The organism is Pseudomonas sp. NFX71 (assembly GCF_048079215.1).
Classification (GTDB): Bacteria; Pseudomonadota; Gammaproteobacteria; order Pseudomonadales; family Pseudomonadaceae; genus Aquipseudomonas; species Aquipseudomonas fluorescens_B.
In genome coordinates, this window is sequence record NZ_CP182230.1 from 5896718 (window position 1) to 5954388 (window position 57671).

The following is a 57671-nucleotide window of genomic DNA, read 5'->3' on the forward strand; positions in this document are numbered from 1 at the left end:
CTGGTGACGTGCGTGGCCTTGGCAATTTCCGCGAGCGCGGGGCGATGTTCGGGGTGAATCGCGCAACGATAACCGTCGAGCAACCCGGCGATCCCGAGGAACCATGCGCCATTCCACAATCCCGCCAGGCTCACGCCCTGGTCGGAGGCCGCTCGCAACAGACTGATCAACTCGTCAGTCGCCTTCAGCTCGGTTCGGTAGCCACCGCAAATGACCAGCAGATCGAGGTCATGAATCACCGAGCAGTCGATGCGCGCATCCGGCCGAATGACCAGCCCCAGATCGCTGACCACTTCCCCGTCGTTCAAGCCGAAGGTGCGGGACGAAAACAGTTTGGGGCGTAGCAGATTCGCGGTGACGATTGTATCCAGCGCCTGGGTAAAAGCAGGCAGCGAGAAATGTTCGAGCAGCAAAAAGCCTGTTCGCGTCATTTGAACAGGCTCGTTGGGGTTGTCGTTCAGATAGCGGAGATTTTTCCCCTTCATGCCTCCGCTAAATTGGCGTCGTTCGATCAATGTTTTTGGCACTCGGTTGCGTGAACGGACAGGAGTCTGGTGCATCAGGATATCGCAAAACCGTCCACGCTCCTCCCATCGGTTCCTCTGGGGACCGCGCCATGATTCGTACCTTCGATTCGCGACTTCTACAGTGACAGCCTGTCGCCGATCAAAAACGAATGGAACCCGGCGCGTCATCGCGTTTTCGAAACGTTATCAGCGCCGATCCTTGATCTGGCAAGGCGCCATTGGAGAGGAAACCCCGATGAACAGTAGAGTGCTGTTTCTGATCGCCGGCCTCAGTCCGGCCTTGGCTTTCGCTGAAGGCTGCGACGTCCTGACCCGCTCCCAAAGCCCTTCCGTGCCCGTGGTCGAAACCCATAGTTGCTATGAGTATGAAGGCATGCCGGTCAATTCCATCGATTGGTCATGCAGTAATGAAAGCAAGGAAATGATGACCAGCACCAAGAAAAAGGTGAAACAGTGCGACGGTCATTATCAGGCCACTTGCATTGCGACCTTGACTCAGGAGTCGCTGGCCAATCCTCACTCCACCAGTAAGGACAAGAACGCCAAGTCGCTCAACATTCCAGACAATGCCCAAGTGACCACGTATTACTACGACGCCGAACACTTGAGCCAGCTGAAGATTGATTGCGAGTCGGGTGGCGGACACTGGAAAGCGAAGTGATTAGCCAGGCTTAATTTGGCAGTCAAACACTTAACCTGCCAATTCGCAGCAGGACCTTTAACAAACACGGGCGACAAGCTCACAAAACATTGTTGCGTCGCGACAATATACAGGCGTCACTTAAGTGACTATAACCCGCTATACTCCAGCCAGCCGACGCCTTACCGGGAACGTTCCCGACTCTTATAATGCGAGAATAATTCACACGTAGCGACGAATGGTATTAAATAATAAAAAAGCCTATACAAATCATAATGTTAAATTAAACATAACAAACAACCAGACTCTTGCTTAAATTGTAAAAAACTAGAAAAGACCGACCACCCATATAAAAGTTTCAAACTTTTTCCATCTGATAAAAAAATACATTTAACACTTTTAAATACTGTTCTCGGATGCTAATAATTCGGACGATTCCGGGTTCCAGGCAACAAACTTATTGACCTGAAGTGAACATCTACTCACCTCTCACGCCGATGACCCGACCTTAATTAAATTCAAAACGCTAGCTTGCCCAAGTTCCAATAAAACCTGGGCCGCTGTTGTGTTACGCACTAAAACTGCGCAAGGAAGGCATCATCGCTCGCCATAAGATTAAAATCCTTTCGATCTTCGGAACCCGTCCAGAAGCCATCAAAATGGCACCGTTAGTCAGAGCCCTCGCCGAAGAACCGGGAATTGATTCGCGGATCTGCGTCACTGGCCAGCATCAAAGCATGCTGAAACAGGTGTTGGATCTGTTCGATATCAAGGCTGATTACACCCTTGATGTGATGACGCAACACCAGACGCTCAACTCGCTGACTGCGGCGTTATACGCAGCAATTGACCCGGTGCTGGAAATGACCCGCCCGGACCGGGTGCTGGTGCATGGCGATACCACCTCGGCCATGGTCGCCGCGATGGCAGCTTTTCATCGACGCATTCCGGTCGGCCACGTGGAGGCCGGGCTGCGAACCGGGGATATCTACAGCCCGTGGCCGGAAGAAATGAACCGTCGCTGCATCGACCTGGGTGCGGACATGCTGTTCGCGCCGACCCATGAGTCGCGCCAGAACCTGCTCGATGAACGCCTGCAGGGCCGCACCTTCGTGACCGGCAATACGGTGATCGATGCGTTGCAGATGACCGCACGGCGCATCGAGCAGGACGCTGACTTGCGGGCCAGTCTGGACCAGCAATTCTCGTTTCTGCAAAGCGGCCGCAAGGTGCTGCTGGTCACCGGGCATCGTCGGGAAAACTTCGGCGAAGGCTTCCTGCATATCTGCAAGGCCCTGAGTCATCTGGCCCGGCGCGCGGATATCCAGATCGTCTATCCGGTGCATTTGAACCCCAATGTCATCGGCCCGGTCACCGAGCAACTGGGCGATCTGCCCAACGTGCACCTGATCAAGCCGCTGGATTACCTGACCTTCGTGCGCCTGATGCAACGGGCCCATGTGATCCTCACTGATTCCGGTGGCGTGCAGGAAGAAGCGCCGTCACTGGGCAAGCCGGTGCTGGTCATGCGTGATGTAACGGAACGTCCGGAAGCGGTCGCAGCGGGCACTGTGCGCTTGGTTGGCACCGCACCGGACTCGATTATCGCCGGTGTCAACGCGCTGTTTGATGACGAACTGCTGTGGCGTCGCTGCGCCCAGGCGGCCAACCCGTATGGCGATGGAAAGGCCAGCGCGCGCATCGTCGACGCCCTGATGGGTCGCGCGGTCGATGACTTCGTCGTGGCACGCACGCTGCCCAGGTTCCTGCAACACCCGACAGCGGCTGCCGTGCGCGAGGAACCCGGGAAAAATCTCTCGGCCTCCACCTCTCTATAAACCAAAACCGCTCCTCCCCCTATCTGCTCGAGATCTGCCTGAATGAAGTCTTCCGTTGCCATCCATACGGGTGCGCTCAGCGCCCTTGCCTGTGGCGTGAGCCTGCTCGCGCTCATGCCGACCTTTGCCCTGGCCGCGGACAGCCCGCTCACCCAGGCGATCAACCGGCTCAACGCCGACACTCGCCAGGAGCGTGAGGTGCGCTTGAGCGATCTGGGGATCGACGCGCCGATCATTCTCGGCTCCACCGATGCCCGTCGCGAGCTCTATCTGCCGGTGCCGGCGGGTGTGCCGCTGACAGAGGCCACCCTGAATTTCGACGCCAGCTATCTCAATGGTGAAGGCGGCCGCAATACGCTGCTGCTCTCACTGGACGGTTATCCGGTGCGCGCCGAAGGGCTCAGCGAACCCCAGGGTGACGCCAGCGCCACGCTGGGCGTGGACAAGAAAGCGCGGGACAGCGGCTCGCTGCGTCTGGGCATTGCCTGGTCGTCCATCGTGTCCCGCGTGTTGTGCGAAGACGAACGCGCCATCGGCAACGTGCTGCGTATCGAACCGGACACGCGCCTCACCTACAGCTACGACGCCAGCCAGTTGCAGGACGTCGGCGCCGCGTGGACGGCACTGCCGGGCAAACCGGGAATCATGGTCGCGTCGGGCACCTTGTCCGCCGAAAGCTACGATGCGGCGTGGCGCCTCGGGGTAGCGCTGGAACGGATCGGCAAACACAGCCGCATCCTGCCCTTCCCTGCCATTCAAGACAGTATTGACCTGGGCAGCCTGCACATTCCGGCTGAGCTGCTGAGCATTCCAGCATTCGCCAGCCTCAACGGCAAAGGCCCGCACGCGCTGGCGGACGCTGCACAAATCGGCGCCCTCCTGATGTTGGGCCAGACGCCGAACGTCCAGGCGGACCTGGCCATCAACGACCCGCAACTGCTCACGGCCGTCAATGCATCTCTGGACGCGCTGCACAGCCAGATTCAAGGTCTCGACGCCACAGCCGCCAACGCGCTGGTACAGTGGCGTGAACGGCATATCAATGCAGGCCTGGCCGCCACCGGTACTGACAACGTGCGCCTGGCACTACTCGGCACACGTCCGGTGCTGATGATCGCGCCGCAAGCCACCGGCAAGGCCCTGGCCTTGTTCAGTTCGGCCTGGAACACCTTGGCGCGCAGCCGCCAATTGACGGTCAGCGAAGCGCAGTTGCCATTGAGCGCCGACGGCCGCGTGGCCTTGTCCCGCCTGGGCGGTAATCCTGGCGCCATCGACGTGCTGGCCAAATCCGACTGGAGTACTTCGTTTCCTCTCGGCAGCGTGGCCTATGACGGCCGCTTGCCAGTCAAGGCAGTGATCGATGTGTCTGCCGCGCCCGGCGCCTCGGACACTGCACCGGTAGCCTCGCTGTTTCTCAATGATTATCTGATTGGCGCGCAACAGCTCGTGGCCAACGGTGAAATGCAGCGCATCGAAGCGCGTATCCCGCGTTATGCGGTGGGTGCAACGAATGTCTTGCGCGTGTCGTTCCAGCGCCAGCCCGTGAGTGATCGCTGCCTGGAAACGCCACAAGCCTTCCCGGTCTCGGTGCTGCCGACCAGCCACATCGTGCTGGACAAGACGGCCCTGGGTGATGACTTCTCCGGCATGGCCGCGCGCTTTGCCATGGACACGCAAATCCTCGTCCCCCAGACCTACCTCGACCACCCGGCAAGCAGCTTGCCGCAAGTGATTTCGGTGGCTGACGGCGCCGGGGTTTCGCCGCTGCGGGCACAACTGAAAGTCAGTGCCGATCCAAAGATTTCGGTCACACCGGATAAAGCCTTCCTCGCCTTCGAGCTGCCGATCAAGGACAGCAAGGAATCGGTACAAGCGGATGAGCAGGGTCGCCTGCGCATCAATCACAAGGATCAGGTGTTGCTGGACGTGCATCCCCTGAACCACCTGGCCTCGTTGCAAGTAGTGAATGCCGGCGGACAGCACGGTCTGGTCTATCGACCGCTGGGCACTGACGCGCCACGCTTCGCCAAACAGATTCTGCTGACCCGAGGCGACGTGGCGATCCTCGGTGACAACGGTGCACTGAACACCTTCGACACCCAGGACCCGAGCGGCACTCAATTGATCGACAACAATGAACCCAAGGGCCTCGACGCCTGGCGCACGCCGTCGCTGTTGTGGCTGATCCCGGGTGGCATCCTGTTGGTTCTCATCCTGTTGCTGGCTGGCCGAAACGCCCGTCGCAATCGCCAGTAACGGAACCCTTCGATGACGTCGCTTTATTGGCCCTACTGGCTGGCCCACTACTACAGCTTCCTGGAAATCTCGACCATCGTGGTCGCGGTGCTGATCCTGATCTCCAGCCTGGACGATCTGTTCATTGACCTGTGGTACTGGTCTCGTCGCCTGTTCCGCAAGTTCACCGTGGACCGAAAATACCGGCCGCTGACCGCCGAGCAATTGATGGCGCGAGATGAACAGCCGCTGGCAATCATGGTCCCTGCCTGGTTGGAATACGACGTCATCGCGCCGATGATCGAGAACATGGTGTCGACCCTGGATTACCAGAACTATGTGGTCTTCGTCGGCACCTACATCAACGACCAGCGCACCATCGATGAAGTGGAACGCATGCGTCGGCGCTACAAGCAACTGCATCGAGTGGAAGTCCCGCATGCCGGGCCAACCTGCAAGGCCGACTGTCTGAACTGGGTGATCCAGGCGATATTCCTGCACGAGAAAACCCACGGCATGACTTTCGCTGGCGTGGTTCTGCACGACAGCGAAGACGTGCTGCACCCAATGGAATTGCGCCTGTTCAACTACTTGCTGCCGCGCAAGGACATGATCCAGTTACCCGTGGTGTCACTGGAGCGCAACTGGTACGAATGGGTGGCCGGCACCTACATGGACGAATTCGCCGAATGGCACGGCAAGGATCTGGTGGTGCGTGAAAGCATGACCGATACCGTACCGTCCGCCGGGGTCGGCACCTGTTTCTCCCATCGCGCCCTGCGAGTGCTGGCCGGGGAAACCCAGAACCAGCCATTCAACACCGACAGTCTCACCGAGGACTACGACGTCGGCGCGCGCCTGGCCAAGGTTGGCATGAACGCGATCTTCGTGCGTTTCCCGGTGCAGTTTCGCGTGTTGCGCAAATCCTGGTTTCGCAAGCCTTACGAATCGACCCTGAAGATGCCGTTGTGCGTGCGCGAATTCTTTCCCGATACCTTTCGCACCGCGTTCCGCCAGAAAGCTCGCTGGACGCTGGGCATCGGCCTGCAAGGCTGGGAACAAATGGGCTGGAACGGTTCGCTGGCCAACCGCTATTTGCTGTTCCGTGACCGCAAAGGCGTGGTGACCGCGTTCGTCAGCATCATCGCCTACGTGATTCTGGTGCAACTGCTGGGCTTGATCATCCTGCGCCAGAGCGGTCTGTGGGACGTGAGTTTCCCGACGCCGTTCGAGACCAACGGTTTCATCAAATACCTGCTGCTGGCCAACGGTATCGCGCTGGCCTGGCGTATCGCCCACCGCTGCTATTTCACCACCGTACTGTATGGCTGGCAGCATGGCTTGCTGTCGATCCCGCGCATGGTCGTGGGCAACTTCGTCAACTTCATGGCCGCATCAAGGGCCTGGCGCATGTTCATCGTCGGCAAAGTGCTGAACCGCAAGCTGGTGTGGGACAAGACCATGCACGACTTTCCGTCCACCGACCTGGTCGCGGCCGCACCGCGCAAGCTGGGCAGCGTGTTGCTGTCCTGGCAGGCGATCAACGAAACCGACCTGCAAAGTGCCCTCATCGAACAGAAAACCCGGCACATGCCATTGGGGCGAATTTTGCTCAGCAACGGTTGGCTGGATGACGAGACACTGGCGGAAGCCATCGCCTTCCAGAACGACCTGCCGCGGGTATTCGATGTGGCTGCCAAGGCGCAGTTGTCGACCCTGACCCTGGACGATGAATTCGCTTTGCGTTGGCGCGTCGTGCCGCTTGGCTTGAATGCCGACGGCCGCGCACAAGTTGCCGTGGCCAGCCCGTTGCCGACCGCCGGCCTGCAACAAGTCAGCGAGGTCTTGGGTAGCGAACCGGTGCAGCTGATTGCCCGGGAAAGCGAAATCGTTGCCCAGTTGCGTCAATTGAGCGTGCGCGATGGCCAAGCCGTGCCGGATGCCCGCGCGCCACTGTTGGGTGACCTGCTGATCGAAATGGGCCTGCTGAATCGCGACGAGTTCAACCGCGCCATGTTGCAGTACCGCCCGCAGCGTCACGGACGCATCGGCGACTATCTGGTCGACAGCGGCGTGCTGCCCCGCTCCACCATCGAAAAGGCCGTGGCCCGTCAGCACAGCCACTACCCTGCGGAGCTTCCGGCATGAACCGCCCCTTGCTGACCCTCATGGCCACGGGGCTGAGCCTGCTGCCCGTGTTTGTGCACGGCGAAACATTGCCGCTGCCGTTGACCGGTCCGGCCTATGTCACCGCCAACGAGGCGTACAGTGCCTACGAGCGCAAAGACTATGACCTGGCCATCGCCAAGGCCCGCGAAGCATTGCGTCAGCGCGCCGAGATCACGCGCTTGAATACGCTGATTGCGTTGGCTGAGCGCGACAAGGAATTGCGTGACCATCCCAAGCGCTATCCGCAGTCCCGTCAGGCCCCTGGCTTCGGGGCCGCGACAAAGGCCTTCAAGGCCTATGATCGCGATGACTTCGGCGCGGCGGCTCAAGCTTCACGTATTGCAATCGCTCAGGCACCCAAACGCATGGATTATCGGCTGCTGCTGATCGAGTCGTTGCAGCGCCAACAGAATTTGCAGGAAGCGGATCAGGCGACGTCTCAGGCGCTGGCCGTGTTCCCGGACGACGATACGTTGCTGATGCGCCGCGAAGCGATTCGTCGGCAACTGGCCGCGCCACTGGCGGTTGCGGGCTATCGCGCCCTCGAGCAAGGCCATGTGCCGCTGGCCGTGGACCAGGCCAGAAAAGCCGTGGCCTGGGCGCCGGAAATCGGCGCGCATCAGCAACTGCTGATCAGTGCCCTGCTCGCCGCCAGCGACTACCGCGGCGCCGAGCTTGCCGCATCAGGCGCATTGGCCCAGGACGACGGGGAAATTGCACCGTGGATTTTGCGCAGCTACGCCCTTGATCGACAGGGCAAAACGCAGGCGGCCCAGGCAGACCTGAATCATGCCCTGGCTATCGATGGCCTGCTGGCAACAGAAACCCGTGACATTCGTTTCTTCGCCGCCGACACCGCACTGGCCCATGGCGAGCCGCAACAAGCGCTCGATCATCTGCAGCCACTGGCCGACGATGAAAGCGGCGAAGTGGCCCGCCGACGCACCGCCGCTCGCATGGCGCTACGACAGAAAGACAACGGCTCGAATGCAGTGACCCGCTTTCCGGCACCGGCGTTGAACTGTCAGGAAACCGCGTTCGGCCTGGTCTGCGATATCTGGCCTGGCAATCAGCGCGACGGCGGCACCGAGATGGCCGGTCAGGCCTACGCGGCGCTGGCCCGCAAAGACCCGGCAACAGCGGGTGCACTGGCGACTGAAGCCATTCGCCGGGCGCCGCAGAATCCAGCTTACCGACGTCTGCTGGTCAGCGCCTTGGGCGAGCAGAAACGTGTACCCGAAGCCATCGCGGCGGCCAGCGAAGGTCTGAAAATCACCGGCGATGACGCTCGGCTGCTGGCCCAACGCGGTCGCCTGCGTCAACAGTCGGGTGACGATTCCGGTGCACGCCAGGACTTTACTCAGGCCTTGGCAATGGGCAGTTTGCCCGCTTACGAAGAGGCCAGCCTGTATGCCGCCATCGGCCAGCGCCGGACTGCGCGCGAACGATTGCAACAAGCGCGCGACACCGGAGAACTGGAGTCGATGAGCGATTTGCAGATCGCTTATCTGTCGGTCCAGGCCGGCGATGATGACGGTGCCCACGCGTCATTTCGTCAATCCGATGCAGTCACCCCACTCACGCCGACAGCCACTCAGGACGCGGCCTATAACGCCATCCGGGTCAATGACGACGCGCAAGCCGTGGCCTACTTCAAACGCGTCATCGATGCGCAAGCGTCCGGTGACCTGGACATGCCTGCGCAACAGCTGTTCGACACCCGCCGCACGGTGGGCGATGTATCGCGCAGAGTCGGCTTGACCAGCACCACCAGCTATCGCGGCAACAATTCCAGCAGTGGCCTGAGTTCGGCGCCCGGCAGCGGCAGTAGCAGCAATGACAGCCTGCAAAACAGCACCGAACTGTCCTGGCGTGCCTTGGGGTATCGCAACGCTCGCTTTGTCGAACTCTACGGCCGCATCACTGACACGCTGTGGAGCAAGAACGGCGATTCGGATACCGGTTTCGATGCGCTGCAAGGCGCCGTCGGAATCCGGGTCAAACCGTTCACGTCGCTGAACGTGATGGCCGCCTTCGAGCGCACATTCCCCTTGGGATCGTCAGACGTCGACGGTGACTGGCTGGTGCGCCTGGGGTATGGCTCAAGCGTCGGCACCGATCTGCGGGTCGATGCTTCCAGTTGGTGGACCTCGCAGTTGTTCGCTGAAGCCGGTCATTACATCAACGACTCGCGGGACTATTTCAACAGCGAATGGCAGGTCGGTCGCAGCTACGCCATTGGCGGCGCGGGCTCGCGCTGGGTCACCTTCCCCCATGTGGTGGCCGCTTTCGACTACGACTCGAAAATGAACAGCGGGACCGATGCCGATGGCCGCACCGAATCATCGTCCGGCAAGGCCGGAGGCGTGGGTGTCGGCAATAACGTCCGCTACTGGTTCCGCGAGGACGCGTACAACGCGCCCCGCTCCTACGTGGATTTTTCCTTGCAGTACCGCGTGAAGGTGCTGGGCGATGACCGCGCTCAAGGCGTATTCGGTCGCCTGACTTATTCCTATTGAGGACTTGTATGAACGTTCGAATCTGTTTGTGGCTGGGCCTTGCCCTCCTCCCGTCGTGGGCCCAGGCCGCCCCCGACATTGCCCGGTTGTACGCACCCGCATTGCCCGAGGGTTCGGCGTGGCTGCGGGTGGTCAATCCATCCGACACGGCCATGCAGGTTCAGGTAGGCCAAGGCATGAGCGTCGCACTTTCCGCCCAGAGTGCGGTGGCCAGTCCCTTTCAGGTCGTCGACTCGCGACAGCCGTTGCAAGTCACCGTCAATGGTCGCGTGATCCAGGGCTTGAGCGCACCAAAAAGTGCGTGGGTCACGCTGATTCTCGACAGCGACCCGGCACGTGCACCTCGCCTGGTGATCGACCCGCCCTTGCGCGGTAAAGACCTGCGCGCCGAACTCAACGTGTACAATCTGGGCAGCGGTTGCGAAAAGGCCAACGTCCAATTGGCCAATGGCGCCACGGTGTTCAGCCAGGTGCCGTTCAACGGTCAGGCCCAGCGCACGATCAACCCGGTGCAGGCGACGCTGGTTGCCAGCTGCAACGAGCACAGAAGCCTGCCGTTGAAGCTGGAACCCTTCAAGGCCGGCGACCGTTACAGCCTGTTCCTGATCGGCTCCGGCCAGGCGCCACGATTGATTGGCCTTGTGGACCAGACCGCGCCATGACCTCTCCTTTTAAACACGTTCGCTTGACCCCGCGCCTGGCGGTTTCCACCCTGATTGCGGGTCTGTTGCTGAGCCTCTCGAGCACCGCCGTCCAAGCGGCTTCGGCAGTGATCACGGGCGACGGCGGGTGGCTGTTCCCGGCCTGGGAAAGCCTGAGCAAGGTCGACAACACCGGCACTGCCCGCAATGTTGTGCTGATCAAAGAATTGCAGCAGCAACTCGAACGCGAACACATCGGGCTGATCGTGCTGGTTGTGCCGATGAAAGCGCCGTTCTATGCCCAGCGCCTGCCCGTCGATCAGCCGATCAGCGCGGCAGTGATGCAGCGTTACGAGCACCTGCAAAGTGACCTGACTCGCGCCGGACTGAGTACGCTGAACATCAAGCCCATCCTGCAAAGGACCGAGCAAGGCAAACAAACGGCGTTTTACCGCGCCGACTATCACTGGACCGCCTGGAGCGCCGAAAACACCGCCGACGCCACCGCGCAACTGATTACCGGGCGCTACCGGCTGCAAGGCGAGCCCGGTGGTGGCGCGGCGCTGGGTCCTTGGTTCGACCGCCGCGCGTTCGGCGATCTGGCGAGCAATTTTCTGCCGGCGATCAAACGCAAGGCGATTGGCCGCGACCTCTACACCGTTCGCCATCAGGCAGAAAACGACTTGCTGATCGATGACGCGCCGGCACCGGTGCAAGTCATCGGCAACAGCTTTGTCCAGCCTTACCTGGGTTTTACCCAGAAGCTCTCCAATGCGCTGGACCGCCCCGTCGCGTTGACGTGGAACCCCGGCGATGTCGGCCCGTGGGCTACGCTGCTGCAATACCTGGAGTCGGCGGATTTTGCCCAACACAAGCCGCAAGTGATCGTCTGGCAATTCAATGAGGGGCAGTTTCATCTTGGCCCGGATGCGACTGCCAACTGGAGCGCCAAGGGCGTCACCTCGCTGAGCCAATGGCATCAACGCATCAACAAGGCACTGCCGTGAATATTTTTGGCTATACCGCCCGCCGCGCCAGCGTGGCAGCGCTGTTGTTTGCCGTCACCCTCAGCGCAGGAACCAGCATGCTCTACATGACAAACAAGCCCCTGAACCCGGGGATTGTCGGCATCGTCTGGCAGCCGGACAACAGAACGGTCGGCATCAACGGTCACTGGGAAAAACTCGGTGCTCGTGAACTGCTGGTGCAATGGACCGTCGTTGACGACCAGGCCTTCATCCCCGGCACCGGCCTGCCCGGTGTGCCGGTGCTGCCCGACTGGGTGCGCATCGCCAAGGCGCCCTGGGCGCAGGATGTGATCCTCGGGCTGGCGGGTTACTTCAGCGAAAATCGCTCGCGGGACAACATCGAGCAACTGGCTAAAGTCTCGGAACGCATCGCCAAACTGCCTACACCGCTCCACGTCACCGGCTGGTATTTTCCTGCCGAAGTCGACCCCAGCTGGACCCGTGCCAAAGAGTTGCCCGCCCTGCTTGCCAAACTGCCGCGACCGTTGTGGATCAGCGTTTACGACGGCGCCAATATCGGCCCCGTCGCCACGGCCGAATGGCTCAAACAGTGGCTGCCGAATGACATTGGCGTGTTTTTCCAGGATGGCGTCGGTGTCTACGCCCGCACCGCGCCGGTCGCCCGAACCTACGCCGACGCCTTGCGCCAGCGTCTGGGCAAAGACCGTGTGCGGATCATCGTCGAAGCCTTCCGCCCCAATTTCGGTGGCGGATTCCGCTCCGCCACCGCCGCCGAGCTCAAACCGCAGTTGGCCGCCTATGACGGCTATCCGCTCTACCTGTTCGACGGACCACACTACGTGACGCCTGAATTGGTGGAGCAACTCGGGCGATAACGAAGAACGTGCGCAAGTGGTCACTCCCAGCGTCAATCCACCACGAACAACCTGGCACCCAGGGGGCTGGAAGATCGATGCCCCTCTGCATTGCTACCCACCTGATAGCTCATCCCGGCGGTGAGTGTGAACAGGCGACCATCCTCCAGTTCCGTGTGCAACTCGCCTTCCAGGCACAACAGGATATGACCCCTCCAGCACCAGTGATCGGCCAGATAGCCGGGACTGTATTCGACCATCCGCACGCGCGTCGAACCAAACTGGCACGTTCGCCAAGAGGCGGTACCGGTTTGTCCAGCATGCTGGACTGGTTCGACCGTCGACCAATCAGTCGTACCAAAGGGAACAGCCGTGAGATCCATGGTTGCCTCATCAATGAAGAATGTCTGTGGACCGTAGCCATCCAGAGAGACTTGCGATAGACACAGATGCCTCGCATTTATGAGATACAGGCCTCCACTCAGGCATGAAGGTCTGGGGCGATCACTCTCGCATACACCGCTCGGTCAACATTCCCGCCAGACAGAATCACTCCGACCCTTTTGCCTTCCATGGTTTCACGCTCCTGAATAAGCGCCGCCAGGGCCGCCGCGCCTGCCCCTTCAGCGAGGTTGTGGGTATCGGTGTAATACACGCGCATGGCCTCGGCAATCTGGCCCTCGCTGACGGATACGATCCGCGCCGCCGCTGCCCCGTAGATAGCGAAGGCCTCGGGAACCGGCTTGCGTACGGCGAGGCCATCGGCAAAGGTATTCGCCGAGGCGGTTTCGCAGATTGCTCCCGCTTCGAACGATAGCTTGGCGCCTGCCGCCTCTGTGGAAACCACCCCCACCACTTGGGTTTTCAAGCCCAGTGCGTCGCGGGCGGCGATTACTCCACAAATCCCAGAGCCACAGCCAATCGGTACATAGACGGTGTCCAGGTCCGGCGCAGCCTTGAACAGTTCCAGCGCATAGGTGGCCACGCCTTTGACCAGCTCGGTGTGGAATGGCGGCACGAGGTACAGGTCATGCACTTTTGCCAGGCGTGCAGCCTCTTCACGGGCCTCATCGAAGTCGCGGCCATACTCGACCACTTCACCGCCGAAGCCGCGCATGGCATTGTTCTTTTCCAGCGAATTGCCTTCCGGCACTACGATCAACGCCCGCAAGCCCAGCGCGCTTGCGGCCAGCGCCAGGCTCTGGCCATGGTTGCCTCGGGTAGCGGAAACAATGCCCTTCACGTCCGGGTGCGCACGTTTGAGCCAGTGCATGAAGGTAATGCCGCCGCGCACCTTGAAAGCACCCGTAGGGGTGTGGTTTTCATGCTTGACCCACACTGTGCAACCCACACGCTCCGCCAACAAGGGCCAAGCGTACTGGGCGGTGGCGGGCATGACCTGGTACACATGGCGAGCCGCTTGTTCGATATCGTCGCGAGTCAGTCTGTTCATGAAGCAGCCTCCTGAGGTTTTGCCCAGTCTAGGCACCGCTGCACTGCGCTGGCTTTCAAAAAACTGACCTGACTTTTATGCCCGCTCTTCTCTACTATGGCGCTTATGAACCGTCGAAACCGCCTGCAGCCATCGCTCGTTCCTGAACCGGTCCGCCGTGCCGAGGCAGGGCCTTGGGCGATCGAACTGTTACCCGGTTGCGCCTACTCAGCCCGATATGTAGCGACCCACGCGGCGATCGGTTTTGCCTTCGACAGCCAGCGAGGCCTGCACGCGATCGGCAGCGACCGGGTGCACCCTTTCCTGGCCACGCCCAATAGCCTGGCGTTCGTCCCGGTCGGTTGCGACGTGCTGTCCGAATCATCCCAAGGCGGTGAGTACCTGCGGGTCATACATACCGAGGGTATGGAATGGATAGGTGATCATGCCTTCAACAATCGCATTGATCCGCAGGCCATTACCCTCGCGTTGCGAATGCGCAGCGCGCTGTTGCGTGCCTCGGTGGATGACGATTGGGAGGCCTGGGCACTTGCCTTGGCTCAACGGGCGAAGGGGCACGACGTGTCGTCGATACCGTTCCAGGGGTCTATCACCCACAGCCGAATGCGCCTGCTCGATGAATTTATCGACGCGGGCCTCGAGGGTCCGCTCAGTGTGCCGGCGATGGCAGGATTGCTTGAACTGTCCGAAGGCTATTTCATGCGCGCATTCAAAAACGCGACGGGCAAAAGCCCGCATAGCTACCTGATCGACCGACGCCTCGCCAAGGCCCGTGCCCGGCTGCGCGATTCAACAGCCAGCCTGCCGGAGATCGCCCTCTCCTGCGGTTTCAACTCCCAGGCGCACATGGCGACCGCCTTCAAGCAACGCCTTGGCGTGAGTCCGGCGCAGTTGCGTAAAGGTTGAAGGGGCGTTCAGGGTCAGGCCATCGGATGGCAGGCATTTGTAATGTACCGCGTAGCTCGGCAGAATCCCGTCCCGATCCGGCCAAAGGTGGCGGGCGCTCGTAACGAAAAGAGGCTGCAGTTGAACGAACAGACATTGTCCATGCGCCTGGAGCACGTGGCGGCGCATGTGCCAGCAGGTGCGCGCCTGGCCGATATCGGCTCGGATCACGGCTACCTGCCGGTGGCGTTGATGCGCCGTGGCGCCATCACCGCGGCGGTGGCCGGCGAAGTGGCAGAGACGCCGTTCCGCTCTGCCGAACGCACCGTGCGCGAGAACGACCTGGACCAGTGGATCACCGTGCGCCGGGCCGATGGCCTGGCAGCGATCGAGCCGAGAGACGGGATCACGGCGATCAGTATCTGCGGCATGGGCGGCGAGACGATCCGCGACATCCTCGACAATGGCAAAGCGCGTCTGAACGGCCAGGAGCGCCTGATCCTGCAGCCCAACGGCGGCGAGCAGCCACTGCGCCAATGGCTGATGGAAAATGCCTACCAAATCCTCGTCGAGGAGGTGCTGCGGGAAAACCGCTTCGACTACGAAATCATCGTCGCAGAGCGCACCGGGCCGGTGACGTACACCGCCGAAGAGTTGTATTTCGGCCCGCTGCAGATGCAGGCACGCAGCCCGGCGTTCCTGGACAAGTGGCAGCGCCTGCTGCGCCAGAAGCAAAAGACCCTGGCCCAGTTCACCCGGGCACGACAGGCCGTGCCCATGGAGAAGGCGCAGGACATTGCCCGGCAGGCCCGGTGGATCACCGAACTGCTGGCTTGAGCCCGCATGCCAGCCTGAGTCATTTGCCACCCATTAGCCGAATAGCATCCGTGAACAACGTGATGGGTTTACACCGCCAGCTCTCAACCGCAGCCAACCGTCTAAACTGATGAGTACACGACTGCAGACACTGCGAGTCGTCTGTTGCAGGAAAACGCCATGACCGGAAAAACAGCACGTCAATGCTCGTCATGGGCCCTGCACTCCCTGCTTGCCATCAATCTGGTGATGATGGCGGGATGCTCGGGAAAAAACTCCACAGTTCGGTATTCGGCTTCAAACATAGGCTCAAGCTGCTATGCCAAGGCATTGCCCACTTCCGGTGAGGGCGGCCTCGCTTGGGGGGATACCCTGGACATGGCGCGCCAGAAATCCATGAACAACTGCATTCGCTATGCGGGCCGCTCCGGTGGCACGCCGGATACCTGCCAGGTGGTGTTGGCCGAGTGCAGAAATTAGGCGCGTAGGGTAGCAAGAGCATTCTTCTCCCCCGCGCTTATCTGGTCAAAAAACAAAATTGCCATGTGTTTCCTTCGTTCTTCCCTACGTCGCAGTTCTTCACTGCCCATTCTGTTCGTCTGGAGTTTCTCAATGCCCTCGCCCAATTCCTTGCCCGCTGCGCTGCTGGGCCTGGCCTTTGTCTGTCCGGCCATGGCCGATGCCCAAGGCCTGGAACTTGGACAAGTGCTGATCAGGGCTGAGGACCAGAGCGGCGAAGACGCGTCGGTCGAAGACGCCGAGGCCCGACTTGCCGAAGTGCCTGGCGGCACCAATGTCGTCGACCTGCGCCGCCCCTTGCAGGGCCGCGTGGCCAGCAACCAGGATGTGTTGGCTTATCAGCCGGGAGTCTATGCCCAGTCTGCGGGCAACGAAGGGGTAAAAATCTCGATCCGCGGGTCGGGGATCAACCGTGCACTTGGCGCCCATGCCTCGGGGTTGTACACCCTGCTCGACGGTCTGCCCCTGACCGGCCCGGGTGGCACGCCCTATGAACTGCTGGAACCGCTGTGGCTCGACCACGTGGAGGTGCTGCGCGGCGCCAACGGTTTCGACCGGGGCGCCCTGGCCTTGGGCGGGGCGATCGATTACGTCAGCCACACCGGCTACAACGCACCGCTGTTACAGGTGCGTTATGCGATGGGCAGCCATGGTTATCAGCAGCGCCAGGTCAGCTCCGGGCAGGTACTGGGCGATTTCGACTACTACGTGGCCACGACCGATGCACGCTCCGACGGCTACCAGGACCACACGACCAGCGAGAGCCAGGGCGTCATCGCCAACTTCGGTTATCGCTTCAACCCGAACCTGGAAACGCGTTTCTATCTGCGCTATCGCCAGACCGACAACGAGCTCGCCGGACGGGTGACCAAGCACTCCATCGAGCACGACTCACGGGCAGCCAACCCCGCTTACGTGTCGCGCGATGACAGCCGTGAACAACCGGGCAGTACCTTCATCGGCAACAAGACCACTTACTATATCGATGACGATTCGAGCGTTCAGGCCGGTCTTGTCTACCACGACTATCCCATGGACTTGCGTGAAGGCCCCAACCGTCTGAAGGTCGCGTACACGGACGTCAGCGGCACGTTCGACTACAAGCGTCGCGACACACTCTGGGGCCTGGAAAGCCATAGCATGCTGGGACTTCGCGTGACCAAGCACCTGCCCAACGCGGGAGCCAGCGAATCGGTGCGCATCCCCACCGGCAACACCGCCCGCTACACGCCAGGCACACCCATTCGCAACTTCACCTATCAGGGCTCGGACACCGTCCTGCACATGGGCAACGACCTGGAGATTGCCGACGACCTGTGGCTGACGACCGGTCTCGCCGCTATCTACACGCGCCGTGAAAGTACCGTGACCTACCCGCAAGGGGGCGGCAAGACAAGCCTGAACGACTGGGACTACGCTCCTCGTTTAGGCCTGCGCTACCAACTGACACCTGACGTGCAAGTGTTCGGAAATCTCAGCCGCTCGGTCGAAGCGCCACACCCGTGGTCGCTGATCTATAGCTCCAACATTCGATTCCCGGCAGGCAGCGGCGTTGCCACAGGCGCTCAGCGCGATCCGATTAAGCTGCAAAACCAGACCGCGACCACCCTGGAAATCGGCGGCCGCGGCGACAGCGCGATGGGGCAATGGAGCCTGGCCTGGTACTTCGCCCAAGTGCGTCACGAATTGCTCTCGGTATTGCCGGATGCCAGCGCCACCACGCCTTACGAACTCAACGCCAGCCCCACCGTTCACCAGGGTGTGGAAGCCAGCCTGCAGAGCAACCTGTGGTCGCGGGACGATGGCGGCCAACTGAGCCTGCGCCAGAGCTATACCTTCAGCGACTTCCACTACCGCGACGACGACCGCTTCGGCGACAACCGTCTGCCGGGCCTGCCGATGCACTACTACCAGGGCGAGCTGCGCTACGACTGGCCGCAAGGCTTTTTCGCAGCGTTCAACACGCAGTGGGTGTCCAAAGTTGCGGTGGATTACGCCAACAGCTATTACGCCGATCCTTATGCCTTGTTCGGCGCCACCCTCGGTTACAACACACCCAAGGGCGACTGGCAGACCTGGCTGGACGTGCGCAACCTGACCGACAAGCACTACGCCGCCACCGTCACCCCGGGCTATGACGACAAAGGACTGGACGCAGCACGATCCACGCCGGGTGAAGGTTTGGGGGTGTATGTCGGGGTATCGTGGAGTTTGCTCTGAACGGGTTGAGGCAAACGAGTCTGACCATTGAGTCGATCAGTCCATCGGGATTGCCGTTACCGGATGACGCTCCAAACGATCACCCCAAAGTTCAGGAATTGCTCGAGCTGATGCAATGGTCTGAAGGACAGGTCTGGTGTCATCCGAGTGTCCGCCCCAAGGAAAAACACTCGCGGTCATGCAAGTCTGCAGCGGCTCCCCGGTAGTGGACGTCATGGAGGAACGGGTGAAGTTCACTCTGTTGGCCCGACGTATTAATCAGCGGTCGACTTGAACCTCAGGCACCTGCCTTTTGAAATACAAAACGCCCGATGTGATGCATCGGGCGTTGGGGTGAAACAGGTGCAGTAGTTGGCAGCAGCGGCTATCAGTTCTGCGCTTTGCTCATTTTGGTGAACAGTTCGGTCGGTACTTTCTTGCCGTTGGAGGTGAACTGGTTGGTGCGGAATTTGTAGACCTCGCCTTCGGAGAGGAAACCGTCGTTGTTGGTGTCCATCGCCTTGAACTCTTCAGCGCCTTGCGGGGCGACGGCAAGCAACTCTTTCAAAGAAACGCGGCCGTCGTGGTCGGTGTCAGTACGAGCGAAAGAAGCGTCGCCGCATTTGCCTTCACCGCACTTGCCTTCACCCGTCTTGGTGACCTTGGCGCCGGTTTCGCTGGCGCCGCACTTGCCTTCGCCACACTTGCCTTCGCTGGTCTTTTCCGCCGCGGCGAGTTGGTAGCCTTGAGGCAGTGCGTCAGCGGCGAAGGCGGACGAAGCAAGGTTCATGCTGCCAACCAGCGCGACAGCAATCAGGCCAATACGGGATTTGTTCGAGATATGGGACATGGTTATTTCTCCGGATACTGTACGCGGTAAGACCGCTTAGGGTCATGCCACTGGGGCGATAAGCCGTGGTGCGAGAGGCATTTGCTTTCTCGCTAAGGCCAGGCTATTTGACTGCAACCGTGTATCCCGGATGTATCCGGATCGAGGGGCATTTGTACACCAGCATCTGTACAGCGGGTCCGGATACACAGCGATACACAGGCCCCCGCTCTTTTTATCCTTGCGACTGGAAGTCCCCGAATAAACGCCTCGACCTGGCGCGTAGCGCACGGGCATTCAGCCTGTGCCTCCATTGTCTACGGGACCGCTAGCAGGATTTAACATGTCAATGAATCGATCGCGCCGGACCGTTTACTCGGGAATTTTTGCGCCACTTTCCTGCGGGCAAAACAAAACCCCTACCTGCATACGCAGATAGGGGTTTCGGAATTTAATCTTGACGATGACCTACTCTCACATGGGGAAACCCCACACTACCATCGGCGATGCATCGTTTCACTGCTGAGTTCGGGATGGGATCAGGTGGTTCCAATGCTCTATGGTCGTCAAGAAATTCGGTAGCCAGGTCGTGCGCCTTTTCAGGTTCACGCTCCAGCGAATGGGTATGCGATAGTTTGTGTGTTTGTTCTCGAACTTTCGGTTCGTTTCGTCTTCACACACCGCAATCTGGTGCTCTTTCGAGTCAGCAAATTGCTTGGGTGTTATATGGTCAAGCCTCACGGGCAATTAGTATTGGTTAGCTCAACGCCTCACAGCGCTTACACACCCAACCTATCAACGTCGTAGTCTTCGACGGCCCTTCAGGGGACTCAAGGTCCCAGTGAGATCTCATCTTGAGGCTAGTTTCCCGCTTAGATGCTTTCAGCGGTTATCTATTCCGAACATAGCTACCCGGCAATGCCACTGGCGTGACAACCGGAACACCAGAGGTTCGTCCACTCCGGTCCTCTCGTACTAGGAGCAGCCCCTCTCAAATCTCAAACGTCCACGGCAGATAGGGACCGAACTGTCTCACGACGTTCTAAACCCAGCTCGCGTACCACTTTAAATGGCGAACAGCCATACCCTTGGGACCGGCTTCAGCCCCAGGATGTGATGAGCCGACATCGAGGTGCCAAACACCGCCGTCGATATGAACTCTTGGGCGGTATCAGCCTGTTATCCCCGGAGTACCTTTTATCCGTTGAGCGATGGCCCTTCCATACAGAACCACCGGATCACTAAGACCTACTTTCGTACCTGCTCGACGTGTCTGTCTCGCAGTCAAGCGCGCTTTTGCCTTTATACTCTACGACCGATTTCCGACCGGTCTGAGCGCACCTTCGTACTCCTCCGTTACTCTTTAGGAGGAGACCGCCCCAGTCAAACTACCCACCATACACTGTCCTCGATCCGGATAACGGACCTGAGTTAGAACCTCAAAGTTGCCAGGGTGGTATTTCAAGGTTGGCTCCACGCGAACTGGCGTCCACGCTTCAAAGCCTCCCACCTATCCTACACAAGCAAATTCAAAGTCCAGTGCAAAGCTATAGTAAAGGTTCACGGGGTCTTTCCGTCTAGCCGCGGATACACTGCATCTTCACAGCGATTTCAATTTCACTGAGTCTCGGGTGGAGACAGCGCCGCCATCGTTACGCCATTCGTGCAGGTCGGAACTTACCCGACAAGGAATTTCGCTACCTTAGGACCGTTATAGTTACGGCCGCCGTTTACCGGGGCTTCGATCAAGAGCTTCGCGTTAGCTAACCCCATCAATTAACCTTCCGGCACCGGGCAGGCGTCACACCCTATACGTCCACTTTCGTGTTTGCAGAGTGCTGTGTTTTTAATAAACAGTCGCAGCGGCCTGGTATCTTCGACCGGCATGAGCTTACGGAGCAAGTCCTTCACCCTCACCGGCGCACCTTCTCCCGAAGTTACGGTGCCATTTTGCCTAGTTCCTTCACCCGAGTTCTCTCAAGCGCCTTGGTATTCTCTACCCAACCACCTGTGTCGGTTTGGGGTACGGTTCCTGGTTACCTGAAGCTTAGAAGCTTTTCTTGGAAGCATGGCATCAACCACTTCGTGTTCTAAAAGAACACTCGTCATCAGCTCTCGGCCTTAGAATCCCGGATTTACCTAAGATTCCAGCCTACCACCTTAAACTTGGACAACCAACGCCAAGCTGGCCTAGCCTTCTCCGTCCCTCCATCGCAATAACCAGAAGTACAGGAATATTAACCTGTTTTCCATCGACTACGCTTTTCAGCCTCGCCTTAGGGACCGACTAACCCTGCGTCGATTAACGTTGCGCAGGAAACCTTGGTCTTTCGGCGTGGGTGTTTTTCACACCCATTGTCGTTACTCATGTCAGCATTCGCACTTCTGATACCTCCAGCAAGCTTCTCAACTCACCTTCACAGGCTTACAGAACGCTCCTCTACCGCATCACCTAAGTGATACCCGTAGCTTCGGTGTATGGTTTGAGCCCCGTTACATCTTCCGCGCAGGCCGACTCGACTAGTGAGCTATTACGCTTTCTTTAAAGGGTGGCTGCTTCTAAGCCAACCTCCTAGCTGTCTAAGCCTTCCCACATCGTTTCCCACTTAACCATAACTTTGGGACCTTAGCTGACGGTCTGGGTTGTTTCCCTTTTCACGACGGACGTTAGCACCCGCCGTGTGTCTCCCATGCTCGGCACTTGTAGGTATTCGGAGTTTGCATCGGTTTGGTAAGTCGGGATGACCCCCTAGCCGAAACAGTGCTCTACCCCCTACAGTGATACATGAGGCGCTACCTAAATAGCTTTCGAGGAGAACCAGCTATCTCCGAGCTTGATTAGCCTTTCACTCCGATCCACAGGTCATCCGCTAACTTTTCAACGGTAGTCGGTTCGGTCCTCCAGTTAGTGTTACCCAACCTTCAACCTGCCCATGGATAGATCGCCCGGTTTCGGGTCTATTCCCAGCGACTAGACGCCCTATTAAGACTCGCTTTCGCTACGCCTCCCCTATTCGGTTAAGCTCGCCACTGAAAATAAGTCGCTGACCCATTATACAAAAGGTACGCAGTCACCCAACAAAGTGGGCTCCCACTGCTTGTACGCATACGGTTTCAGGATCTATTTCACTCCCCTCTCCGGGGTTCTTTTCGCCTTTCCCTCACGGTACTAGTTCACTATCGGTCAGTCAGTAGTATTTAGCCTTGGAGGATGGTCCCCCCATATTCAGACAAAGTTTCTCGTGCTCCGTCCTACTCGATTTCATGACTAAGAGATTTTCGCGTACAGGGCTATCACCCACTATGGCCGCACTTTCCAGAGCGTTCCGCTAATCTCAAAGCCACTTAAGGGCTAGTCCCCGTTCGCTCGCCACTACTAAGGGAATCTCGGTTGATTTCTTTTCCTCAGGGTACTTAGATGTTTCAGTTCCCCTGGTTCGCTTCTTAAGCCTATGTATTCAGCTTAAGATACCTAACTTATGTTAGGTGGGTTCCCCCATTCAGACATCTCCGGATCAAAGTCTGTTTGCCGACTCCCCGAAGCTTTTCGCAGGCTACCACGTCTTTCATCGCCTCTGACTGCCAAGGCATCCACCGTATGCGCTTCTTCACTTGACCATATAACCCCAAGCAATCTGGTTATACTGTGAAGACGACATTCGCCGAAAATTCGCGATTAAACTCACAAATTTTACCTTAGCCTGATCCGTTACCAGTGAAAGTAACGTTCAGTCTATCTTTCTATCACATACCCAAATTTTTAAAGAACGATCTAATCAAAGACTAGAAATCAATATTCATGTGCGAATATTCATTTCTAAACTCTAACGAAAAAAGACAACCCTATGGATGTCTATCGCCTCTACAGTGAATCAAGCAATTCGTGTGGGAACTTATGGAGCAGCTGATGTCGTCGATTAAGGAGGTGATCCAGCCGCAGGTTCCCCTACGGCTACCTTGTTACGACTTCACCCCAGTCATGAATCACACCGTGGTAACCGTCCTCCCGAAGGTTAGACTAGCTACTTCTGGTGCAACCCACTCCCATGGTGTGACGGGCGGTGTGTACAAGGCCCGGGAACGTATTCACCGCGACATTCTGATTCGCGATTACTAGCGATTCCGACTTCACGCAGTCGAGTTGCAGACTGCGATCCGGACTACGATCGGTTTTGTGGGATTAGCTCCACCTCGCGGCTTGGCAACCCTCTGTACCGACCATTGTAGCACGTGTGTAGCCCAGGCCGTAAGGGCCATGATGACTTGACGTCATCCCCACCTTCCTCCGGTTTGTCACCGGCAGTCTCCTTAGAGTGCCCACCATAACGTGCTGGTAACTAAGGACAAGGGTTGCGCTCGTTACGGGACTTAACCCAACATCTCACGACACGAGCTGACGACAGCCATGCAGCACCTGTCTCAATGTTCCCGAAGGCACCAATCCATCTCTGGAAAGTTCATTGGATGTCAAGGCCTGGTAAGGTTCTTCGCGTTGCTTCGAATTAAACCACATGCTCCACCGCTTGTGCGGGCCCCCGTCAATTCATTTGAGTTTTAACCTTGCGGCCGTACTCCCCAGGCGGTCAACTTAATGCGTTAGCTGCGCCACTAAGAGCTCAAGGCTCCCAACGGCTAGTTGACATCGTTTACGGCGTGGACTACCAGGGTATCTAATCCTGTTTGCTCCCCACGCTTTCGCACCTCAGTGTCAGTATCAGTCCAGGTGGTCGCCTTCGCCACTGGTGTTCCTTCCTATATCTACGCATTTCACCGCTACACAGGAAATTCCACCACCCTCTACCATACTCTAGCTCGTCAGTTTTGAATGCAGTTCCCAGGTTGAGCCCGGGGATTTCACATCCAACTTAACGAACCACCTACGCGCGCTTTACGCCCAGTAATTCCGATTAACGCTTGCACCCTCTGTATTACCGCGGCTGCTGGCACAGAGTTAGCCGGTGCTTATTCTGTCGGTAACGTCAAGACACCAACGTATTAGGTTAATGCCCTTCCTCCCAACTTAAAGTGCTTTACAATCCGAAGACCTTCTTCACACACGCGGCATGGCTGGATCAGGCTTTCGCCCATTGTCCAATATTCCCCACTGCTGCCTCCCGTAGGAGTCTGGACCGTGTCTCAGTTCCAGTGTGACTGATCATCCTCTCAGACCAGTTACGGATCGTCGCCTTGGTGAGCCATTACCTCACCAACTAGCTAATCCGACCTAGGCTCATCTGATAGCGCAAGGCCCGAAGGTCCCCTGCTTTCTCCCGTAGGACGTATGCGGTATTAGCGTCCGTTTCCGAGCGTTATCCCCCACTACCAGGCAGATTCCTAGGCATTACTCACCCGTCCGCCGCTCTCAAGAGAAGCAAGCTTCTCTCTACCGCTCGACTTGCATGTGTTAGGCCTGCCGCCAGCGTTCAATCTGAGCCATGATCAAACTCTTCAGTTCAAACATCTTTGGGTTTTTAAGAAACCCTAAACTTGGCTCAGCAATCGTTGGTTACATCTTTGATTTCTCGCGGAGTAACTTGTGATGCTGATAATCTTGTTGACTATCAGTCTGACTCCACAAGCACCCACACGAATTGCTTGATTCAGTTGTTAAAGAGCGGTTGGTTAAGATCTTTCGTCTCAACCGAGGTGCGCATCCTACAGCAAGCGACCTCATGTAGCAACCTTAAAAGTTTCTAATTTCACTAATGAAATCAACTACTTAAGCCAGGCAAACATTGATCTGCTCGCTAGCGGGAGGCGAATAGTACAGGATTAAAATACGTGGTCAACCCCCCGTCTCAAAATTCTTTTCCTTATCAAGGAACCAGACCAAGTCAGCATCCGTTCGTTGCTACACCTTTTTTTGCCTCCACTGTCCCACCCTCGTCGTCGATCGCGGGAGCGATGCTGATTGCCAGGGCGCTGGACAACCCTGAGTTGTCCGAGCAGTTCCTGCAGTCGGTCATCAATGCATGGCCTGCTGCTCCCGAGAAAGAGGAGCAGGCCAGCGTTTCGACAGCCACTTGACGGCCCAAAGGACGACTCAAGTCCTTTCATTTAAGGCGCGCATGCTCCAACACCACTTCCAGCGGATGGCGCAGTTGCTTGCTGGCCAGGCGCTTGACCTGGCTTCGGCACGAGTACCCCGTCGCCAGCGCTTCGCCCGCCTTGTCCAGCTTGCCCGCCCATGACTGTTCGAAAATGGTCCGCGAAGTGTCCTGGTTTCGCGCTTCATGGCCGTAGGTCCCGGACATCCCGCAACAGCCCGTCGCCTCGGTCACCAGCTTGAGCCCGAGCCGGGCAAACACCGCTTCCCATTGCGAAGTACTGGCCGGGACGTTGGTCTTCTCGGTGCAGTGCGCCAGCAAACGGAATGTCTGTGGGGCGGGATGAGACTTTTCAGGCAGCACATCAAAGAGCCACTCCTGGGGCAGCAGAACCTTCGGGCACCCGTTGAGCCCCGGCACTTTCTGATATTCCTGGCGATAGACCAGCGTCATCGCCGGGTCCAACCCCACCAGCGGTACTTCACAGTCAGCCAGCGCCTTGAGCTGACTGGCGTTGCGGATCGCTGCCCTGGCGAATGCGCCGAGGAAGCCCTGTACGTGCAAAGGCTTGCCGTTGGCGCTGTAGGGCGCCAAGAAAATCCGATAACCCAGCTGGTGCGCCAACTCGATAAAGCTCGCCAGCAATGGGGTTTCGAAGTAACGGGTGAAGGCATCTTGAACCAACACCACGCTACGCTGACGTTGCGCAGCGGTCAGTTCGCGCAGGGCCGGCACGCTAGCGACAACGACGTTGCAGCGGGTCAACGTCGCCTGCAAGTCGTAACGGCTGATCAACGGACTGTCGAGCATGCCGACGCCTCGCTCAAGCAGGCGGCTCATCCATTTCGCGCCCATCACTGCGTTGTACAGGCCCGGCGCGTAGGCCATATAGGGAATGGTGAACTCCAGCGAACCGATCAGGTAGTCACGAAGCGGACGTTGATAGCGACCGTGATACAGCTCCAGAAAACGCGATCTGAATTCCGGGACGTTGACCTTGACCGGGCATTGCCCTGCACAGGATTTACAGGCCAGACAGCCCGCCATCGCGTCGTACACCTCGTGGGAGAAATCCGCCTCACCCCGCGAACGCGCCATGTTGTTACGCAACCGCGCTGGCAACCCGCTCAACCACGACAACTTGCCCCGGGCCGCTTCCAGTACATCAATATTGGCCGCACCCTGCAGGCGCAACCATTCGCGAATCAATGACGCCCTGCCCTTCGGTGAATGCTGGCGTTCACGGGTGGCTTTCCACGACGGGCACATCGCATCGTTGGGATCGTAGTTGTAGCAGGCGCCGTTACCGTTGCAGTGCATGGCGGTGCCGAAACTTTGCCACACGCGCTCGTCGATTTGCCGATCCAGATCACCGCGCAGCGTGACTTCGTTGACCTTGAGCAAGCCTTGGGCAGCATCCGGTGGTGTGCAGATTTTGCCGGGGTTGAGCTGATTGTGCGGGTCGAACGCGCCCTTGAGCGATTGCAGCGCCGGGTACAGTTCGCCAAAAAACTCGGGGACATATTCCGAGCGCAAGCCCTTGCCGTGCTCACCCCACAGCAGTCCGCCATAACGTCGCGTCAGCTCGGCCACGGCATCGGAAATCGGTTTGACCAGCGCTGCCTGGGCCGGATCTTTCATGTCCAGCGCCGGGCGCACATGCAACACGCCGGCATCGACGTGACCGAACATGCCGTAAGTCAGACCATAGCTGTCGAGCAACGCACGAAACTCAGTGATGTAGTCGGCCAGCTTCTCCGGCGGCACGGCGGTGTCTTCAACGAAAGGCTGCGGCCGAACCTCACCTTCGACGTTGCCCAACAGCCCGACGGAACGTTTACGCATGGCGTAGACACGGGTCACCGCCTCGGCACCCTCGGCCAGCGTGTGGCCCAGCCGCTCGATGGTCGTGTCGGCCTGCAGATGCTCGACGAACGACGCCACTCGAGCGTTCACGTCCGTCAGGTCTTCCCCGCTGAACTCGACCAGATTGATGCCCAGCGTCGGGCACTCGGCGTCCGCCGGAAAATACTCGGCGACGCTGTGCCAGACGATGTCTTTCATCGCCAGCATCAACACTTTGGAGTCCACCGTCTCGATGGACAGCGGCTTGTGCGCCAGTAACGCGTTGGCGTCGCGCAGCGCATCCATGAAGCTGCTGTAGCGCACATTCACCAACACCGAATACCTGGGAATCGGCAGCACGTTGAGCTTGGCCTCGACGATGTAGCCCAACGACCCTTCCGCGCCGCACAGCACGCTATTGAGGTTGAAACGCCCGCGCTCGTCGCGCAGGTGCGCCAGGTCGTAACCGGTCAGGCAGCGATTGAGTTTGGGGAATATCGACTCGATCAGGTCGGCCTGGGTTTCCTGTATCTGGCGCGCTGTGCGGTACACCTCGCCGATGCGCCCGGGCTGTGCGCAGGCTGCCTCCAACTCAGAGACGGAAAGCGGATGGCTGTGCAAGCGCTCACCACCGAGCAGCACGCTGTGCAGTTCCAGCACATGATCGCGGGTCTTGCCGTAGGTGCAACTGCCCTGGCCACTGGCATCAGTGTTGATCATGCCGCCCACGGTGGCACGGTTGGACGTTGACAGCTCCGGTGCGAAGAACAGGCCATGGGGCTTGAGCGCGGCATTGAGCTGATCCTTGACCACGCCGGCCTGCACTCGCACCCAACGCTCGGCGACGTTGATTTCAAGAATTGTGTTCATGTGCCGCGACAAGTCGACCACGATGCCATCGGTCAACGACTGGCCGTTGGTGCCGGTGCCGCCGCCACGCGGGGTCAGCTTGATCTGGCGAAAGCGCGGTTCGGCCATCAATGCAGCGATGCGCACGATGTCGTCGGCGTCCAGCGGGAATACCGCTGCTTGCGGCAGGCGCTGATAAATCGAGTTGTCCGTTGCCAGCACGGTACGGGTGGCGTAGTCGGCACTGAGCTGACCGCGGAAGCCGCTGGCACGCAGGGCTTGAAGAAATTCCGGGTACTGTGCAGCGAGGGCATCCGTATGCAGCTGGGCGATCATCGCAAAATGTTCTCTTGTAGGTCTAACACGGAAAAATCAAAACACTTGTCGCCTGAGCATTAATCGGTCAGCCTCAGGTCGTCGGCTGCGCCAATGATCCTGCAGGCTGTGGCGCCGGACAAACGGATAATCCTGCCGCTATCGATGACTTTTACGAATGAATTACCGCCACCTCACTCCCTCCATGTCGTTGCTGCTGGCCTTTGAAGCCGCCGCCCGGCATGAAAGCTACACCCGCGCCGCGATGGAGCTCTCACTGACCCAAAGCGCCGTCAGCCGGCAAGTCCAGGCGCTGGAGCAGCAACTGGGCCTGACGCTGTTTCGCCGTGAAGGCCGGCAAGTGCAGTTGACCGATGTCGGCCGCCTCTATCAGCGGGAAATGAGTGACGCGCTCGGACGCATCCGCAGCGCCACGTTACAGGCGATGGCGTATCAATCGGGCAGCGGAACCTTGCGCCTGGCCACCCTGCCAACGTTCGGCTCGAAGTGGCTACTGCCGCGTCTTCACGATTTCTACAAAACCCATCCCGGCATGCTGGTGCACATCAGTTCCCGGATCGATGCGATCGACTTCGAAACCAGCGGCATCGATGCCGCGATCGTCGTCGGCAATGCCGACCTGCCAGGCCTGATCAGCCATCGTCTGCACACGGAAGAGTTGATGGTGATCATGTCGCCGCAAGCGGCCGAGGCCCATGACACCTGGACCCCGGAACGCATTGGCGGACAGACGCTGCTCAACGTCGCGAACAATGCCAACGTTTGGGGCGAATGGTTCAGCCACCACGGCCTGCCCCATCGAATGATGCGCCTGGGACCGAGTTTCGAACTCACCTCGCACTTGATCCAGGCCGTCAGGGCCGGCATCGGCATCGGTCTGGTGCCGCGCATCCTGGTGACCGACGAGCTGGCCAACGCCGAGCTGATCAGCCTCGGCCTGCCCTTCGCCAGTCAACGCAGTTACTACCTGACCTATCCACCGCGCAACGAAAGGCTGCCGTCGCTGATCGCGTTCCGCAGCTGGTTGCTGGAACAGATCTGACCAACGCCGGCTGATTCGCCTCTTTGTATCACTTTGTATCTGTCTATCTTTCTGATACATAAGTTTTCACCCGGCCGCCGATTCGACACAGCCCAGATACGTCATCGCGTTCAAATGCACACACGGTTTCAAGGGGATCAGCCAGACCCCCTGGCCAATGGCTTGCAACGGAGACATCAGGATGAAGATGGCACTGCAAAACAAAAACGCTAAAACCCACCGCCGTCTGGTCGGCTCATCGATTCTCGCGCTCGCCCTGTTTGGCGCTATCGGTGCAGCCAACGCCCAATCGACCACCGTTGCACAACCCGCCGCGATCAAGGCTGACGTCACTTACACAACCCCCTCCCCATTCGGCCCACTGAAGCACATCAAGGCCGGACTGCTGGATGTGGCTTACGCCGAAACCGGCCCGGCCGACGGACCGGTGGTGATTCTTCTGCACGGCTGGCCTTACGACATTCACAGTTATGACGAGGTCGCACCGTTGCTGGCCGCGAAGGGCTATCGAGTGCTGATGCCGTATGCGCGTGGTTATGGCGATACCCATTTCCTGTCCGAGAAAACCGTGCGCAACGGCCAACCGGCTGCGCTGGCCAGCGACGTCATCGACTTCATGGATGCGCTGAAGATCAAACAAGCCGTGCTCGGTGGCTATGACTGGGGCGCACGTTCCGCCGACATCGTCTCGGCGTTGTGGCCAGAACGGGTCAAGGCGCTGGTCTCGGTCAGCGGTTACCTGATCGGCAACCAGGCGGCCGGTAAAAACCCGCTGCCACCCAAGGCTGAATTGCAGTGGTGGTATCAGTTCTACTTCGCCACCGACCGCGGTCGTGCCGGGTACGAGAAAAACACCCACGACTTCGCCAAGTTGATCTGGCAGCTGGCTTCGCCGAAATGGGCGTTCGATGACGCGACGTTCGACCGCAGCGCCAAGGCGCTGGAGAACCCGGACCACGTCGAGATCACCGTATTCAACTACCGCTGGCGCCTGGGCATGGTGCAGGGCGAGCCTCAATACGAAGCGCTGGAGCAGAAACTGGCCACGGCGCCGTCCATCAGCGTGCCGACCATCACGCTTGAAGGCGATGCCAACGGCGCACCGCACCCTAATCCCGAGGACTACGCCAAGCGCTTCACCGGTAAATACGAGTTCCGGCTGATCAACGGTGGCATCGGTCACAACCTGCCGCAGGAAGATCCGAAGGCGTTCGCCAAGGCCGTGATTGATGCGGATCACCTGTGAGGTTGATCTGACCTTTCCCCGCTAAGCCTCCTCACAACGACGGCTCGTTTTACGAGCCGTTTGTTTTTGCGAGAATCACTCCAGCAGCGAGACCAGACGTGGCGCTATTGCCGTCTCCAATACCTCCAGTAGCGCCAGCGTCACCGGCAATTTGAAGCGCCTGCGTCCCGCACTGCCGGGATTGAGGTAGAGCCGTTCGCCACGCCATTCCACGAGTGGCTTGTGCGAATGGCCGGTGACTATCAGCTTGATGGCCGCATCGAGTACGACCGGGACATCGGCGATGTCGTGCACCAGCAACGTCCCCCATCCGTTGAGATCGAAACGCAAATTATCTGCGATATGTTCGGCCCAAGGAGCGTCCAGGTCATTGTTCCCGCGCACGACATGCAGGGGAGCGATCAACGCCAGTTGATCGAGAATATCGACGCTGCCGATGTCGCCCGCATGAATGATCCGCTCACACCCCTCCAGCGCGGCAAGCGCCTCAGGGCGGAGCAAACCATGGGTATCGGAAATCACGCCAACCTTCATGCAACGCTCCAGACCAGATTCAAGCAGTGGAACCTCCAGACTAAACCAACGGCTGATGACTGGTCACACAATGTATACCGCCACCCCCGGCGGAAATGGCGTCTATGTTCAGTTGCACCACCTCTCGATCCGGATAGAGCCCGGATAACACTGCAAACGCCTTGGCATCTGCCACCTTGTCACCAAACTCCGGCGCAATGACCGCGCCGTTGATCACGAAGTAGTTGATGTAGCCGGCCGCAAAATCCGGGTTGTTGCGACTGAATTGACTCTTTCGCGGATTGAGCGGTGGCGACACGGTATGGACCTGCAGTTTTCGACCCTCGGCATCCGTGGCATTTTTCAGAATATCCAGATGGGCCCGCGTGACGTTGTAGTCGTAGGACTCAGGGTCGTTGTCGAGGTTGGCGATCACAACGCCGGGTTTCACGAAGCGGGCGTAGAAATCCACATGGGCATCGGTGATGTCTTTTCCTTTTATACCTGGCAGCCAAATGATCTTGCGCAGGCCGAGCCGGTCTTTCAGTTCTTGCTCGACGTCGGCCTTGCTCCAGTCAGGGTTACGATTGCGGTTGATCCAGCTGCTCTCGGTCATGATCCCGGTACCGTGGCCATCCACTTCGATGCCGCCACCCTCGCCCACCAATTCGCTGCGCAGATAATGGGCATCCGCCGTGTCGGCCACTTGAGCCGCCAGATGCGCATCGTGGGCATGCTGCTGTTTGTCGCCCCAGCCGTTGAAATTGAAATCCACGGCGCCGAGTCCACCCTGCCCGTCGATGACGAAGTTGGCGCCGGTGTCGCGCATCCAGATGTCGTCGAGTTCGGTGGTGACATAAGTAATATTGGCAGTACCGCAATGTTCCTGCGCCTGGCTCCGCTCGAGCGGGCGGCAGAAAACGGTCACCGGCTCATAGCGGGCGATGGTCCGCGCAATCCCGCCAAGCGCCGCTTGCACATCACCCGTGAAGTCTTCCCAGATGGCCTCTTGCGCGCCAAAGGCGATGAACGCTTGTGCGTGCCGGTCACCTTCATCGGGCATCCGCCAACTGCCCTGCGCCGCCGCGTGCACTTGCAGGGGCGTCAGACCCAATCCGAATGACGCTGCCGCCCCCACACCCGCCAATACCGATATCTGTTTGATGAACTCACGACGCGTCGACATGCAGTGATCCTTTGAAAATTGGCTCATTTCGCCGTGGCCGTCTTGAATTTGGTCCAGGTGCGCATCCGCGCGCGCATGTCGGACTGCGGAATGTCCTTGCCCGGTATCAGCCGCGCATAAGTGGCTTCATCAAGATAGATGTCCGGGTTGTTGCGCATCGTCGCATCGACGCTCGGGCGTGCCTTGGCGTTGGATGTCGGGTAGCCGGTGAAGTTACTGATGGCCGCCATGTTCTCCGGACGCATGACGAAGTTGATGAACGCGTAGGCGTATTCCGGATGTTTGGCGTCGACCGGAATGGCCATGGTGTCCATCCACACCGTGGTGCCTTCGCGGGGAATGCGGTACTCGAACTTCGTGTGCTTGCCGGCACTGTCTGACGTCCTCTGCGCCTGGGTCATGTCGCCGCTGTAACCGAGCGACACGCACAGGTTGCCGTTCACCAGATCGGTTACCGGTTGCGACTGGAACTTGCGAATGTGCGGGCGCAGTTTCATCAGCAGTTCACTCGCGGCCGCGAGGTCTTCGGGTTTGGCGCTGCGCGGCTCACGGCCCAGATAATTGAGCACGACGGCGAGCACTTCATCCGGCGAGTCGATCATCGAGATACCGCAGTCGGCCAACTGGCCGGCCAGTTCCGGTTTGAACAACATGTCGAGGCTGTTGACCGGCGCATTCGGCACGCGCTGTTTGATCTGCTCATCATTGTAGGTCAGGCCGATGGTGCCCCAGGTGTAAGGCACGGTAGCCTGACTCGAGGTTTCATATTGCCGGCGCAGCTTCTGCAAACCGGGCTCGATGTCATCCAGGGAGGTGAGCTTTGATCGGTCCAGCGGCAGCAGGCTTCCGGCGCGCATCAAGCGTTCCGCCACCGTATCGCCGGGGAAGATCAGGTCATAACCGCTGCCGCCGGCGAGCATCTTGGCCTCCAGTGTTTCGCTGCCATCCATGACGTCGTAAATCACCTGGATGCCGGTCTCGGCGGTGAATCGCGTCAGGGTGTCTTCGGCAAAATAATCGGCCCAGTTGTACAACCTGAGGGTTTTCTCTTCGGCGTGCAGCGATGACGAGGCCAGTGCCAAGCCCAAGGCGCCGAGCAACAGCGTGTGCGGAATGCGCATATCAAACTCCTTGAGTGTTCCAGCGTGCATGAAGGTGACGACCGTCCTGACTCAACAACGCGCCGTACATGTCCGGGCGCCGGTCTCGGTAGATGCCCCAGCTCAGGCGTTCTTCGCGCATGGCGGCCAGGTCGAGGCTGTGCACCAGCACGCCGGTGCTGTCGCGGTCGGCCTCGGCGAGCAATTTGCCCTTGTGGTTGCAGATGAAGGACGAGCCGTAGAAGCTCATTTGCAGGGTCGGATCGGTGGTCGCCACTTCTCGACCGACGCGATTGGCCGCCACCACCGGCAAGATGTTCGCCGCCGCGTGACCACGCATCGTCATCTGCCAGTGATCCCGTGAATCCAGCGCTGCGCAGCCAGGTTCAGAGCCGATCGCCGTCGGAAACAGCAACACCTCGGCGCCCATCAATGCCAGGCAGCGTGCGGTCTCGGGAAACCACTGGTCCCAGCAGATCCCCACGCCGATGCGCCCGAACGCGGTGTCCCAGACCCGGAAGCCGGTATCGCCGGGGCTGAAGTATTCCTTCTCCTGATAACCGATGGCGTTGGGGATGTGGGTCTTGCGGTACACCCCCAGCAGACGCCCGTCGGCATCGGCCACGCTCAAGGAATTGAAGTAGGCGTTGCCGGCTTTCTCGAACCAGCTCAGCGGCAGCACCACGCCCAACTCCTTGGCCAATGCGGCAAAGCGTTTGAGTACGCGGCTGTAGCGGTATTCTTCGGCCAGCGCCAAGTGTTTGTGGCTTTGCTCGATGCAGAAATACGGCGTGGCAAAGAGCTCCTGCAACAGGATGACCTGAGCGCCCTTCGAGGCCGCCTCACGGACCAGTTGTTCGGCAAGATCAAGGTTGTAGGGCAAGTCCCAGGTGCAGGGCATTTGGGTGGTGGCAATCGTCATAAAGGTCATGGCATCACCCCTTCACTGGCCAGGCAGGCTGCTGCTGGGTGATGCAATGCACCCCGCCGCCGCCATGGGCCAGGTGATTGATCCGCACCGGCACCACTTCGCGTCCCGGGAATGCCTGTGCCAGTACTTCGGCGGCTACCTGGTCGGCATCGATGCCATAGGCCGGCATGATGATTGCGCCGTTGGCGATGTAGAAGTTGGTGTAGGAAGCGCAGAACACTTCGGCTTCGGTGTCCACCGCATCGGTGGCTTCATAGAGCTCGATCAGCTCGAACTTCCGGCCTTGGGCATCGGTGGCCAGCTCCAGTGCGCGGCGGTTTTCTCGGGCCACTTCGGCATACACCGACTGCTTGTCGTGAGTGGCATCCACCAGCAATACGCCGGGGCGTGCGAACGCACAGACGCCATCGACATGGCCGTCGGTCATGTCGCCGGTCACGTAGTCCGGATCGCCCGGCAGCCAGATGGTTTTTTTCACGCCCAGCAGGCGGGTGAAAATCTCCTCCATCTCTGCCTTGTTCATCCCGGGATTGCGGTTGGGATTGAGCAACACCGACTCGGTGGTGATCAGCGTGCCCTCGCCGTCCACATGAATCGCCCCGCCTTCGTTGCTCAGCGGTGTGCCAAAGCACGGCAAGCCAAGGTGATTGAGTGCACGACGCGCCAGGCCTTCGTCCAGATCGTGCGCCGACTTGCCGCCCCACGCGTTGAAGCGCCAGCTCACCCCGGCGAGGCCTTGTTGCGCGTGGCAGACGAAGCTTGGGCCGGAGTCGCGGCACCAACTGTCGTTCACCGCCAATTCGATCAGCTCGATGTTGGGTCCGCACAACGCATGGGCACTCGCCACAGCCGACGGATCGACCACCATTTTCACCGGCTCGAACCGGGCGATGGCATTGGCGACCCCGGCAAAATCCTTTTGCACTTGCGCCAGGGTCACGCGCCACCCCGACTCCCAGAGTGCCTGGTTGTGCGGCCAGACCATCCAGGTCGCGGCGTGTTTTACCCATTCTGCCGGCATCCACCAGCCCGTGTGTTGATGTTCGTTCTGCTGCATGACAAGCACCCTTGAGTTAAGTCATTGTGTTCAATGAAAATGACCTTGGCGGTCTTTGCATGCATGCTACGGCCGTAAAAACGGGCTAACAAACGATGGATTTTGCAGAAAAGTGATTAGAGGAACTTATCGATATGCTCAAGCACTGGCCCCCGCTCAGCACCCTTCGCGGCTTTGAAGCAGCCGCCCGGCTGGGCAGTTTCCACAAGGCTGCCGACGAACTGCACCTGACCCAATCGGCGATCAGTCAGCAGATTCGAACCCTTGAGGCGTACCTTGAGCAGCCGCTGTTTTTCCGCAGCGGACGCAGCGTCAGCCTGACCGATGCCGGTCACGATTTGCTCAGCACTACCCAGGCGTTATTGCAGCAACTGGCGGTTGGCATTCGGCGTCTGGGGCAATACCAGAAACCCAACCAACTGGTGCTCAACACCACGCCGACATTCGCCCGGCACTGGTTGCTGCCACGGCTGGGGGATTTTCGGCGTCAGCATCCGGAAGTCGATCTGTGGATTTTCAGCACCGACGAAGTCCCGGACCTGACCACCCAGACCATCGACCTCGCGGTGCGCGATGACATCAGCTCCCAGGCTGAATGCAGTTTCAAGGTGCTGCACGCCGACCGCCTCTATCCGGCCTGCCACCCCGATGTGCTGGCGGTGCCTATCGAACAACGCACGACCCTTCACGGCGAGCGGGAAATGGACTGGAGTCATTGGGCCGTGGAGGCTGGTATCGATGTGGGACAGAAGGACCAGGGCTTGAATTTTTCCGACCCCGGGTTGCTGCTGGATGCGGCGTGCGCAGGGCTTGGGATCGCGCTGGTCAGTCAGCTATTGAGTCGACAAGCGCGTGACAGCGGGTTGCTGCAACCGTTGGTAGAGGAAACCATTCGCGGGCCGAACTGGGCGTTGCTGACTCACCGGGACAGCGAGAACAATCCCCTGGCGCGGAGTTTTATCGAGTGGTTGCTGGGTAACCTGGCCCCCGCCAGCGACACGATGTAACGAACAGCGTTCCGAAAAAGCGCCGTCGTTGCAGGAGCCGGCTTGCTGGCGCTCACGTCACCGCGGTGTTCCTGAAAAACCGAGGCGTACTCGATCGCCAGCAAGCCGGCTCCTACAGGTCGTGTATCACGCTCGCGAACTCAGCCCTTGGCCGCCATCGCGGTCACTTCCACACGCATGCCTTCCACCGCCAGCGACGCCACGCCTACCGCGGCGCGAACCGGCCACGGCTTGGCGAAGAAACGCTTGTAAACCTCATTGAACGCGGCGCGGTCGGCCATGTCGGTGAGGTAGATGGTCAGGTGCATGACCCGGTCCATGGAACTGCCGGCGCGCTCCAGCGCCACCTTCAATGCCTGCAACGTGCACTCGCTCTGCAGGGTGATGTCGCCCAGTTCCAGGCTGCCGTCGGCGCGGGTCGGGATCTGCGTGGAGACCAGGATACCGTTGAAGCCGGCCACATCGGAGGAGATGGAATCCGCATCGGGATCGGGGGTGAAGGTGATGTCTTGGTTCGCCATGGGGATCTCTTGTTCGAGGGAAAAAAGGTGGCGGCCAGTTTACCGCCCTGCTGAATCAAACGCTCTGCCTCAGTTATTTATACTCAAATGCCAGCTTAATAATATTTTACCGATACCAGGGTCATCCCTAGTCTTGAGCCCAAGAAATGGCAGGCCGTTCGCGACCTGACTCCAACGTCGAAGGGTATTGAGATGACCACTGAAAAAACAAAAACAGATACGCTGATTGTTGGCGCCGGTCAGGCTGGCGTGGCCATGAGTGAACACCTGAGCAAACTGGGCGTGCCGCACCTGGTGCTGGAGCGCAACCGCATTGCCGAGCGCTGGCGCACCGGGCGCTGGGATTCGCTGGTGGCCAATGGTCCGGCGTGGCATGACCGCTTTCCGGGTCTTGATTTTGACGACCTCAGCCCCGATGCGTTTGCGCCGAAAGAGCGTGTCGCCGATTACTTCGAAGCCTACGCGAGGAAATTCAACGCGCCGATCCGCACCGGTGTGGATGTGCTGAAGGTTGAACGCAACGTCGGTCGGCCAGGCTTCACCATTGAAACCTCTGAAGGTGTGATCGAGGCCAACCGCGTGGTCGCCGCCACCGGGCCGTTCCAGCGTCCGGTCATTCCGCCGATTGCGCCGCAGGATCAGCCGTTCCTGCAGATTCACTCCGCCGATTACCGCAATCCGCAGCAATTGCCTGAAGGCGCTGTTCTGGTGGTCGGCGCCGGCTCGTCGGGCGTGCAGATCGCCGATGAACTGCAACGTGCCGGCAAGCAGGTTTACCTCTCCGTCGGCGCCCACGACCGCCCTCCTCGCGCCTATCGCAACCGGGATTTCTGCTGGTGGCTGGGCGTGCTCGGCGAGTGGGACCAGGCGGCGATGAAGCCGGGGCGGGAACACGTCACCATCGCGGTGAGTGGCGCGCATGGCGGCCGCACCGTGGACTTCCGAGGCCTCGCCCATCGCGGAATGACGCTGGTCGGTCTGACTCAATCATTCAATGGCGGCGTGGCGACTTTCCAACCGAACCTGGCGGAGAACCTGGCACGCGGCGACGAGAATTATCTGGCGTTGCTCAACGCCGCCGACGCTTACATCGAACGCAACGGCCTGGACTTGCCGGAAGAACCTGAAGCGCGCATCACCTTCCCCGACCCGGAATGCGTGACCCAGCCGATTCTTGAACTCGACCTGGCCAAGGCCGGCGTGACCTCGATCATCTGGGCCACCGGTTTTGCCACGGATTACAGCTGGCTCAACGTTGACGCCTTCGACGACAAGGGCAAACCACGGCATCAGCGCGGCGTGTCGAGCGAACCGGGTGTGTATTTCCTCGGACTGCCATGGCAGTCGCGTCGCGGGTCTTCGTTCATCTGGGGCGTTTGGCACGATGCCAAATACGTGGCGGATCACATCGCCATTCAACGCTCCTATCTCGACTACCACGACGCGGCGCAACGCGAGGCTGACAAAGCCCCGCTCGCCCATAAAACCACGGTCAGTGCTTAAACCTTTTTCTGCCAGGAGCGACAAATGTCCACGCCAACCCATACCCGTATCCGCATGTTCAACACCAAGGAAACCTATCCGAACCAGAGCCTGGACAACGACCTGTGCCAAGCCGTCCGCGCGGGCAACACGGTTTATGTTCGTGGCCAGGTCGGGACGGATTTCGAAGGCAGACTGGTCGGTCTCGGTGACCCGCGAGCCCAGGCCGAACAGGCCATGCGCAACGTCAAGCAGTTGCTGGAAGAAGCTGGCAGTGACCTGAGCCACATCGTCAAAACCACCACGTACCTGATCGATCCGCGGTATCGCGAGCCGGTGTATCAGGAAGTCGGCAAGTGGCTCAAAGGCGTGTTTCCGATTTCGACCGGGTTGGTGGTGTCGGCGTTGGGGCAACCGCAGTGGTTGATGGAGATTGATGTGATTGCGGTGATTCCCGAGTAAGCAGGGACACCGCGTCGCGTCCATCGCTGGCTTGCCCGCGAAGAGGCCAGCCAAGACACCACATTCGCCAAGGCAAACCAAGGAGCAAACCCCATGACCTTCTCCATCGCCGCCCGTTGCCCGGAAACCGGTCAGTTCGGCATTGCGATCAGTTCCTCCAGCATCGCCGTCGGCGCCCGCTGCCCCTGGCTGCTGCCGGGTGTCGGTGCCGTCTCCACACAGAACATCACCCTCCCGTCCCTCGGCCCGGACGTCCTCGCCCTGATGGAGCAAGGCCTCGCCCCGGCGGAAGCGCTGGACAAAGTCCTCACGCGCAATGGCTACAGCCAATACCGGCAGATCACGGCGATTGACCACCTTGGCCAGACCGCTCATTTCAGTGGCGCGCAAACCTTGGGTAACCACAACGCCGTGTCCGGCGAACAATGCGTCGCCGCCGGCAACATGCTCGCGGACCGCTCGGTGATCGAAGCCATGGTTGAAGCCTTCGAACACGGCGAAGGGCAACTGGCCGACCGCTTGCTCGCCGCGATGAAAGCCGCCATCGCCGCCGGTGGCGAAGCCGGGCCGGTGCATTCGGCGGCGATGGTGGTGGTCGGCGAACTGACCTGGCCGATCATCAACCTGCGGGTCGATTGGGCGGACGATGATCCCATCGGCCAGTTGGAAAAGCTCTGGGTTGCCTACTGCCCGCAAGTCCAGGACTACATCGACCGTGCCCTCGCCCCGGACAAATCCCCAGGGTACGGTGTCGCCGGAGACGACCGATGAGCGCCAGCCGCGATTTGCTGGCGACGTTAGTGGCATTCGACACCACGAGCCGCGAATCAAACCTGCAGCTCATCGAATTTGTCCGCGACTACCTCGCGAGCTTCGACGTGCCATGCGAACTGATCTACAACGAGCAGCGCAGCAAGGCCAACCTGTTCGCCACCATCGGCCCGGCGGACAAGCCGGGCATCGTGCTGTCGGGGCACACCGACGTGGTGCCCGTCGATGGCCAGCCGTGGACCGTCGCGCCGTTCGAACTCACCGAGCACGACGGCAAGTTGTTCGGTCGCGGTACCGCGGACATGAAAGGCTACATTGCCTGCGTGCTCGCCCTCGTTCCTTCGTTGGTGAACGCCTCGTTGCGACGGCCGGTGCACATTGCGCTTTCGTATGATGAAGAAATCGGCTGCCTCGGCGTGCGCTCGTTGCTGGCGGCGCTGGAACAATGGCCAGTCAAACCGATGCTGTGCATCATCGGCGAGCCGACCGAGCTGAAACCGGTGCTCGGGCATAAGGGCAAACTGGCGATGCGCTGCGATATCCAGGGTCACGCGTGCCATTCGGCGTACGCGCCGCTTGGGGTCAATGCCATTGAGTATGCCGCCGAACTGATCGGTGAACTGGGACGGATCGGCAACAGGCTCAAAGCGCCCGAGCACCGCGACGCGCGTTTCGATCCGCCATTTTCCACCGTGCAAACCGGTGTGATTGGCGGCGGCAAAGCCTTGAACATCGTCCCCGCCGATTGCCGTTTCGATTTCGAGATCCGTGCCCTGCCCTCACATGATCCAAGCGACGTCGCCCGGGAACTGAAAACCTATGCCGAGCAGCAGGTGCTGCCGCGAATGCGTGCGGTGAGTGAACAGAGTGAGATTCGCTTCAGTGAACTCTCGGCATACCCCGGATTAGTGACCGATGCACACAGCGAGGCGGCTGAGTTGATCGCTGCATTCTGCGGCTCCCGAGCGTTCGGCACAGTGGCCTTCGGCACCGAGGGCGGCCTGTTCGACGCCGCTGGCATTCCCACCGTTGTGTGCGGCCCTGGCAGCATGGATCAAGGGCACAAACCGGACGAATTCGTCAGCCTCGAACAATTGGACGGTTGTGACGCCATGCTGCAACGGATGCTGCTATCAATCAGCGAATAACACAGATTCTGAACACCCCATAATCCCTGTGGGAGCTAGCCTGCTAGCGATAGCGATTTGACAGTCAACACTGATTTGGCTGACAGATCGCTATCGCTGGCAGGCTAGCTCCCACAGGGTTTTCGGCTGCCCGGCGACCTACATTTTTTAACGTCTATACCAACAATCTTTGTAATTTATCTATCCCCATCCACCGCACATCATCAACTCCAACAAGAAAAGCGTCGTCCCCGCGCGGCGCTTACCGAAGTACGTCCACGTACTCAAAATTGCCTTGGAGTCCGTCATGGTTACCGCAGCAACAACCTCCGCCCCGCTTATCGAAAAACACACCATCGGCTATGTGCCGCCCGAAGATCGCCACGGCAAAACCCGTGACCTGTTCACCCTCTGGTTCGGCGGCAACATCGCCCCGCTGCCCATCGTCACCGGCGCTCTTGGCGTGCAGATGTTCCACCTGAACCTGGTGTGGGGCATCGTCGCCATCCTCGTCGGCCACCTGGTCGGCGGCGTGCTCATGGCGCTGCACTCGGCCCAGGGCCCGCAGATGGGCATTCCACAAATGATCCAGAGCCGCGCCCAGTTCGGCTCCCTCGGCGCGCTGCTGGTGGTGCTGATCGCCGGCATCATGTACATCGGCTTCTTCGCCTCCAACATCGTCCTCGCCGGCAAGTCCCTGCACGGCGTGGTCGACAGCGTGCCGGTGCCGGTGGGCATCGTCATCGGCGCCCTGGGTTCCGGCATCATCGGCATCATCGGCTACCGCTTCATCCACGTGCTCAACCGCATCGGCACCTGGGTGCTCGGCGCCGGCATCGTGCTCGGCTTCGGCTACATCTTCACCCACGTGCAGACCGCCGACTTCCTCACCCGTGGCAGCTTCAACATTTCCGGCTGGCTGGCCACGGTCTCGCTCGCTGCGCTCTGGCAGATCGCCTTCGCGCCGTACGTCTCCGACTACTCACGTTACTTGCCGGCCAACGTGCCCGTGGCCGCAACGTTCTGGACGACTTATCTGGGCACCGTGCTCGGCTCCAGCCTTTCATTCATCTTCGGCGCCGTCGCCGTGCTCGCCACCCCCGTCGGCATGGACACCATGGACGCCGTCAAACTCGCCACCGGCTCCATCGGCCCGCTGATGCTCGTGCTGTTCCTGCTCAGCGTCATCAGCCACAATGCCCTCAACCTCTACGGCGCCGTGCTGTCGCTGATCACCCTGGTCCAGACCTTCGCCTACCGCTGGATCCCCACCGCCAAAAGCCGTGCCGTCCTCTCGATCATCATCCTCGCCGCCTGCTGCTTCGCCGCCGTCGGCGCTTCCGCCAACTTCATCGGCCATTTCGTCGACATGGTGCTGGTGCTGCTCGTGGTGCTGGTGCCGTGGACCGCGATCAACCTGATCGACTTCTACGCGATTCACAAAGGTCAGTACGACATCCATTCGATCTTCAAGGTCGATGGCGGGATCTATGGCCGGTACAACCCGCAGGCGTTGTTGGCGTATGCAATCGGGATTGCGGTGCAGATTCCGTTCATGAACACGCCGCTGTATGTCGGGCCGATTTCAGAGCACATCAATGGGGCCGACTTGTCCTGGCTGGTGGGCCTGATCATCACCTCGCCGCTCTACTATTGGCTGGCCAATCGCGACACCGCTTACAAGCGCCGCCTCTCGACCGGAAAACTCGCCAACAGCCTTTAAGCGCCGCTTCGGATTGTCAAAGCGAGTAAACAAAAAACCGCACTGATGCGGTTTTTTGTTGCGTGATCATTTTCTGTAGTTCCAATGTTTTTACTATGACGCCTTACACAAGCGCCAATAAAACAAACATTCAAAAATTGACATGTCTCAGCAACTTTACACAATAAGAAAAATTCAAAAGGCATGATAAAAAAGTTGTAACGCTGGCGTTGCACCGCGTCAGTGCTCATCGGAAAACCAATGTAATTGACCGCCTGTTTTTGGTGCAAAAATTCACCTTCCATTCTTATGACTAATCGCCATAAATCATCTATATACCTGTTTTAATTGATATTTATTTTTCGATAAATGGCTGTTGCTTTGGCACGCTCTTTTGGGATCCTAATAATTATTGTGTTCACAAAAAGTGTTCGAAATTTCTGTTAAAAAAAATGACAGTGCTTTTGATATGTTTGTCTACACTCTCATTTCTGCAAGTGCGGGTCGCGTATAACGCCATACAAAACAGCCGATTAGTTGGTCCGACAGAGTTACTGTCGGTGTCCGCGGCATGTCGATGGCATTTCGGAATCAGGGTATATGGGGAACTCACCGATGCGTATCAGCATATTTGGTTTGGGGTATGTGGGCGCTGTATGCGCGGGCTGTCTCTGTGCTCGCGGTCATGACGTAATCGGGGTGGATATCTCTCAGGTGAAAATCGACCTGATCAATCAGGGCAAGTCGCCCATCGTTGAGCCAGGCCTGGAGGCTCTGCTCGAGCAGGGGGTGCAGTTTGGGCGGCTGCGGGGTACCAGTAATGTAAAAGCGTCCGTGATGGACACGGATATGTCGTTCATCGCCGTCGCTACGCCCTGCAAGAAGAACGGCGATCTGGATCTGGTCTACATCGAGTCGGTCTGCCGCGAGATCGGCGAAGCCCTGCATACCAAGGACAGTTGGCATACGGTGGTGGTGCGCAGCACTGTGCTGCCGGGCACCGTGAAGAACGTGGTAATCCCGATTCTTGAAGACTGTTCCGGCAAGAAGGCCGGGGTCGACTTCGGCGTGGCGATCAACCCGGAGTTCCTGCGCGAAAGCACTGCAATCAAGGATTACAACTGCCCGCCCATGACCGTGATCGGTGAATTCGACCAGCGCAGCGGTGACATGCTCGTCGCACTCTACCAGGAGCTGGACGCGCCGCTCCTGCGCAGGAGCATCGAAGTGGCGGAGATGATCAAGTACACCTGCAATGTCTGGCACGCGACAAAAGTGACCTTCGCCAATGAGATCGGCAATATCGCGAAGGCCGTCGGCGTGGACGGTCGCGATGTGATGGACGTGGTCTGCCAGGACACCAAACTCAACCTGTCGCGTTATTACATGCGCCCCGGTTTCGCGTTCGGCGGTTCCTGCCTGCCCAAGGATGTGCGTGCGTTGAACTATCGCGCCGGGCAACTGGATGTCGAGCACCCGCTACTGGCCTCGATCATGCGCAGCAATGCGGCGCAGGTACAAAGAGCCTTCGACATCATCACCAGTTACGGCAAACGGCGTATCGCCCTGCTCGGCCTGAGCTTCAAGGCGGGCACCGATGACCTGCGCGAAAGTCCACTGGTCGAGTTGGCCGAAATGTTGATCGGCAAGGGCTACGACCTGCATATCTTCGACCGCAACGTGGAATACGCGCGTATCTACGGGGCCAACAAGGACTACATCGAGTCGAAGATTCCACACCTGGCTTCGCTGTTGCGCGCAGACCTGACAAAAGTGATCGAGGAGGCAGAGGTCATTGTTCTGGGTAACGGTGACGAGTCCTTCAAAGCCTTTGCGCTTGAGGCGCCCGAAGGCAAGCAGGTGGTCGACCTGGTGGGTTTCATGCCAAACGTCAGTGACGATCGGGTCGAAGGTATCTGCTGGTAAGGGCTAGAGAATCGCCGAACTGCACCCCGGGCAATACGGGTTTATCGAACAGGAGTCACAGGCATGGCTGATTCCAGGAATTATTTGCGCGAAGCGACGGGCTGGCTGTTCTACGTCACCGCGCTGTTGTGGCTTGCACTGATGCTGCCGCGCTCGGTTTTCGATCCCCAATCCAGGGACTTTCTCCTGTTGCTGGGGGCGGTCGGTATCTGGCGTTATTCGATGGGCGCTATCCACTACCTTCGGGGGTTACTGTTCCTTTATCTGGTGTTCCCTTACTACAGACGCAAAGTCACCCGGCTCGGCAGCAGTGCCGATCCGTCCCATGTGTTTTTGCTGGTCACCAGTTTTCGCATCGAAGCGTTGACCACGGCGCAGGTTTACCGCTCGGTGATCGAAGAGGCCATCGGTTGTGGCTACCCGACCACGGTGGTCTGCTCCATCGTCGAGCTGGCCGATGAACTGCTGATCAAAGCACTCTGGGACAGCTATACCCCACCGGAGCAGATCAAGCTGAGCTTTGTACGGATTCCCGGCACGGGGAAGCGCGATGGCCTGGCCCACGGTTTTCGGGCCATCTCCCGGCATGTGCCGGATGCCGACGCGGTGGTGGCGGTGGTCGATGGCGACACCGTGCTTTCACCCGGACTGGTGCGCAAGACCGTGCCCTGGTTCAAGCTGTTTCCGAACGTCGGCGGGCTGACCACCAATGAGTTCTGCGAGGTGCGCGGCAGCTACCTGATGAGCGAATGGCACAAGCTGCGTTTCGCCCAGCGGCACATCAATATGTGTTCGATGGCACTGGGCAAGCGAGTGCTGACAATGACCGGGCGGATGTCGGTATTCCGCGCCCAGGTGGTGACCGACCCGGGGTTTATCCAGGACGTTGAACGCGATTATCTGCAGCATTGGCGTCTGGGCCGTTTCCGCTTCCTGACCGGCGATGACAAGTCCAGTTGGTACAGCCTGATGCGCCTTGGCTACGACACCTTTTATGTGCCCGATGCGGCAATCAACACCGTCGAGCATCCCCCGGAAAAGAGTTTCTTGAAGGCCAGCCGCAAGCTGATGTTCCGCTGGTATGGCAATAACCTGCGGCAGAACTCGCGAGCCCTGCACCTGGGCGTGCGGCGGTTGGGCTGGTTCACCTCGCTGGTGCTGCTGGACCAACGCGTATCGATGTGGGCCAGCCTGCTCGGGCCTTCAGTGGCGATCATTGCCAGCCTCAAATACAGCTTCGCCTATCTGCTGATCTATGTGCTGTGGATCGGCGTGACGCGCTTGATCCTGAGTCTTCTGTTGCTGGCTTCGGGGCACCCGGTCGGGCCGGCTTATCCACTGATTCTCTATTACAACCAGCTGGTCGGCGCCATGGTGAAAATCTATGTGTTCTTCCGCCTCGACCAGCAATCGTGGACGCGCCAGAAAACCAAACTCGACCGCGGACTGGCCAACTATCAGCGCTGGTTCAATACCTGGTCGTCACGGGCCATGACGTTTTCGGCTGGCAGTGTGTTTTGCGCACTGCTGATGTGGATTGTGTAGCACAGGTGTCAGGGCAATCGGCAGGCCGTGCCGGATCAGACTCAATCGATGGGAAGGAACGCGTTATGAACACAGCTTTTGTTGCTGTCGATGACAGTGTCGTGCATGAGTCGGAGGTACAGCGTCAGCATGCGCGGCTGACCCTGCCGGCGAGAATCAAGTTTCACGGACCCGACCGGGAGGCGCTCGATTGCGAGCTGCTGGACTTGTCGGCCGGTGGATTCAGCCTGAGTCAGCCGGGCACATCGCTGATCGTGGGCCGGCAACACAAAGGCAAACTGGTGTTCCAGGTCGATGCGCTCGGGTTTGCCATCGATGTGGAGTTTGTCGTGCGCTCGATTAACGACGATGGGCGGCGGATAGGTTGCGAGTTTCACAACCTGCGCCCTCGTGCGATTTCCGCCTTGCGTTATGTGATCACCTCTTACCTCTCGGGAGGGGTGATCAGCCTGGGCGACATGCTCGTGACCCAGCAACGCGACAACTTCACCAAGCCGCGAAAACATGAAAGCGGCCACGGCATGGGCGTTTTCGGGCGCTTGCGGGCGACCACGATAAGCCTGCTGATGTTTCTCGTGGGCCTCGCGGCCTTTGGTTATGTGGTGCACCAGTTGTATGGCATTTACTACGTCACTCATGCCGAATCGGCGCGGGTCAACGTGCCCGGCCAGTTGATCGGCCTGCCGCGCGACGGCAGCGTCAACTCCTTGGTCAAGGTCGGGGCGGTGGTGTCCAAGGGCGCCCCGCTGGCGACCTTTTCCGCCTCGCTGCTGGATGTGATGAAAGGCAACCTGCCGCCCGGGCAGGCGACCCCGGAAAATCTCGAGCGCCTGTTCAGCCGAACCCTGCAAGGTTCGCTGACCAGCCCCTGCGATTGCCGGGTGGTGTCGCAACTGGTGCCGGACGGCCAGGTCGTCGGCAAGGGCACCACGGTGTACGAGTTGATGCCGATTGACGGGGTGGCAACCATCGAGGCGCGCTTCCCCTACAAGAATTTCGCCAAGATCCAGCCTGGCAAGGTGGTGAACTTCCAGCTGATCGGTGAAGAACAGCCGCGCACGGGCAAAATCACCGCGGTGGCGCTGGACAACGGCGGCCTCGCCTCCGACCTGCGGGTCACCATCGAGCCTGACAGCCCGTTGCAAACCGATCAGGCCGGGCGTCCGGTGGAAGTCAGTATCGAAGAGCTGCAGGGCAATGCCTGGGTGCAGAGTGCCTCGGCAGCCAATACCTGGGTGAAAAACACGTGGGAGAATAAAGTCATGGCGGCCGGAAAATGAACGGCGCATGGCGATCGGGGCTGCGGTTTTCTGCGCTGGCCGCTGCGCTGACGATGATCCACGGCTGCGGCACCCTGCCCGACCAAGGGTTGGCGCGCGAGGCCATGGAGCGCGGCGATTTTGAAACGGCACGCAAGAACTACGCAGCGCTGGCCGAGGACGGCTATGCCGACGCCCAGGCCGGGATGGGCGACTTGACGGCCTCGGCGGGCGACCCGCAGAGCCTGAAAGAGGCGGAAGCCTTGTACCGCCAGGCTGCGCCGGGATCGGTCAAGGCGCAGTCACGCCTGGGCCGTTTGTTACTGCGCCAGAGCCCGAATGATCCCCAGAAAGTGCACGAAGCCCGACAACTGCTGGAAGGCGCGCTGGATAAAGGCGAGTTCAGTGCGGTGGTACCGCTGACATTGCTGTACCTGGGCTATCCGCGAATGGCGCCGGTGGTGGATCCGCAGCAGAAAGTCGACAGCTGGCGGGCCCAGGGCATTGCCGAAGCCGACCTGGCGCAGATTCTGATCTACCGCAATCAGGGCACCTATAACGCCCACCTGCCGCAGATCGAACAGTTGTGCCGGGCTCGGCTGGCGGTACTCGATGCCTGTTACGTGGAGCTGGCGACCATCAACCGGATGCGTGCCCAGCCCAAGGCGCAAGCGGACTTGCTGGCGCAGCTGCGCCAGGGTTTGCGCGAGGGCCGCGTCGCGCCCTTGCGGGTCGAGTCAGTGGCGCGCGTGCTGTCTTCGCCCGCCCTCGAAGGCCCGGCCGATCCGCAAAGCGCCCAGCGCCTGCTCGAAGAACTGGCACCGGTCTATCCGCCGGCCTGGACCAGCCTGGCACGGTTGATCGACGACTACCCCGCCCAAGGCGACGCGCCGCAATTGCTCTCGGCGCTGCAGCGCGGGCGCGAAGCGGGCGACCCGCGGGCGGAACTGCTGACCGGACGGCTGTATTACCTCGGCAAATGGTTACCGCAGGATCCGCGCCTGGCTGAACAGCATTTGCTCAAGGCAGCCGCAGCCGGTGAAGTCGGGGCGAACTACTACCTGGGCCAATTGTACCGTCGTGGTTATCTCGGCCAGGTTGACCCACAGAAAGCACTGCTACATTTGTTGCTGGCGGCCCGCAATGGTTCGCCCAACGCCGATCTGGCCCTGGCCCACATGTTTTCCGACTCCCGCGGGGTCAAGGTCAATCGGATCAACGCTTTTGTCTTTGCGCAGCTTGCGCAACGCCAGGGCGTGGTCAACGCAGGACCTGTGCTATCGGCCCTGCAGTCGGGTATGACCCCGGCAGAAAAGAAAATCGCGCAGCCCTTGCTTGAGGAAGAAGCCCAGGCCCGTTTGACGGGCGCGGCTTTAGCCAGGCTGCAAACTCCGGAAAATGGACAGGACTTACTATGAAGCAAGCATTGTTGGCTAGTTATGGTCTGGGAGTTTCGCTGATGTGCAGCGCCGGTCTGGTGCTGGCGGCGGAAGTGGCGCCGAAGAATTTCGGCCTGGATGTGAAGATTACCGGTGAGTCGCAAGACGACCGGGACCTTGGCACGGCATCCGGTGGCACCCTCAACGATATAGGCATCGATTTGCGCCCCTGGGCCTTTGGCCAATGGGGTAACTGGAGTGCCTATACGATGGCGCAGGCGGTGGCCGCGACGGATACCATCGACACCGATACGGTGAACAACGGCGCCGACCAGAACAACACCCGTGAGGCGGATGACAGCTATCTGGCGCTGCGCGAATTCTGGGTTGATTATTCGGGCATCACTGCCTATCCGGGCGAGCATCTGCGCTTGGGCCGCCAGCGTCTGCGTGAGGAAAGTGGCCAGTGGATGGACACCAACATCGAAGCGCTCAACTGGACCTTCGAAACCACACTGCTGCGCACCCACATCGGCGCCGCCCAACGCTTTTCCGACTATCGCACCGATTTCGACGACCTGGCGCCCGAAGATGAAGACCGTTCCCACGTCTTCGCCGACATCTCCACACAATGGACGCCCAATAACTGGGTAGGCCTGCGTGTCCATCACTCAGAGGACAGCGGCAGCCTGCCCGATCCCGGCGAGCAGGTCGATACGCTCGACAAGACCAACACCGGCAGCCTGACCTGGGTCGGTCTCGAGGCGAACGGTGACGGCTACAACTACCGCTCGACGATGCCGCTCAATTACTGGGCCTCCGCGACCTGGCTGACCGGCGATCGCGACAACCTCACCAGCGTGATCGACCCCGTCGGCGATCGAATCGCGACGGGGCACACCAGTGGCGATGTCAACGCCTGGGCGGCGGACCTGGGCCTGCGCTGGAACATCGATGAAAGCTGGCGTGTCGGTGCCGCCGCCGCTCGCGGCGACGGCGGTGGCAACGATCAGGAAAACCAGTACCAGCAAACCGGCCTGCAGAGCAACCGCTCGAACTTCACCGGCACGCGTTCGCGCGTACACCGCTTCGGTGAAGCCTTTCGCGGTGAACTGAGCAACCTTCAGACGGCGACGCTGTTCGGCTCCTGGCAGATGCGCGAGGACTACGACGCCAGCCTCGTCTACCACCGCTTCTGGCGGGTTGACGACGAACAGCAAACCGGCGACGACGGGATCGTCAATGCAGCGCTGGTGGACGGCGAGAAGGACCTGGGCCAGGAAGTCGATCTGGTCATGACCAAGTACTTCAAGCAAGGCCTGTTGCCCGCGAGCATGGTGGATTGGGTCGACGAGCCGTCGGCACTGATCCGCTTGCGCCTGGGTGTGTTCTTCCCCGGTGACGCCTACGCCAATGACACCGATTCGAGCATGCATCGGGCGTTCATTGATTTTGTCTGGAAAATCTAGGAACAGGTCGTTGCCCACGGTGATGCCACCGTGGGCAACCACGCACTGAATCACACCCGGTTGCGCTTTTTGATGAGTGAGACTTATGGACCGTGTCGTCAAGATAGGACTGTTGCTCGCCGCCATGCTGTTGATGCAGACGGCAGGCGCCAACGCGGCGGGTGACATCCTGATACCGCGCTACACCATCAGCGAGGCGCCTGGAACGTCGTTGCTGATCAAGGAGCCGAAAATGCCCGACCTGTCCGGTTACACGGCCGAGGCCGTCGCGGCGAAGATTGCTTACAAGCCCGCCGGCCGCGCCTTGATCCAGCCAATGCTCAAGGAAAACGCGCTCGACGAGTTCATCGGCGGAGAAGATCGCTTCAAGGAATGGGTGGTGCGCCAGAAGCAAATGCCCGTGGCGATCTTCATCGACCGTGGCTACATGAGCCTGACGCAACTGGCGCGCAGCCTGCCACAGACCGCCTTGCGCGAAACCGCGCCGGGGGTGTTTCTGGCGCGCCTGCCGATCGTCATTCGTCCCGGTGCAACCCTGCATATCGACAAGTCGGTCAAGGAGCTGCGCTTGTCCCAGGACGGCGGTTCCTTCCTGGTCAATGACGGCAAGCTGTTTATTACCGATACCAAGGTCAGCGCCTGGAGCGAGAAAGACGACAGCCCGGCCTGGTTCAAAAAAGACGACGCGTTTCGGCCGTTTCTCATCTCTTGGGGCGGCACCGAGACCTACATCGTCAACAGCACCATCACCAGCTTCGGCTACACCGAAAGCAAGAGCTATGGGGTGAGTATTTCCCAGTACAGCCCGAGCATGGCGCCGAAGATGAAGCGCAAAAAGCCGACCGGCTGGCTGATCAACTCGCAGTTCGTCGATAACTATTTCGGCTTCTACTGCTATGAAGCCGACGACGTGGTGATTCTGCGCAACACCTATCGCGCAAACATCGTGTATGGCATCGACCCGCACGACCGTTCGCGTCGGCTGATCATTGCCCATAACGATGTCTTCGATACCCACAAGAAGCACGGCATCATCCTCTCGCGCGAGGTCAACGATAGCTGGATCATCTACAACCGCACCTACAACAATCAGCTGTCCGGCATTGTCCTGGACCGTTCCAGCGTCAATAACCTGCTGGCCTACAACGAGACCTACAAAAATCGCTCCGACGGCATCACCGTGTATGAGAGCGGCAATAACCTGATGTGGCGTAACCGCGCGGCTGACAATGACCGGCACGGCATTCGGGTGCGCAACAGCACCGGCGTGCGGCTTTATGAAAACGAGCTGATGGCCAATGCCCTGACCGGGATCTACGGCCACATCAAGGATTTGCGTGGCAGCGACCGCGACCTGAAGGAAGACCCCTACGAAGAAAAGCTGTCGCTCACCGTGGTCGGCGGCAAGCTGATCGGCAACGGTTCCAGCCCCATCGCCGTGTTTTCACCCTCGCGCCTGGAACTCTATGACTTGACGTTTCTGGCGCCACAGAAACAGGACGGCTTGGCCTTCACCGGTTTGCTGGGAGAGGTCCAGGGCGACCTGATGGACATCCTCCTGCGCCGCCATGCCGCCGCACTGATTCTGCCCGCCACCCTGTGAGGAGCCTGCCGATGAACACCCTTCATGGATTTGCCGCTGTGACCTTGCTGTCCATGTCGATGGGGGCACAGGCGCAGCCGCAGTACACGGCCGAGGCTTGCTGCCAGCTGTGCCCGCAAGCGGCACAGGCGACCTTTTACGAGCAACCGGAGCTGAAAAACTACGCGACCCTGGTGGAGGCCAAGGACCAATGGCTCTTTCGCACCCGTAGCGATTTCCGCACTGACTTCGGCCTCGATGAAAATGGTTACAGAGCCCTCAAGCGCCTGCGCGACGGGCTCGCCCAACGCGGAGTCGAACTGGTGCTGGTGATGCCACCCAGCCGCGGCTTGCTGCACGCCGACCGCCTGACGCCGCTGGAACTGGCCAGCTTCGATCAGGCACGGGCCCGGCAGAACTACGTGCTGACGCTGGACCGCGTGCGCGAGCTGGGCATTCAGGTCGCCGACTTCAGCAACCTGCTGGGTGCGCCCCAGCCAGCCGGACAGCCCTTCTACTTCAAGGGCGACCACAACTGGACGCCCTATGGCGCCGAACGCAGTGCCCGGTTGGTGGCCCAGACGCTCAAGGGCAACGATGTGCTCAAGGCGCTGCCGCACCAGACCTTCACCAGCCAGACGGCGGGGCTTCTGGGGCGCTCGGGTACGTTGCAAAAAGCCGCCGCGCAAATCTGCGGCAACGGCTATGCGGCGCAGTATGTCACCCGTTATCAAACCCGGGCCGAAGGCGCCGCCAAAGGCCCCGCCAAGGTCGCCTTGATCGGCACCAGCGCCAGCGGCGAGCTGTTCAACTTCGCCGGTTTCCTCGAACAGTACCTGGAGACACCAGTCCGCAACTTCAGCGTCCCGGGCGGTGGCTACGATGATTCGTTGATCGCCTACCTGCTCGGCGACGACTTCCAGAAAGACCCGCCGGCGGTGCTGGTATGGGAAACCGACAACCTCGACAGCCTCGGCAAACCCAGCTTCTACCGGCAGGCGATGGCGGCGCTGAGCGATGGTTGCGAAAACCAGACGCCGCTGCTCAGAAGCCAGGCGAACCTGCACAGCGGGCGCAATCAGGTGTTGTTCAACGGCGGTGGCGGCAATGTGTATCCGATCAAGGGCAATCGTTATCAGGTCGACCTCAGGTTCGCCGATCCCGGCGTGCACATGATGAACGCGACCCTGACCTACATGAACGGTCGCCAGGAAAACATCAGCTTGAGCCGCTCGCCGACGGTCAATACCCAGGGCCGCTTCGCCTTCGAGCTGCGTGGCGACGGCGACTGGGACGACCAGACGTTTCTGTCCATGGACGTACAGCCACCGCCGGGAATGAACGCCACGTCGCTGTCAACCCGCCTGTGTGTCAAACCCGCCATCACCGCGGCACCGTCCCTGCGCACCGCGCAGAGGGAGGAAAACTGATGCGTCAGGCACGCTGGGCCGCCGTTGGCATGGCCCTCATTCTGATGGGGCCGATCGTGCAGGCGTGCGCGCAACTACGCCCGCCGCAGGGCTATTACGCGCAGGCCATAGAAAAAAAAGGCGACGCGCCGGACTGTCCGGCGACGCCCAAACCCTATACCGGTGACCTGTTGATCCCCAGCAAATACGAAGGCTCGGGCAAGGCACGGGATCAACTCAACGCCGAATCCAACAAACGCTACAAAGAGATGTCGGGCGATATCAACGATCTGGAAAAAGGCGTCAACAAACAGGTCGCCGCCTATTTGCGGCAAGGCCGCGCCGGCCATGTGGACTGCACCCTGAGCTGGCTCGGCGACTGGGCCAAGGCGCAGGCGCTGCTGAGCACCACCTACACCCATACCGGCAAGTCGATGCGCAAATGGGCATTGGGCAGTATTTCTTCGGCGTATCTGCGGCTCAAGTTTTCGCGGTCGCAGCCCTTGAAGGGCCGCGAGGCGCAGACCCGGCCGATCGAAGCCTGGATCGGCAAGGTTGCCGAACAGGTGGTGCGCGATTGGCGCGACCAGCCGCTGGACCGGCTCAACAACCACCAGTATTGGGCGGCATGGTCCGTCATGGCGGCCTCGGTGGTGGTCGATCGACGCGATCTGTTCGACTGGTCGGTTGCGCAATTTCGCATCGGCGCTTCCCAGGTTGATGCAGACGGCTACTTGCCCAACGAACTGGGCCGCGACACCCGCGCACTGGCTTACCACAACTACGCGATGGGGCCGCTGATGATGATCGCGTCCTTTGCCCAAGCCAACGGTGTCGACCTGCGCGAAGAAAACAACGGTGCCATGCGGCGTCTGGCGGCGCGGGTGGAAGAAGGCATCAAGGATCCAGGCGTGTTTGAACGCAAGACCGGCCACAAACAGGAACTTGAAGACCTTAACGAGGATGGCAAGTTTGCCTGGCTGGAACCCTACTGCGCGCTGTACGCCTGCTCGGCGGCAACCAACCGCTGGCGCCAATCGGTCGAACCGATGAAAAACTACCGTCTGGGCGGCGACATCACCCAGCTGTTTGCCGACCAGAAAGAATAAAGGCATCTGCCGATGCGGCCACTCTGAATTGAGCTTGTGTTTCAAATAATGGAAGGCAGTCCTTCGCTCTGCGAAGCGCCTTCATACCGAGTGATGAAGGTGCGGGAGGTAAAAAAATGATTCCAGTCATTCTGTCCGGCGGCAGTGGTTCGCGGTTGTGGCCACTGTCGCGCAAGTTGTACCCCAAACAATTCCTGAGCCTGGCCGGCGAAGGATCACTGTTTCAGCAAACCTTGCAGCGCCTGTCGTTCGATGGCATCGGCAAGCCGATCGTGGTCTGCAATGTGGAACACCGCTTTATCGTCAATGAACAACTCGCCGCCATCGGCTGCACGCCGCAAGCGATCCTGCTCGAGCCCTTCGGCCGCAACACTGCACCGGCGGTGGCGCTGGCGGCCCTCAAGCTGATTGCCGAAGGCCGCGACGAGCTCATGCTGGTACTGCCTGCCGACCATGTGATCAGTGACGTGCCCGCCCTGCGCGCCACACTGGCACATGCGCAGGAGGAAGCGCTCAAAGGCAACCTCGTGCTGTTCGGCATTCCGGCGACGCGCCCGGAGACCGGCTTCGGCTATATCAAGGCCGACTGCAGTGATGCCGGCGCCAGTGCTTTCAAGGTCGAGCAATTTATCGAGAAACCCGACGCGCAGACCGCCGCCGAATTTGTTCGCTCCGGCGAATACTTCTGGAACAGCGGCATGTTCCTGTTCCGTGCCAGCCGCTACCTCGACGAACTACGCACTCACGAACCGGACATTTACGAGAACTGCGTGCTCGCCCTGGAGCGCAGCCCGAGCAGCGAAGGCGTGACCAGCATCGATCGGGCCACCTTCGAATGCTGCCCGGACAACTCCATCGACTACGCGGTGATGGAACGCACCAACCGTGCCTGGGTTGTCCCGCTCAGCGCTGGCTGGAGTGATGTCGGTTGCTGGTCCTCGCTATGGGATGTGCACGACAAGGACGCCGATGGAAATGTACTCAAGGGCGATGTCGTCAGCTACAACAGCCGCAGTTGCTATGTGCATGGCAACAGCAAGCTGGTAACCCTGCTCGGGGTGGAAAATCTGGTCGTGATAGAAACCGAGGATGCACTGATGGTCGCGCACCGCGACACCGTGCAAGACGTGAAAAAACTGGTGAATGCGCTCGACGCCCAACACCGCTCGGAAACCCAGAACAACTGCGCGGTGTATCGCCCCTGGGGCAGTTACCACTCGGTGGACAACGGCATCCGCCACCAGGTCAAGCACATCACCGTCAAACCTGGCGCGCAACTGTCCCTGCAAATGCATCACCACCGTGCCGAACACTGGATCGTGGTCTCCGGCACCGCCCAGGTAACGTGCAACGACAAGGTCTTCCTGCTCACTGAAAACCAGTCCACCTACCTCCCGATCGCATCGGTACATCGCCTGGCCAACCCCGGAAAAATCCCGTTGGAAGTGATCGAAGTGCAGACCGGCAGCTACCTGGGCGAGGACGATATCAAGCGTCTGGAGGATGTCTACGGCAGGAACCAGGAGGTCAAGAGTTGAGCCCGCTTAGTAACCACACCGAACATCTCCACTAATGGAGCGTCCGGGCAACAAGGACATCCAGTTCGACCTGTTCCTGGACTACGCGAGCAACCTCAAACGCTACCCGGACGCTGATCATCGAAATGATTGGCGACGCGGTATAGAGGAATCGCAGGCGGGCGCAAAAGTGCGCCCACCTCCCTCCCCCACAAAACCTCAAAATTTAATGAACCCCACTGCCCCCTGCCCACCTAACTGAAAGACCATCAGGAGGGCAACTTATGCAAACCGAAACCATCTGGATCGTACTCGCCGCCGTTCTTGTGCTGGTCGAGCTTTGGGCAATCAACAAAGTGCGCAAAGCCGAAGGCAAATCGAGCAACAAACTCGTATGGATGGTAGTGATTGTGTTTGTACCGCTGTTCGGGCTGATCGCGTGGGCATTGGCCGGCCCGAAACACACCAATCCCAATCCGCATTCGCCGCAGGCTAGACAATGATGTCGGGGGATCCGCAATAGCGATGCCACAGTTCGAAATGACAAAGCCCCAATGATTGGGGCTTTGTCATTTCTGGCCACTCAACTTCAAAACGGAAGTCCGAAAATCTCGTAGGAATTCACCCTTTGTGGTGAGGGGATTTATCCCCGTTGGGCTGCGAAGCGGCCCCAAAACCTGCACCCCATTTCCCAAGGCACTCCACACTGCTCGAATCACCGTGGCAAGCCCGAAAACAGTGGCAATCAGCCTTGTCACAACAAACGTGAAAGCGTCCTACAGCCCGGTTGTGAGCACCAAAATGGGCGCCTATAGTTCGGCCAGTCGCAGATACAAGTCAGCGACGGGGGTTTCGCAGCCCTTAAGATACGTGTAGAACGCAGCACCATAAATGGAATGACGGTCGCAACAGTGTCCGAAACCCGTTTTATGGTGGCTGTGTGTGGGAGACCTTCGGGTCTGCCGGGCTCCTCGTATCCTTGGTCTGCGAACCCGCACACAGCTACCACCCAATTCGTTTCGCAGCGAACGGCGGCAGCTCTTCTTTCAAATACGAGGAAGATTTATTTATGCCAATGAACAATCCGTCTCACAGCTTCACCCCCATGTCCCAATTCGCCACCGACTACCCCGTCCTCCTAATCGACACCGACGCCCCCATCCGCGAACTGCACAATTGCGTCAGCGAACGCCTCAACGCCGTCCTCAAATACCTCAACCTCATGGCCTGCACCAGCCTGCCGGACTACGCCGAAAACGACATCAACACCGTCACCAACATCGCCTTGATCCTGCTCCGGGATGTAGGTGATGTATTTCGTGTGATTGAGCAGCGTGGGTTTGAGACGCCCAAAAATCAATGAACGAATTTCACACAAAAACCCGCGTTAATGCGGGTTTTTGTGGGTCCTGGCTACAGAATCTACTTTGTGCGCACCGGGATGACCGACTACACGATGCTTACTGGAAGCGATAAAACGGATCAGGCGCGAGGCATCAAACGAGCTAAACAGATACTCGATGCCATGAAAGGTAAATGACATGAGCGAAACGACATTCAATCCCGAGGATATGCCCATCCTCAATCTCGATACTTCTGGCACAAGTCGTCACGAAGCTTCCCGCTTCCTCGACAGCCCGGAAGTAATGGCTGCTTACATTGCTGAAAGCATGAAGGCGGGTGACACGGCGCTGGTTCATGCGCTGAGTGAAGTTGCAAAAGCTATTGGCGTAAACAAAGTCGCCCAGGAAGCAGGGGTCAACCGCGAAAGCCTTTATAAGGTGCTTAAAGGCGGAACGAAAATGCGCTTTGAGACAATCAGGAAGCTGATGACAGCGATTGGTCTGGAACTCACCGTACGCCCGGTAGCGGCACCAGCCGCAGCCCCCAGCAAGCCCAGACCTGTACCCGGAAAATCCGCTGCTCGGCCTGCTGCCGGTAAACCGAAGTCCAACGTTGCGGCAGCCAAAGATGTGAGCAAGCCTGTTACAGCCTAAAGCGGCTGGTTGTGGCTCAATTCGACAGTGCGACTTTCTTCAGCAGCTCATAAAGCCCATCAGGAACCAGCGGCCCGTCCTCAGTAAAACTTGCCCACGGGAGCCACTTCGCGACGAAAACTGCGCCATCGCTTTCTTGAGC

The 57671-nt window shown here is 59.5% G+C and carries 45 protein-coding genes, 3 rRNA genes and 3 pseudogenes (2 of these 51 running past the window's edge); 35 read left to right on the forward strand and 16 right to left on the reverse strand.

Annotation, left to right across the window (positions count from 1 at the left end; all coding sequences use genetic code 11):
* Positions 1–515 carry the 5' portion of a GlxA family transcriptional regulator gene (locus tag ACM1ZW_RS27305; RefSeq protein ID WP_416740852.1) on the reverse strand. Its footprint begins 499 nt before the window's first position, so only the first 515 of its 1014 coding nucleotides appear in the window; the start codon lies at positions 513–515; its stop codon lies beyond the left edge, outside the window.
* A gap of 247 nt (positions 516–762) precedes the next feature.
* On the opposite strand from ACM1ZW_RS27305, the gene ACM1ZW_RS27310 reads away from it, so the two are divergent.
* The 8 genes from ACM1ZW_RS27310 to ACM1ZW_RS27345 all read left to right on the forward strand — a co-directional run bounded on the left by ACM1ZW_RS27310 (position 763) and on the right by ACM1ZW_RS27345 (position 12433).
* Positions 763–1188, forward strand: a complete 426-nt coding sequence (locus ACM1ZW_RS27310) for a hypothetical protein (protein ID WP_416739744.1) — start codon at positions 763–765, stop codon at positions 1186–1188.
* A 638-nt stretch (positions 1189–1826) separates the two neighbouring features.
* Positions 1827–3005, forward strand: coding sequence for a non-hydrolyzing UDP-N-acetylglucosamine 2-epimerase (gene wecB / locus ACM1ZW_RS27315; RefSeq protein WP_416739745.1), 1179 nt, complete (start codon positions 1827–1829; stop codon positions 3003–3005).
* Positions 3006–3047: 42 nt separating this feature from the next.
* A complete protein-coding gene (locus ACM1ZW_RS27320) occupies positions 3048–5261 on the forward strand; it encodes a hypothetical protein (protein ID WP_416739746.1) in 2214 nt (737 codons plus the stop codon).
* 12 nt (positions 5262–5273) lie between these two features.
* Positions 5274–7388 carry a glycosyl transferase family protein gene (locus tag ACM1ZW_RS27325; protein WP_017339531.1) on the forward strand — a complete coding sequence of 705 codons (2115 nt, stop codon included), beginning with the start codon at positions 5274–5276 and terminating at the stop codon, positions 7386–7388.
* On the forward strand, positions 7385–9928 hold the full coding sequence (locus ACM1ZW_RS27330) for an NfrA family protein (protein ID WP_416739747.1): 2544 nt from the start codon (positions 7385–7387) through the stop codon (positions 9926–9928). The genes ACM1ZW_RS27325 and ACM1ZW_RS27330 overlap by 4 nt, the downstream gene beginning before the upstream one ends.
* An 8-nt stretch (positions 9929–9936) precedes the next feature.
* Entirely contained in the window at positions 9937–10590 is a 654-nt protein-coding gene (locus tag ACM1ZW_RS27335) for an alginate O-acetyltransferase AlgF (RefSeq protein WP_017339533.1), read from the forward strand.
* A complete protein-coding gene (locus ACM1ZW_RS27340; protein ID WP_416739748.1) occupies positions 10587–11576 on the forward strand; it encodes an alginate O-acetyltransferase AlgX-related protein in 990 nt (329 codons plus the stop codon). Before ACM1ZW_RS27335 ends, ACM1ZW_RS27340 begins: the two co-directional genes overlap by 4 nt.
* A 77-nt stretch (positions 11577–11653) precedes the next feature.
* A complete protein-coding gene (locus ACM1ZW_RS27345; RefSeq protein WP_414878478.1) occupies positions 11654–12433 on the forward strand; it encodes a hypothetical protein in 780 nt (259 codons plus the stop codon).
* Positions 12434–12465: 32 nt separating this feature from the next.
* Here the strand turns inward: ACM1ZW_RS27345 and ACM1ZW_RS27350 are convergent, their stop codons facing one another.
* Together ACM1ZW_RS27350 and ACM1ZW_RS27355 are read right to left on the reverse strand one after the other, a co-directional pair.
* On the reverse strand, positions 12466–12795 hold the full coding sequence (locus ACM1ZW_RS27350; RefSeq protein ID WP_414885292.1) for a DHCW motif cupin fold protein: 330 nt from the start codon (positions 12793–12795) through the stop codon (positions 12466–12468).
* Between the two features lie 98 nt (positions 12796–12893).
* Positions 12894–13865 (reverse strand): threonine dehydratase, encoded by a 972-nt coding sequence (locus ACM1ZW_RS27355; RefSeq protein ID WP_414878417.1) that lies wholly within the window; start codon positions 13863–13865, stop codon positions 12894–12896.
* Between the two features lie 96 nt (positions 13866–13961).
* Between ACM1ZW_RS27355 and ACM1ZW_RS27360 the strand changes: the two genes are divergently transcribed.
* The 5 genes and pseudogenes from ACM1ZW_RS27360 to ACM1ZW_RS27380 all read left to right on the forward strand — a co-directional run.
* A complete protein-coding gene (locus ACM1ZW_RS27360) occupies positions 13962–14771 on the forward strand; it encodes a helix-turn-helix transcriptional regulator (protein ID WP_416739749.1) in 810 nt (269 codons plus the stop codon).
* Between the two features lie 120 nt (positions 14772–14891).
* The gene (locus ACM1ZW_RS27365; RefSeq protein WP_416739750.1) at positions 14892–15587 is read left to right on the forward strand and encodes a tRNA (adenine(22)-N(1))-methyltransferase; all 696 of its coding nucleotides are present in this window, start codon (positions 14892–14894) and stop codon (positions 15585–15587) included.
* Positions 15588–15746: 159 nt separating this feature from the next.
* Complete coding sequence (locus ACM1ZW_RS27370) at positions 15747–16046, forward strand: hypothetical protein (RefSeq protein WP_416739751.1); 300 nt, start codon at positions 15747–15749, stop codon at positions 16044–16046.
* A gap of 132 nt (positions 16047–16178) precedes the next feature.
* Positions 16179–18305 carry a TonB-dependent receptor family protein gene (locus tag ACM1ZW_RS27375; protein ID WP_416739752.1) on the forward strand — a complete coding sequence of 709 codons (2127 nt, stop codon included), beginning with the start codon at positions 16179–16181 and terminating at the stop codon, positions 18303–18305.
* Positions 18306–18346: 41 nt separating this feature from the next.
* A pseudogene (locus ACM1ZW_RS27380) lies at positions 18347–18445 on the forward strand (arsenical resistance protein ArsH); the annotation flags it as partial.
* A 227-nt stretch (positions 18446–18672) separates the two neighbouring features.
* Here ACM1ZW_RS27380 and ACM1ZW_RS27385 read toward each other — a convergent pair.
* From ACM1ZW_RS27385 to ACM1ZW_RS27400, 4 genes are all read right to left on the reverse strand, one after another.
* Positions 18673–19134: a hypothetical protein gene (locus tag ACM1ZW_RS27385; protein WP_017339543.1), complete on the reverse strand. Its 462-nt coding sequence runs from the start codon at positions 19132–19134 to the stop codon at positions 18673–18675.
* Positions 19135–19568: 434 nt separating this feature from the next.
* Positions 19569–19684, reverse strand: a 5S ribosomal RNA gene (gene rrf / locus ACM1ZW_RS27390).
* A 155-nt stretch (positions 19685–19839) separates the two neighbouring features.
* Positions 19840–22731: ribosomal RNA gene (locus tag ACM1ZW_RS27395) — 23S ribosomal RNA — on the reverse strand.
* A gap of 300 nt (positions 22732–23031) precedes the next feature.
* Positions 23032–24568: ribosomal RNA gene (locus ACM1ZW_RS27400) — 16S ribosomal RNA — on the reverse strand.
* The 16S, 23S and 5S rRNA genes sit together here, the layout of an rRNA operon.
* 431 nt (positions 24569–24999) lie before the next feature.
* Between ACM1ZW_RS27400 and ACM1ZW_RS27405 the strand changes: the two are divergent.
* Positions 25000–25140, forward strand: a pseudogene (locus tag ACM1ZW_RS27405) (TetR/AcrR family transcriptional regulator); the annotation flags it as partial.
* A gap of 26 nt (positions 25141–25166) precedes the next feature.
* Here the strand turns inward: ACM1ZW_RS27405 and ACM1ZW_RS27410 are convergent.
* Positions 25167–28190 carry an FAD-binding and (Fe-S)-binding domain-containing protein gene (locus ACM1ZW_RS27410; RefSeq protein WP_416739753.1) on the reverse strand — a complete coding sequence of 1008 codons (3024 nt, stop codon included), beginning with the start codon at positions 28188–28190 and terminating at the stop codon, positions 25167–25169.
* Positions 28191–28347: 157 nt separating this feature from the next.
* Between ACM1ZW_RS27410 and ACM1ZW_RS27415 the strand changes: the two genes are divergently transcribed.
* Complete coding sequence (locus ACM1ZW_RS27415; protein WP_414878996.1) at positions 28348–29232, forward strand: LysR substrate-binding domain-containing protein; 885 nt, start codon at positions 28348–28350, stop codon at positions 29230–29232.
* 181 nt (positions 29233–29413) lie between these two features.
* Complete coding sequence (locus tag ACM1ZW_RS27420) at positions 29414–30478, forward strand: alpha/beta fold hydrolase (RefSeq protein WP_416739754.1); 1065 nt, start codon at positions 29414–29416, stop codon at positions 30476–30478.
* A gap of 75 nt (positions 30479–30553) precedes the next feature.
* On the opposite strand, the gene ACM1ZW_RS27425 is transcribed toward ACM1ZW_RS27420, so the two are convergent.
* From ACM1ZW_RS27425 to ACM1ZW_RS27445, 5 genes are read right to left on the reverse strand one after another with little or no spacing between them, the layout of a single operon-like run.
* Positions 30554–31012, reverse strand: a complete 459-nt coding sequence (locus ACM1ZW_RS27425; RefSeq protein WP_017338224.1) for a metallophosphoesterase family protein — start codon at positions 31010–31012, stop codon at positions 30554–30556.
* Positions 31013–31052: 40 nt separating this feature from the next.
* Positions 31053–32177: an agmatine deiminase family protein gene (locus ACM1ZW_RS27430; protein ID WP_416739755.1), complete on the reverse strand. Its 1125-nt coding sequence runs from the start codon at positions 32175–32177 to the stop codon at positions 31053–31055.
* A gap of 23 nt (positions 32178–32200) precedes the next feature.
* Entirely contained in the window at positions 32201–33298 is a 1098-nt protein-coding gene (locus ACM1ZW_RS27435) for an extracellular solute-binding protein (protein WP_416739756.1), read from the reverse strand.
* A 1-nt stretch (position 33299) separates the two neighbouring features.
* A complete protein-coding gene (gene aguB / locus ACM1ZW_RS27440; RefSeq protein WP_414879000.1) occupies positions 33300–34208 on the reverse strand; it encodes an N-carbamoylputrescine amidase in 909 nt (302 codons plus the stop codon).
* A gap of 4 nt (positions 34209–34212) precedes the next feature.
* On the reverse strand, positions 34213–35265 hold the full coding sequence (locus ACM1ZW_RS27445) for an agmatine deiminase family protein (protein WP_414884474.1): 1053 nt from the start codon (positions 35263–35265) through the stop codon (positions 34213–34215).
* Between the two features lie 134 nt (positions 35266–35399).
* On the opposite strand from ACM1ZW_RS27445, the gene ACM1ZW_RS27450 reads away from it, so the two are divergent.
* Positions 35400–36272 (forward strand): LysR substrate-binding domain-containing protein, encoded by an 873-nt coding sequence (locus ACM1ZW_RS27450; RefSeq protein ID WP_416739757.1) that lies wholly within the window; start codon positions 35400–35402, stop codon positions 36270–36272.
* Between the two features lie 140 nt (positions 36273–36412).
* Here ACM1ZW_RS27450 and ACM1ZW_RS27455 read toward each other — a convergent pair whose 3' ends face one another.
* Positions 36413–36793: a RidA family protein gene (locus ACM1ZW_RS27455; protein ID WP_008027160.1), complete on the reverse strand. Its 381-nt coding sequence runs from the start codon at positions 36791–36793 to the stop codon at positions 36413–36415.
* A gap of 192 nt (positions 36794–36985) precedes the next feature.
* Here ACM1ZW_RS27455 and ACM1ZW_RS27460 point away from each other — a divergent pair, with 192 nt between their 5' ends.
* The 5 genes from ACM1ZW_RS27460 to ACM1ZW_RS27480 all read left to right on the forward strand — a co-directional run bounded on the left by ACM1ZW_RS27460 (position 36986) and on the right by ACM1ZW_RS27480 (position 42358).
* Complete coding sequence (locus ACM1ZW_RS27460; RefSeq protein WP_416739758.1) at positions 36986–38296, forward strand: flavin-containing monooxygenase; 1311 nt, start codon at positions 36986–36988, stop codon at positions 38294–38296.
* A 24-nt stretch (positions 38297–38320) separates the two neighbouring features.
* A complete protein-coding gene (locus ACM1ZW_RS27465; RefSeq protein WP_017338215.1) occupies positions 38321–38737 on the forward strand; it encodes a RidA family protein in 417 nt (138 codons plus the stop codon).
* A gap of 93 nt (positions 38738–38830) precedes the next feature.
* Positions 38831–39508: a DUF1028 domain-containing protein gene (locus ACM1ZW_RS27470; protein WP_017338214.1), complete on the forward strand. Its 678-nt coding sequence runs from the start codon at positions 38831–38833 to the stop codon at positions 39506–39508.
* Positions 39505–40656: an acetylornithine deacetylase gene (gene argE / locus ACM1ZW_RS27475; RefSeq protein ID WP_416739759.1), complete on the forward strand. Its 1152-nt coding sequence runs from the start codon at positions 39505–39507 to the stop codon at positions 40654–40656. The genes ACM1ZW_RS27470 and argE overlap by 4 nt, the downstream gene beginning before the upstream one ends.
* A gap of 286 nt (positions 40657–40942) precedes the next feature.
* The gene (locus ACM1ZW_RS27480) at positions 40943–42358 is read left to right on the forward strand and encodes a purine-cytosine permease family protein (protein WP_017338212.1); all 1416 of its coding nucleotides are present in this window, start codon (positions 40943–40945) and stop codon (positions 42356–42358) included.
* On the opposite strand, the gene ACM1ZW_RS27485 is transcribed toward ACM1ZW_RS27480, so the two are convergent.
* Complete coding sequence (locus tag ACM1ZW_RS27485; RefSeq protein WP_416739760.1) at positions 42355–42642, reverse strand: hypothetical protein; 288 nt, start codon at positions 42640–42642, stop codon at positions 42355–42357. The two genes, ACM1ZW_RS27480 and ACM1ZW_RS27485, sit on opposite strands and share 4 nt — an antisense overlap.
* 310 nt (positions 42643–42952) lie before the next feature.
* Here ACM1ZW_RS27485 and ACM1ZW_RS27490 point away from each other — a divergent pair, with 310 nt between their 5' ends.
* From ACM1ZW_RS27490 to ACM1ZW_RS27550, 13 genes and pseudogenes are all read left to right on the forward strand, one after another.
* Entirely contained in the window at positions 42953–44263 is a 1311-nt protein-coding gene (locus tag ACM1ZW_RS27490) for a nucleotide sugar dehydrogenase (protein ID WP_414884469.1), read from the forward strand.
* 63 nt (positions 44264–44326) lie between these two features.
* Positions 44327–45808 carry a glycosyltransferase family 2 protein gene (locus ACM1ZW_RS27495; RefSeq protein WP_416739761.1) on the forward strand — a complete coding sequence of 494 codons (1482 nt, stop codon included), beginning with the start codon at positions 44327–44329 and terminating at the stop codon, positions 45806–45808.
* Between the two features lie 65 nt (positions 45809–45873).
* Positions 45874–47088, forward strand: coding sequence for an HlyD family efflux transporter periplasmic adaptor subunit (locus ACM1ZW_RS27500; protein WP_414879008.1), 1215 nt, complete (start codon positions 45874–45876; stop codon positions 47086–47088).
* Positions 47085–48485, forward strand: coding sequence for an alginate biosynthesis protein AlgK (locus tag ACM1ZW_RS27505; RefSeq protein WP_414879009.1), 1401 nt, complete (start codon positions 47085–47087; stop codon positions 48483–48485). Before ACM1ZW_RS27500 ends, ACM1ZW_RS27505 begins: the two co-directional genes overlap by 4 nt.
* A gap of 41 nt (positions 48486–48526) precedes the next feature.
* Positions 48527–49915, forward strand: coding sequence for an alginate export family protein (locus ACM1ZW_RS27510; RefSeq protein ID WP_414879065.1), 1389 nt, complete (start codon positions 48527–48529; stop codon positions 49913–49915).
* An 85-nt stretch (positions 49916–50000) separates the two neighbouring features.
* A complete protein-coding gene (gene algG, locus ACM1ZW_RS27515) occupies positions 50001–51518 on the forward strand; it encodes a mannuronan 5-epimerase AlgG (RefSeq protein ID WP_414879010.1) in 1518 nt (505 codons plus the stop codon).
* Positions 51519–51529: 11 nt separating this feature from the next.
* On the forward strand, positions 51530–52927 hold the full coding sequence (locus tag ACM1ZW_RS27520) for an alginate O-acetyltransferase AlgX-related protein (RefSeq protein WP_414879011.1): 1398 nt from the start codon (positions 51530–51532) through the stop codon (positions 52925–52927).
* On the forward strand, positions 52927–54015 hold the full coding sequence (locus tag ACM1ZW_RS27525) for a mannuronate-specific alginate lyase (protein ID WP_416739762.1): 1089 nt from the start codon (positions 52927–52929) through the stop codon (positions 54013–54015). Before ACM1ZW_RS27520 ends, ACM1ZW_RS27525 begins: the two co-directional genes overlap by 1 nt.
* A gap of 116 nt (positions 54016–54131) precedes the next feature.
* Positions 54132–55553, forward strand: a complete 1422-nt coding sequence (locus ACM1ZW_RS27530) for a mannose-1-phosphate guanylyltransferase/mannose-6-phosphate isomerase (RefSeq protein WP_414879013.1) — start codon at positions 54132–54134, stop codon at positions 55551–55553.
* Positions 55554–55816: 263 nt separating this feature from the next.
* Positions 55817–56035 carry a PLD nuclease N-terminal domain-containing protein gene (locus ACM1ZW_RS27535; protein ID WP_017338202.1) on the forward strand — a complete coding sequence of 73 codons (219 nt, stop codon included), beginning with the start codon at positions 55817–55819 and terminating at the stop codon, positions 56033–56035.
* Positions 56036–56601: 566 nt separating this feature from the next.
* Positions 56602–56895 (forward strand): fructose-bisphosphate aldolase, encoded by a 294-nt coding sequence (locus ACM1ZW_RS27540; protein ID WP_416740853.1) that lies wholly within the window; start codon positions 56602–56604, stop codon positions 56893–56895.
* A 27-nt stretch (positions 56896–56922) separates the two neighbouring features.
* Positions 56923–57072 (forward strand): annotated as a pseudogene (locus ACM1ZW_RS27545) (type II toxin-antitoxin system RelE/ParE family toxin); the annotation flags it as partial.
* Position 57073: 1 nt separating this feature from the next.
* Positions 57074–57529, forward strand: coding sequence for an addiction module antidote protein (locus tag ACM1ZW_RS27550; protein WP_416739763.1), 456 nt, complete (start codon positions 57074–57076; stop codon positions 57527–57529).
* Between the two features lie 16 nt (positions 57530–57545).
* Here the strand turns inward: ACM1ZW_RS27550 and ACM1ZW_RS27555 are convergent, their stop codons facing one another.
* On the reverse strand, positions 57546–57671 hold the 3' portion of the coding sequence (locus ACM1ZW_RS27555) for an NUDIX hydrolase (protein ID WP_414884460.1). The gene runs 321 nt beyond the window's last position; only the last 126 of its 447 coding nucleotides appear in the window; its start codon lies beyond the right edge, outside the window — the gene reads right to left on this strand; the stop codon is at positions 57546–57548.

Bases quoted from the DNA above. Each gene is read 5' to 3' on its own strand.
- ACM1ZW_RS27540 (WP_416740853.1), top strand. From the start codon at position 56,602: ATGCCAATGAACAATCCGTCTCACAGCTTCACCCCCATGTCCCAATTC.
- ACM1ZW_RS27385 (WP_017339543.1), bottom strand. From the start codon at position 19,134: ATGTCCCATATCTCGAACAAATCCCGTATTGGCCTGATTGCTGTCGCG.
- ACM1ZW_RS27435 (WP_416739756.1), bottom strand. From the start codon at position 33,298: ATGCGCATTCCGCACACGCTGTTGCTCGGCGCCTTGGGCTTGGCACTG.
- ACM1ZW_RS27320 (WP_416739746.1), top strand. From the start codon at position 3,048: ATGAAGTCTTCCGTTGCCATCCATACGGGTGCGCTCAGCGCCCTTGCC.
- ACM1ZW_RS27550 (WP_416739763.1), top strand. From the start codon at position 57,074: ATGAGCGAAACGACATTCAATCCCGAGGATATGCCCATCCTCAATCTC.
- ACM1ZW_RS27460 (WP_416739758.1), top strand. From the start codon at position 36,986: ATGACCACTGAAAAAACAAAAACAGATACGCTGATTGTTGGCGCCGGT.
- ACM1ZW_RS27345 (WP_414878478.1), top strand. From the start codon at position 11,654: ATGCTCTACATGACAAACAAGCCCCTGAACCCGGGGATTGTCGGCATC.
- ACM1ZW_RS27360 (WP_416739749.1), top strand. From the start codon at position 13,962: ATGGCGCTTATGAACCGTCGAAACCGCCTGCAGCCATCGCTCGTTCCT.
- aguB (WP_414879000.1), bottom strand. From the start codon at position 34,208: ATGACCTTTATGACGATTGCCACCACCCAAATGCCCTGCACCTGGGAC.
- algG (WP_414879010.1), top strand. From the start codon at position 50,001: ATGGACCGTGTCGTCAAGATAGGACTGTTGCTCGCCGCCATGCTGTTG.
- ACM1ZW_RS27535 (WP_017338202.1), top strand. From the start codon at position 55,817: ATGCAAACCGAAACCATCTGGATCGTACTCGCCGCCGTTCTTGTGCTG.
- ACM1ZW_RS27445 (WP_414884474.1), bottom strand. From the start codon at position 35,265: ATGCAGCAGAACGAACATCAACACACGGGCTGGTGGATGCCGGCAGAA.
- ACM1ZW_RS27420 (WP_416739754.1), top strand. From the start codon at position 29,414: ATGAAGATGGCACTGCAAAACAAAAACGCTAAAACCCACCGCCGTCTG.
- ACM1ZW_RS27490 (WP_414884469.1), top strand. From the start codon at position 42,953: ATGCGTATCAGCATATTTGGTTTGGGGTATGTGGGCGCTGTATGCGCG.
- ACM1ZW_RS27530 (WP_414879013.1), top strand. From the start codon at position 54,132: ATGATTCCAGTCATTCTGTCCGGCGGCAGTGGTTCGCGGTTGTGGCCA.
- ACM1ZW_RS27310 (WP_416739744.1), top strand. From the start codon at position 763: ATGAACAGTAGAGTGCTGTTTCTGATCGCCGGCCTCAGTCCGGCCTTG.
- ACM1ZW_RS27465 (WP_017338215.1), top strand. From the start codon at position 38,321: ATGTCCACGCCAACCCATACCCGTATCCGCATGTTCAACACCAAGGAA.
- ACM1ZW_RS27340 (WP_416739748.1), top strand. From the start codon at position 10,587: ATGACCTCTCCTTTTAAACACGTTCGCTTGACCCCGCGCCTGGCGGTT.
- ACM1ZW_RS27470 (WP_017338214.1), top strand. From the start codon at position 38,831: ATGACCTTCTCCATCGCCGCCCGTTGCCCGGAAACCGGTCAGTTCGGC.
- ACM1ZW_RS27455 (WP_008027160.1), bottom strand. From the start codon at position 36,793: ATGGCGAACCAAGACATCACCTTCACCCCCGATCCCGATGCGGATTCC.
- argE (WP_416739759.1), top strand. From the start codon at position 39,505: ATGAGCGCCAGCCGCGATTTGCTGGCGACGTTAGTGGCATTCGACACC.
- ACM1ZW_RS27355 (WP_414878417.1), bottom strand. From the start codon at position 13,865: ATGAACAGACTGACTCGCGACGATATCGAACAAGCGGCTCGCCATGTG.
- ACM1ZW_RS27350 (WP_414885292.1), bottom strand. From the start codon at position 12,795: ATGGATCTCACGGCTGTTCCCTTTGGTACGACTGATTGGTCGACGGTC.
- ACM1ZW_RS27330 (WP_416739747.1), top strand. From the start codon at position 7,385: ATGAACCGCCCCTTGCTGACCCTCATGGCCACGGGGCTGAGCCTGCTG.
- wecB (WP_416739745.1), top strand. From the start codon at position 1,827: ATGGCACCGTTAGTCAGAGCCCTCGCCGAAGAACCGGGAATTGATTCG.
- ACM1ZW_RS27500 (WP_414879008.1), top strand. From the start codon at position 45,874: ATGAACACAGCTTTTGTTGCTGTCGATGACAGTGTCGTGCATGAGTCG.
- ACM1ZW_RS27335 (WP_017339533.1), top strand. From the start codon at position 9,937: ATGAACGTTCGAATCTGTTTGTGGCTGGGCCTTGCCCTCCTCCCGTCG.
- ACM1ZW_RS27410 (WP_416739753.1), bottom strand. From the start codon at position 28,190: ATGATCGCCCAGCTGCATACGGATGCCCTCGCTGCACAGTACCCGGAA.
- ACM1ZW_RS27505 (WP_414879009.1), top strand. From the start codon at position 47,085: ATGAACGGCGCATGGCGATCGGGGCTGCGGTTTTCTGCGCTGGCCGCT.
- ACM1ZW_RS27425 (WP_017338224.1), bottom strand. From the start codon at position 31,012: ATGAAGGTTGGCGTGATTTCCGATACCCATGGTTTGCTCCGCCCTGAG.
- ACM1ZW_RS27525 (WP_416739762.1), top strand. From the start codon at position 52,927: ATGCGTCAGGCACGCTGGGCCGCCGTTGGCATGGCCCTCATTCTGATG.
- ACM1ZW_RS27520 (WP_414879011.1), top strand. From the start codon at position 51,530: ATGAACACCCTTCATGGATTTGCCGCTGTGACCTTGCTGTCCATGTCG.
- ACM1ZW_RS27430 (WP_416739755.1), bottom strand. From the start codon at position 32,177: ATGTCGACGCGTCGTGAGTTCATCAAACAGATATCGGTATTGGCGGGT.
- ACM1ZW_RS27510 (WP_414879065.1), top strand. From the start codon at position 48,527: ATGTGCAGCGCCGGTCTGGTGCTGGCGGCGGAAGTGGCGCCGAAGAAT.
- ACM1ZW_RS27495 (WP_416739761.1), top strand. From the start codon at position 44,327: ATGGCTGATTCCAGGAATTATTTGCGCGAAGCGACGGGCTGGCTGTTC.
- ACM1ZW_RS27415 (WP_414878996.1), top strand. From the start codon at position 28,348: ATGAATTACCGCCACCTCACTCCCTCCATGTCGTTGCTGCTGGCCTTT.
- ACM1ZW_RS27480 (WP_017338212.1), top strand. From the start codon at position 40,943: ATGGTTACCGCAGCAACAACCTCCGCCCCGCTTATCGAAAAACACACC.
- ACM1ZW_RS27485 (WP_416739760.1), bottom strand. From the start codon at position 42,642: ATGGAAGGTGAATTTTTGCACCAAAAACAGGCGGTCAATTACATTGGT.
- ACM1ZW_RS27375 (WP_416739752.1), top strand. From the start codon at position 16,179: ATGCCCTCGCCCAATTCCTTGCCCGCTGCGCTGCTGGGCCTGGCCTTT.
- ACM1ZW_RS27450 (WP_416739757.1), top strand. From the start codon at position 35,400: ATGCTCAAGCACTGGCCCCCGCTCAGCACCCTTCGCGGCTTTGAAGCA.
- ACM1ZW_RS27370 (WP_416739751.1), top strand. From the start codon at position 15,747: ATGACCGGAAAAACAGCACGTCAATGCTCGTCATGGGCCCTGCACTCC.
- ACM1ZW_RS27325 (WP_017339531.1), top strand. From the start codon at position 5,274: ATGACGTCGCTTTATTGGCCCTACTGGCTGGCCCACTACTACAGCTTC.